Below are 53357 nucleotides of genomic sequence, written 5' to 3'. Positions count from 1 at the left end.
GGCTGATGCGCCCGCCGTGATGCCGATGCTGCCGATCCCATCCAACGCGCGCCAATCGATATCATCGGCGCGTTGCACCAGTTGCGCATAGGCGCAGCCCGCGCGGGCGCCGACTTCGACCAGACGTTTGGAGTTCGACGAATTCGGTGCGCCGACCACCAGCATCGCGTCGCATTTGGGGGCCATGGCTTTGACAGCTTCCTGGCGGTTGGTGGTGGCGTAGCAGATGTCTTCTTTATGCGGGCCGATGATGGCAGGGAACCGCGCCTGAAGGGCGGCGACGATATCGGCGGTGTCATCGACACTAAGTGTGGTTTGCGTGACATAGGCCAACTGCGCCTCGTCACGCACAGTGACATCGGCCACATCATTGGGCGTTTCGACCAGCAGCACATCGCCATCGGGCAGTTGGCCCATGGTGCCGACCGTCTCAGGGTGGCCCGCGTGACCGATCATGATGATCTGCAGCCCTGCATCGGCATGGCGCTGCGCCTCGATATGGACCTTGGAGACCAGCGGGCAGGTGGCATCGACATAGATCATATTGCGCGCCTGCGCGGCGGAGGGCACGGATTTCGGCACGCCATGGGCGGAGAAGATGACCGGGCGGTCATCGGGGCATTCCGACAGTTCCTCGACAAAGACCGCGCCCTTGTCGCGCAGCCCGTCGACGACGAACTTGTTGTGCACGATCTCATGGCGCACATAGACCGGCGCGCCCCATTTCTCGAGCGCCATCTCGACGATCTTGATCGCCCTGTCCACGCCCGCGCAGAATCCGCGCGGCGCGGCGAGGTAGAGGGTCAGGGGCGTGTTGGTCATGGCGAAGTCTCCGAACGGTTGGCGCAGAGGTAAGGGCTTGGGCGCGCTTCGTCCAGCCCGTCAGCCCTTCTTGGGCGCAGCCTCGCCTCCAGCCCCATGCACAAGTGCGGCGGCTTGGGCGCGGTTACGGATGCCCAGTTTGCGATAGCCGGATTTTGCGTAATCCGACACGGTGTGGATCGACAGGTTGCAATGATGTGCCGTTTGTTGGCGGCTATAACCATGCGCCAAAAGGTTCACCACTTCGGCTTCGCGCGGGCTGAGCTTATCAAAAGCAGAGGGGCTATCGGGGAGGGGCAGTAGTTCTGCCCCGACAAGGTCTTCGATGCGCCGGTGCATCAGCAGGCAGAATAGGCGCAACTCTTCGGCAATGTCGTGGAAAGTTTGTTCAAACTCCTCCGCCGCCATTCCGTTGCCGATCACAAAGCCACCAAAGCGTTCAGACCCTTGCAGACGCATCGGTACGGCAAAAGCAGCATGAAGTCCCTCTCGCGCCGCGCGCGCGATGAGGGAATGTTCGGACGGCGTAACATCAGGATAGAGATGCACAAAGGCCTGCCCGATCATCAGCACCTCATAGCTGTTGCACGAGTGATGCAAAAACGGATCATCTTCGGGCGGGAGGTTTTTATAGAGGTCGGGGATGGTGCAAAGCAGCTGCGCATCCTTAAAGTCGGCGCCCACACTGATATGGAGTGCATGAGTGAATCCGATCTCTCGGAGTGCCTCTACGATCCCATCCCAAAGTGTGTCGATATCTTGTAATTTTTCCAGCCGTACTGCGACATCGACCAGCATCATCCCTCACTTTACCCCCCTATTTCGGGGGGTCGTCTACTTCTACGGGAACAAGTACTATTGGATCAAGGGGAACGCATGGGTTCATGTGCTGTATTGTATCTTCCCTGGGGTATTTTAGAAATTTCACAGGCCAGTGACGGCGACGTCTCTGGCCTGTTATTCGTATGTACACTTTCCTGATAGCGAAGCGCAGAAATTCAACCTCCGCGGCCAGCGGAGCTATTCAGGGCAGTAAAAAGGCGATCTGTGGTCAGCTTTGTGGAGCCGGCATCGGATCGCGCGGGGGGCGGCCAATGACATCGCGCAGGTCGTCAAGCTCGATAAAGTTGTCCGCTTGGCGGCGCAGATCATCGGAAATCATCGGCGGCTGGCTGCGAATCGTCGACACGACAGAGACGCGCACGCCTTGGCGTTGCAGGCTTTCGACCAGCGGACGGAAATCACCATCGCCTGAGAAGATCACGATATGATCCACGCGCGGCGCAAGTTCCATGGCATCAACGGCCAGTTCGATATCCATGTCGCCTTTGACTTTGCGGCGGCCCATGCTGTCAGTGTATTCTTTGGCCGGTTTGGTGACCATGGAAAAGCCGTTGTAGTTCAGCCAGTCAACAAGCGGGCGGATCGGCGAATATTCATCGTTTTCAAGCAGCGCGGTATAGTAGAATGCACGCAGCAGCTTGCCGCGGCGCATGAACTCTTGCCGCAGCAGTTTGTAATCGATGTCGAAGCCGAGCGACTTGGCCGCGGCATAGAGATTGGAGCCATCTATAAATAGCGCCAATCGCTCATCTTTGTAGAACATTAATCTATCCTTTCGGCAGGCTTCGCCGTATTCCCGGTTTGATCTATAACTGTCGCGGATTAAGAAAACCGTGACGTGTGGCGATGCCCCCACATCTGGGTGCATAACTAAGGTTTTTTAACAATGTCGCAAGGCCCTGAGGGTATGGAATTAAGCAGTAGGGCGCCTATACGAAAGCATAGCCTTCTGATTGCACTTGGTGGGAACCTTGCATCTTCTGTTGGTAGGCCACAGGAAACCCTGAAGGCCGCTCTGAAGCTGTTACAAACATCCGGCGCGGTGATTCGCGCCACCAGTCGATTCTATCACACTCCAGCTTTTCCCGCAGGGGCGGGCCCGAATTATGTGAACGCCGCCGTGCGGATCGAAGCGCCTTGGGAACCTGAAAAGGCGCTTGGCGTATTGCACCGTATTGAGGCGCAGTTTGGCCGGGAGCGGCTGCAGCGATGGGGGCAGCGCACTTTGGATCTGGATTTGCTGGCCTGTGACGATATCGTGTTGCCAGACCGTAACACCCACAAGATGTGGCGCGAATTGCCGCTTGATGCGCAAATTGGTCGTACACCTGAACAGTTGATCCTGCCTCACCCCCGTCTTCAAGACCGCGCTTTTGTTTTGGTGCCGCTGGCAGATGTTGCCCCCGATTGGGTACATCCATTGTTAGGAAAGCCCGTGCGCGCGCTGCTCGAAGCCATGCCTGAGCGGGATCGCGCCGACGTGCGCCCTATGTAATAGTGACTTGTAAATCTGCCCGAAGCGGCCTAAATACCGCACTTCTGGCAGCAAATGAGATATTGGAGGCTTCATGGCCCGCGTCACCGTCGAAGATTGTGTGGATAAGGTTCCGAACCGTTTCGAACTCGTCATGCTGGCTGCGCACCGCGCCCGCGAGATCTCTGCCGGATCGCCGCTGACCGTTGACCGCGACAACGACAAAAACCCTGTCGTGTCCTTGCGCGAGATTGCTGACGAAACGCAATCGGCTGACGATCTGCGTGAGCGTCTGATCGAAAGCAACCAGAGCCAGATCGAAGTCGATGAGCCCGAAGAAGACGCCATGGCGCTTTTGATGGGTGCCGAGCAGGACAAGCCTGAAGAAGACAGCATGTCCGAAGAAATGTTGCTGCGCCAGTTGATGGCCGCACAGGGGCAGGGGTAACCCCCGCGCCCCGGCCGGGGCTATGAGGCAGATGGCATGAACAGCGCCGACATTACTGCCGACGACCTGATCGCTCTTGTTCAAGGCTACAATCCGCGTACCAACGAACCCCTGATCCGCGCCGCTTTTGACTACGGGGCGCGGATGCATGAGGGGCAGTTTCGCCATTCCGGTGAACCCTATTTCACCCATCCCGTCGCTGTCGCTGCGATCCTTACGGAACAGCAGCTTGATGATGCGACGATCATCACCGCCCTTCTGCACGACACGATCGAAGATACCAAAGCGTCTTACGCCGAGGTGCAAAGCCTCTTTGGCGGTGAAGTGGCCGAATTGGTGGATGGTGTCACCAAGCTGACCAACCTTCAGCTTAACTCGACCGAAACCAAACAGGCCGAGAACTTTCGCAAGCTGTTCATGGCGATGTCCAAGGACCTGCGCGTCATCCTCGTCAAGCTCGCCGACCGTCTGCACAACATGCGGACGATCAAATCCATGCGCCCTGACAAGCAGGTCAAAAAGGCGCGGGAGACGATGGACATCTATGCGCCGCTGGCGGGCCGTATGGGCATGCAATGGATGCGCGAAGAGTTGGAAGACCTCGCCTTTCGCGTGCTCAACCCCGAGGCGCGCGCCTCGATCATCCGCCGCTTCATCACCCTGCAGCGCGACACCGGCGATGTGATCCAGCGGATCACGGGCGACATGCGCGTGGAGTTGGAAAAGGCGGATATCGAGGCCGAGGTTTTTGGCCGGGCCAAGAAACCCTATTCGATCTGGCGCAAGATGGAGGAGAAGGAGCAGAGCTTCTCTCGTTTGTCCGATATTTATGGTTTTAGGGTCATCACCGCCTCCGAGGAAGATTGCTACCGCACGCTTGGCGCGATCCACCGGCGTTGGCGTGCGGTGCCGGGACGGTTCAAGGATTACATTAGCCAGCCCAAAAGCAACGGCTACCGATCTATCCACACCACCGTTTCGGGGCGGGATGGCAAGCGGGTTGAAGTGCAAATTCGGACCCGGCAGATGCATGACGTGGCCGAAACCGGCGTTGCAGCGCATTGGTCTTACCGCGACGGCGTGCGGAGCCGAAACCCCTTTGCAGTTGATCCCGCCAAGTGGATCAGCCAGCTGACCGAACAGTTTGATGCCGAGACCGACCATGAGGATTTCCTCGAAGCGGTGAAGCTTGAGATGTACGCCGACCAAGTCTTCTGCTTCACGCCCAAGGGTGATGTGGTGAAACTGCCGCGCGGGGCGACACCAATTGATTTCGCCTATGCGATTCATACGCGCATCGGTAACGCCTGCGTCGGGGCTAAGGTCGACGGCATGCGCGTGCCGCTTTGGACGCGCATCAAGAATGGCCAGTCGATTGAGATCACCACCGCGCAAGGCCAGACGCCGCAGGTGACATGGCTTGATATCGCCACCACAGGCAAGGCCAAGTCGGCAATCCGGCGCTCCCTGCGTGAGGTCGACCGCGAACGCTTTATCAAGCTGGGGCGCGAATTGGCGCGCTCGGCTTTCGCTCAGGTGGGCAAGAAGGTCACCGATAAGGTGCTGCACACTGTCGCTAAGAACATGCGGCTCAATGGCCCCGACGAGGTGCTTGCCCGGCTTGGCAGTTCCGAACTGACGGGCCGCGAAGTGGTTGAATCCGTCTATCCCGATCTTGCACCGCAAAAGGGCGAACAGATCGACGTGCGCCGCGCCGTGGTCGGGCTGGAGCCGGGCCAGAGTTTTGACCGCGCGCCTTGCTGTACGCCGCTACCGGGCGAACGCATCGTTGGCATTACCTTCCGTGGCAAGGGCGTGACCGTTCACGCGATCGACTGTGACCGCTTGTCGGAATATGAAGACCAGCCCGACCGCTGGCTTGATCTGCGCTGGCATGATGGCAGCCATCCGGCGGATTATACATGCGCGCTGGACATCACCATCGGCAACGGCGCGGGGGTCTTGGGGCGGGTCTGTACCTTGATCGGCGAAGCTTCGGCCAATATCTCTGATTTGGAGTTTGTGGAGCGTAAGCCTGACTTTTATCGGTTGGTGGTCTATGTGGACCTCAGAGACGTGAGTCATCTGCATTCGCTCATGTCCACGCTCGAAGCCGAAAGTGAGGTCGCCGATGTCAGCAGACACCGCAATATGAGCATAGGAAAGACTGTCGAAAAGACCGCCTGACCCGCGCAGACGAAACGCCGATACTGGACCTGATTCTTGATTTTCAAACGCCGCGATCCGAAACCGACCCTGCGCGCGCTGGCCGAGTTTCTGTGGCCGCGCGGCGGTTGGACGCGTGCGTTTCACTATGTCAAACACCGGATGCGGCGGCTGCCTGACAGCCCCGAGCGTATCGCGCGCGGTATCTGGGCCGGGGTCTTTACCACCTTCACCCCATTCTACGGGCTGCACTTTATAGTGGCGGCGCTAATCGGGCGGGTGATGCGTGCGAATATCCTCGCCGCGCTTATGGCCACCTTTTTCGGCAATCCGTTGACCTATGTTCCCATCGGCATCGCTGCCCTGCAAACCGGTCACTGGATCCTTGGTGCGCCAGTGGCCCCAACGGCGCATCGGTCATTTGGTGGCAAATTCCTTGATGCAGGGCGCGACCTTCAAGAGAACTTTTTCGCGATTTTTACTGATGCCAGCATGGATTGGTCGGGGCTGACGATCTTTTTTCATCAGGTGTTCTACCCCTATCTGGTTGGGGGCATCCTGCCGGGGATGATCTGCGCCACCATTGCCTATTACATCTCTGTTCCGGTGCTGCGCGCCTATCAAAAGCGGCGGCGCGGCATGATCAAGGCCAAGTTTGAGGCGTTAAAGCACAAGGCTTCGCAGAAGGCCGAGGCCAAGCGCCACGCCGACTGAGGCGCCGCCTGCATCAAATTTTCGGAAAAAGGGCTTCTCCCTATGGGGTTGGCAAAAATTCCGACCTATGGTCACGCCAATGATGCGAGAGGAAACAACATGGCTGACCAACCAAAGCTGAGATTGGGCGTGAACATCGACCACGTGGCGACCGTGCGTAATGCGCGGGGCGGGGCGTACCCTGACCCATTGCGCGCTGCCAAGATTGCGGAAAAGGCCGGGGCTGATGGCATCACCGCGCATCTGCGCGAAGACCGGCGGCATATCTCGGACGCCGATATCGAAGGGTTGATGGAGGTCCTGTCAGTTCCGCTGAACTTTGAGATGGCAGCCACCGACGAGATGCAAAAGATCGCCCTGCGCCACAAACCTCATGCCGTTTGCATCGTGCCGGAAAAACGCGAGGAACGCACAACCGAAGGCGGTCTGGAAGTTGCGCGTGAGGAAAACAAACTGGCCCATTTTATCGCGCCGCTGCGCGAAGCGGGCAGCCGCGTGTCGATCTTCATTGCCGCAGAACCCGCCCAGATCGAAGCGGCTAACCGCATCGGGGCCGAGGTGATCGAGCTACATACCGGCGCCTATTGCGATGCATTCTCGGAAGGCCGCTGGGACGAGGCCGATGTCGAGTTGAAGAAACTTCGCGACATGTCGACTTTCGCGGCGTCCTTGGGGCTTGAGGTTCACGCGGGCCACGGGCTCACCTATGACACGGTTACCCCCATCGCCGCCTTTCCAGAGGTGCGCGAACTTAACATCGGGCACTTCTTGATCGGAGAGGCGATCTTTCTTGGGCTAGAACCCGCCATAACCGAAATGCGCCGCCTGATGGATGAAGCCCGCGAAAGGTAATTGACACTTTGCCGGGGGCGGCGGAAAGCCACTCATTCGCTGCCCCTGCATGGACCCAAATTCGCTCTGCCGCGTTGTGCTGCCAGACTGGTTAACAAAACCTAGGAGGCACCAATGAGCGACCATATCGAGACACTGAAAAAACTTCACACCCGCCTGATCGACAGCCGCGACGGCTATCGTGAATCCCGCAAAGAAGTCTCTGACGAAGCACGATTTGTAGGCTTTTTTGATCAGCGTATCGCCGAGCGCGAGACGTTTCACACCGAATTGCACCGCCAGTTGGGCGTAGACGGGGTGGACGTATCCGAAGAGGGCTCAGTCGCTGCTTCGGCACATCGTGGCTGGGTCAAGCTGCGCGATGCGGTCACAGGCGATGACGAAGCAGTCTATGACGAGATCATCAACGGCGAATCCGCATTGGTCGAAAACTACGACGATGCGATCAAGGCGACCGCTGGCCATCCCGGATATGAGTTTCTGACAGAGCAGCGTGCCTCTGTTCAGCGCGCAATTGACGAGGCGAAGGCCGAAAAGGCCCGTCACGCCGTCGCCTAAGCCGGGCAACGCAAAATTCAGATTAGCGCCGTCCCGCCCTGCGGGGCGGCGTTTTCATATGCTATTGCTGCTTTTCCTTGGCAATCGCGCATGATCTATTGCCCGCATTGGGCGTTACGGCGCCATCACGCGACAAGAATGGCACCCCATGATCCTCGGCATCGGCACTGATTTGGCAAATATTGAGCGTATCCAAGGCACGCTTGACCGTTTTGGTGACCGTTTTCGCAACAGGGTCTTCACCGAAATTGAGCAGCGTAAGGCCGAGCGCCGCCGCGATGTGGCGGGCACCTATGCCAAACGCTGGGCCGCGAAAGAGGCATGTTCCAAGGCGCTTGGCACCGGGCTGCGTATGGGCATCGCATGGCGCGATATGGCCGTCAGCAACCTGCGCACCGGTCAACCGGTGATGGAAGTGACGGGCTGGGCCGCTGATAGACTCGCCGCGATGACCCCGCCCGGGCATGAGGCGATCATCCATGTGACCCTGACCGACGATCACCCATGGGCGCAGGCATTTGTGGTGATCGAAGCGCGCCCGCTTGCCGATTAAGCTCAGATAGACTGGCGTGCCACGCCGTTTCGCATCATATCCACGCGGGGCAGGCCGTTCGGCGCCCGCTTCACTTGACTTGGCCCGCGGCGGCGATCATGTAACCCCAAACCGATATGTCAGGAGCGCCGCATGGCCGCCAAGGAAAAAACCGGCAACGCCTTTGTCGAAACCATCAAGACAATCTTTTGGGCGCTGCTGATCGCCGGTGTCTTTCGGACCCTGTTCTTTCAGCCCTTCTGGATCCCTTCCGGTTCGATGAAAGAGACGCTGTTAATCGGTGATTTCCTTTTTGTGAACAAGATGGCCTACGGTTACTCCTATGCGTCTTGCCCCAGCTTGATGCTGCCCGGTGTCGGGGTCGAGATTGATGCCAAAGATGTCTGCGGTGTTTTTGATGGCGACAACGAGCGTCTGTTTGGGTCCGAGCCTGAGCGCGGCGATGTGGTGGTCTTTCGTCACCCCGTCTCGGGCCGCGACTACATCAAACGCCTGATCGGTTTGCCGGGTGATAAAGTACAGATCCAAAACGGGATCATCAGCCTGAACGGCACCCCGGTCGAAGTCGAAGACGCAGGCACCTTTGAAGAGGTCATGGCCCCTCAAGGTCCGCAGCAGTTGCGTCCGCGCTGTGAAAACGGACCCGTTGGTCAAGGTGGCACCTGTGTTAAAGGCCGCCAGATCGAAACGCTGCCCAATGGCGTGTCGCATCCGATCTTGAACATCACCAACCAGCAGTCGGACAACACGGGCGTCTATACCGTGCCTGAGGGGCATTACTTCTTTATGGGCGACAACCGCGACAACTCTGCCGATAGCCGTCTGGCGCAGCGTGCGGGGGGCGTGGGCTTCGTCCCGTTTGAGAACCTGATCGGCCGTGCGGATCGCATTGTGTTCAGCTCTGCCGGACGCTCCATGTTGTTTTTCTGGACATGGCGCAGTGATCGTTTCTTTGAAGCTGTCAGATGAAATTAAGCGGTGACCTAAAAGCCTTTGAGGCGCGGATCGGCCATAGTTTCGCCAAGCCGGAGTTGTTGGTCCGTGCCGTGACCCATGCCTCCATGTCCTCGGCCAACCGTGATGACAACCAGCGGTTGGAATTTCTGGGTGACCGGGTGCTGGGGCTGGTGATGGCTGAGGCATTGCTGGCGCTTGATCCCGGCGCGACCGAAGGGCAATTGGCGCCGCGTTTCAATGCGCTGGTGCGCAAGGAAACTTGCGCCGATGTCGCGCGTGAGATTGATTTGGGCAAGGTGTTAAAGCTAGGCCGGTCTGAGATGATATCAGGCGGGCGGCGCAAGCAGGCCCTCTTAGGCGATGCCATCGAAGCGGTGATCGCGGCGGTCTATCTTGATAGCGGCTTTGAGGCTGCTAAAGGGTTGGTTCTCCGGCTGTGGGGCAACCGTCTGAAGACCGTTAAAGAAGATGCGCGTGACGCCAAGACCGCGTTGCAGGAATGGGCGCAGGCGCGCGGGCTGAACCCGCCGCGTTACGACCAGACAGACCGCAGCGGCCCAGACCATGCGCCGGTCTTTACCATTACAGCGCGGCTCGACAACGGCGCCGAAGCCGCTGCCACTGCGCCCTCAAAACGCGCCGCCGAACAGGCCGCCGCCACCACGCTGCTGCGGCAATTGGAGAAGAACTCATGACCACCCGTGCCGGATTCGTCGCCCTGATCGGAGAGCCTAACGCGGGCAAATCCACGCTGCTGAACCGCATGGTGGGGGCCAAGGTCTCGATCGTGACGCACAAGGTCCAAACCACCCGCGCCCGCATTCGTGGCGTTGCGATGGAGGGGGAAACGCAGCTTGTTTTCGTCGACACGCCCGGCCTGTTCCAACCGCGCCGCCGTCTTGACCGTGCCATGGTCGCCGCCGCTTGGGGCGGCGCTGCGGATGCGGATGTGATCGTGCTGCTGATCGAAGCACACCGTGGCATGACCGAGGGCGTGGAGCGTATACTTGAGGAGCTTGGCAACATCGCCAAGGGCCGCCGCGTGGCGCTGGCGATCAACAAGATCGACCGCGTTGAGGCACCTGTATTGCTGGGTCTGACCGAAAAGATGAACGCAGCTTTCGATTTCACCGAGACTTTCATGATCTCCGCCGAGCGTGGCCACGGTATCGACACACTGCGCCAGTGGTTGGCGGGAGAGGTGCCGGAAGGCCCATGGCTCTACCCCGAAGATCAGATCGCCGACCTGCCGATGCGCAATATCGCGGCCGAGATCACCCGCGAAAAGCTGACCCTGCGTCTGCATCAGGAACTGCCCTATCAGCTAACGGTTGAGACAGAAAATTGGGAAGAGCGCCCCGACGGCTCCGCCCGGATCGACCAGTTGGTTTACGTCGTGCGCGACGGTCACAAGGGCATCGTCTTGGGCAACAAGGGCGAGACGATCAAAGCCGTGGGCAAAGCCGCCCGCGAAGAGCTGGAAGAGTTTCTTGGTCGCAAAGTACATCTGTTTTTGCAGGTCAAGGTTCGCGCCAACTGGCTGGAAGAGGCAGAGCGCTATTCCGAGATGGGCTTGGATTTCAAAGATGGCAACGACTGAGCGTAAAGGCCAGCCATGCCCCGTCTGACCGCGCGTTTCTGGGTCGATGCCTATCTCACCCGGCTGCGGTTGCAGGACATCCCCGCCTTCGTGGTCGCGCATGGCGACGACACCGGCGGCGCGGTGCTGGTCAAGTTGGCTACGCTGGATGGCCGCGCGATGCTGTTCCATCGCTCCTTTGATCTGATGACTGGGGACCGAAAGTGGATCGAGCTGGCGTCTGGCGACGAGGCGGAGGTCGATGCCACCGTTACCCGCCAGCGCGGGTTCGATCCCGACCTTTGGGTGATTGAGGTGGAGGATCGGCAGGGCCGGCACCTCTTGGATGAGCCGGGGCTCAGCTGATGGAGTGGCGCGATCAAGGCATCCTGCTGAGCGCGCGGCGACATGGTGAGACTTCGGCGATCATTGAGGTTTTTACCCCCGAACAAGGCCGCCACGCTGGGATCGTCCGCGGAGGCACCAGCCGCAAGATTGCGCCTAGCCTGCAACCCGGCGCACAGCTTGACGTGGCATGGCGCGCGCGGTTGGAGGATCATATCGGTGCCTTTACCGTCGAGCCGCTGCGCAGCCGCGCTGCGGTGGCCATGCAGAACCGTCTGGCACTTGCGGGCCTGAATGCGGTGACCGCGCTTTTGTCCTTTTGCCTGCCCGAACGCGAGCCGCATCCCGCGCTCTACCGCCGCACCGAGGCGCTGCTTGACATGCTGGGGCAGGGGGATGTCTGGCCGCTGGCCTATCTAAAATGGGAACTGCGTCTGCTGGAAGAGATGGGCTATGCGCTCGATCTGGAAAGCTGTGCGGTGACGGGGGTGACAGAGGGGTTGATCTATGTCTCGCCCAAGTCTGGCCGCGCCGTTTCGGCCAAGGGCGCGGGGGAATGGGCTGACCGGTTGTTGCCCTTGCCTGCGGTGCTGGATGGGGGCGCGGGCAGTGATGCGGAAATCGCGCAGGGCTTGGTGACCACGGGCCATTTCCTGACCGCGCATCTGGCCCGCGATCTGGGTGGCAAACCTCTGCCGGAAGCCCGCGCACGCTTTATTGATGCCTTCAGTCGGCGGCTTTGAAGATCAGTCGTTCGCCGCTTTCATCCGACAGGATCAGCGTGTCGCCCAACACGTCTGAAATCGTCACATCCCCCAATGCATTCAGAAACGCCGTCTCTGCCGCGAGGTCCGGGCAGGCGCGGCGCGTGGCGGCGATATGACCCGCGTCGAACCACGGGTAAGGCACCGTCATCGCGGCGCTATAGGCGTTGCAGGGCGCTTCTCCGGCGATCTTGCCGGTCTCTGGGAAGGTCAGCGTGGCGCGGGCGTCGAAGGGGGCGCCGTCCAGTTCCACCAAGGTCCATGTCTTATCGCCCGCCCCGTAGGCACGAACGGTCTCATCGCCCTGACATTGCGGTAGGGCGCTGAGGGCGGCGAGGATCAAGAAGCTGCGCATGGGCTGTCCTTTGGGTGGAAAACGCCGCCTATGTCTCTGACAGAAGCGGCGCTTGCAACCCCGGAGCGTCAGCCCAGAAGACGGCGCGCGATAACCTGCGCTTGGATTTCCGCCGCACCCTCAAAGATGTTCAAGATCCGTGCGTCACAAAGCACTCGGCTAATCTTGTATTCCAGCGCAAAACCGTTGCCGCCGTGGATCTGCAAGCCGTTGTCGGCGGCGGCCCAAGCGACCCGCGCGCCGAGCAGTTTCGCCATGCCTGCTTCGACATCGCAACGACGGCCAGCGTCCTTCTCGAAGGCGCTGTAATAGGTCAACTGCCGGGCGATCATCAGTTCCACCGCCATCATCGCCAACTTGCCCGAAACGCGGGGGAAGTTGATCAGCGATTTGCCGAATTGCTTGCGGTCTTGGGCGTATTGCATTGAGATATCGAGCGCCGATTGCGCCACACCGATGGCACGCGCAGCGGTTTGGATACGGGCGGATTCAAACGTCTCCATCAGTTGTTTGAACCCGCGCCCCTCTTCGCCGCCAAGAAGGTTCTCGCCCTTCACCTCGAACCCGTCGAAGCCAAGTTCGTATTCCTTCATGCCGCGGTAGCCCAGTACCTCGATCTCTCCGCCGGTCATGCCGGGGGTGGGAAAGGGGTTGGCATCATCGCCGGGTGTCTTCTCGGCCAAGAACATCGACAGGCCACGGTGGTCTGTCGTTTCAGGGTCGGTGCGTGCCAGCAGGGTCATCACATGGGTCCGTGCGGCATGGGTGATCCATGTTTTGTTACCGGTCACCTTATAGTCGTCGCCGTCCTTTACCGCGCGCGTGCGCAGGCTGCCGAGGTCCGAGCCGGTGTTCGGCTCAGTGAAGACCGCCGTAGGCAGCGTTTCCGCGCTGGCAATGCGGGGCAGCCATTTTTCTTTCTGCTCAGTCGTACCGCCGCAGAGGATCAGTTCCGCCGCGATTTCCGACCGGGTGCCGAGGGAGCCGACGCCAATATAGCCGCGAGAGAGTTCTTCGCTGACCACGCACATCGACGCTTTGGTCAGGCCCAGCCCGCCGTATTCTTCGGGAATGGTCAGGCCGAAAACACCCATTTCGGCCAGTTCTTCGATCACCTCAATGGGGATCAATTCGTCTTTCAGGTGCCAGTCATGGGCGAAGGGTTCGACCTTTTCGACCGCGTAGCGGCGGAACTGGTCGCGGATCATCTCAAGCTCTTCATCAAGGCCGCTGACGCCGAAGGTCACATCGGCGCTGCGTTCCTGCATGAGTTCAACCAAGCGGCTGCGCGCGGTCTGCGTGTTGCCGCTTCGGGTCAGAGTGGTGAGCGCCGGATCGTCAAGCGTGGCTTCGTCCTCAGCGCTCAGCCCCAGATCTTGCAGGCGCAGCATTTCGCCTTGGTTCATCTGAATGCCGCCACGGATCTGGCAAAGGTATTCGCCAAAGGCGATCTGGTGTAGGAGCCCTTCGACTTCACCAAAGCGCCCGTCACCCTGTAGGCGCTCTGCCCAAAGCTGCATCTGGCGTAGCGCCTGCACATAGGTGGCGAGCCACGCAAGCCCGTGCGCTGCGGTCTGGTTGGCCTCGATCAGCTTGGCCGAGACGCGATCCCCCTCGCTCATCTGCGCACGGACGGCGGCAGTGGCTTTCTCGAGCAGCCGGTCCAGCGGCGGCAGCGCCGCGCCGGTCAGCCCGATTAGATCGTCGAGAATTACGCTATGCATCGTCATATCCTGACCGTCATGTGCCATGATCTGTCCTTTCTTGCTTGGGGCAGACATAGCGCCTTCGCAGTTGCAGCACAACAAAGATACGTTTTAATGCTTATTTTTGTTTTTATATTGCGTAACAAATTTGCTCGTGCGGCTGCCGCCGGGCCTGCTATGTAACGGCATGAACAGTATTTTCCCCTTTCTCACCCCGTTCGAGTTTTACGCAGCTTTGGCCATTGGTCTTTGCGGTGGTTTCGTCAAAGGCGTTGTCGGATTCGCCCTGCCGTTGGTTCTGATTTCCGGCCTAACGACCTTCATGGCGCCAGATTTGGCCCTTGCTGGTTTGATCCTGCCGACGGTTCTGGCCAATGCCTTTCAGGCCTTGCGCCAAGGTCCGAGGGCGGCGGCAGGTTCCATTCGATTGTTCTGGGTATTTCTGCTCTGCGGCGGCATCACACTGGTTCTTTCTGCCCAGATGGTGCGGGTGATTCCCGAGGAGGCAATGCTGCTGGCCATTGGTGTTCCGATCGTCTTTTTCGCGTTGCTGCAACTGTCGAAGTATAAGTTTCATCTGGCGCAACGTTCTACGCGGGTCGAGGCATGTGTCGGTGCGTTTGCTGGTGCGGTCGGCGGCGTTTCCGGCGTTTGGGGGCCGCCAACGGTTGCGTATCTGACCGCGCTTGGCACCCCGAAGCACGATCAGATGCGGATTCAGGGGGTGATCTATGGGCTGGGCGCGGTGGCGCTGCTTGGGGCGCATATGGGATCGGGTGTGCTGAACGCGCAGACTTGGCCGTTCTCGGCGCTGTTGCTTGCACCTGTGATGCTGGGCGTTTGGCTCGGCGGCATGGTGATGGATCGGGTCGATCCGGTCCTGTTTCGCAAGATGACGCTGCTGGTGCTGATGGTTGCAGGGCTGAATTTAATCCGACGCGCGTTGTTCTGAGCGGGTCTGGTCGTGAGCGTAAGGCGCGACAGGCTCTCATCTCCTATCCCAATGGGTTTGCGATTGGGAAAGGTTTGGTGTGCCCTAGGCAATGCACATCATGAGCGTGGCATTGTGACAATAGGCGAGACAGATCGCCGACCAGTAGGCAGGGGGTAGCCTACAGACTTTGATCGCAGAGCATCGTTTGCAGTTGCGAGATAGCGTCGTATCGTTTGTAGGGGTTGTTGCGCTGCACTCTCATCGCTTCTTCGAAGCGATTGCCGCGCGACGCCTTTTGCCTTGCAAAAGGCTTGGTGGAGCCTAGCGGGATCGAACCGCTGACTCAGAGTAGCCGCGAAGCGGATGCGCGTCAGTCAGTCTCTCTATCGGGCGATACATATCTTACATCAGAAAGGGGGGTGATGGTGGAGCCTAGCGGGATCGAACCGCTGACCTCCTGCATGCCATGCAGGCGCTCTCCCAGCTGAGCTAAGGCCCCATCGTGGATCGTGTGATCCGGGTCGTTATGCGCCGCTAACTAGGCGCTGGCGGCGGCGGGATCAAGCGGAAAATTGAACCCGCCGCCGATTAATTAGTCTTCGTCGTCTGACGCGACTTCGGCGATATCGTCGAGGGGAACTGTATCCTCGTCGTCATCGTCGTCGTCCAGCAGATCGTCGTCGAGATCCACATCAACTGTATCGTCGTCATCCACGAGGGAATCGTCGTCTGCCTTATCGCCTTTCTTGGCTTTGGCTGTGACCGCATCCTCGGCATCTGCCGCGATCATGCGGGACTTGGAGTTGTCGACCGCGACCTCTTCGCCCGTGTAGGGGCTGATGATCGGATTCTTATTGAGGTCATAGAAGCGCTTGCCCGTAGTGGGGCACAGGCGCTTGGTTCCCCATTCTTCGTTGGGCATGAAACACCCCTTTATAATATTGCTGTTGCGTGTAGATGATTCCGGCCAAGTGCCATATGAGGGGGGCACTGTCAAAGGCTTTGGCCTCTATCTAGGGACGTTGCTCCGGTAATGAAAGACCCTGTGCTGCCCGGCAACCCGCCGATTCCGTTGATCTTGCGCCGTTCGGCCCGTGCCCGGCGCATCTCTTTACGTATTTCGCAGTTGGACGGGCGGGTGACGCTGACCATGCCCAAACGCCTGGCCGAGCGTGAAGCGCTGGCCTTTGCCGAGACCAAGCAAGGCTGGATTCGCCAACACCTTGCCGCGCGGGGCGAAGACGTGATTGTCGGCTCGGGGGCAGAGGTGCCGGTGGGCGGTAAGGTACTCATGGTGCGCAGCGGGCAGGGGCGTGACCTACACGGGAGGGGCGTGCGGATCGGCCCAGAAGAGATTTTCGTGCCCGGCCCGGAAGACAGCATCGGCAAACGGCTTGCGGCACATCTGCGCGAAGTGGCGCGGGACCGGTTGGCTGTCGCCTGCGACGATTACGCCGCATTGCTCGGTAAGTCCTACAATCGGATCACCCTGCGCGATACGCGTTCCCGCTGGGGATCGTGCACCAGTGATGGTGGGCTGATGTTCTCATGGCGGCTGATCATGACACCGCCCGAAGTGCTGGATTACGTCGCCGCCCATGAGGTCGCCCATCTGGCGCAGATGAATCATTCCCCGGCGTTCTGGGCCGAGGTCACGCGGATTTACGGTGATTATCAGGCCCCCCGCCAATGGCTGCGCGACCATGGCGGGGCGCTGCATCGTTATCGGTTCTAGGGCAGGGTCGCGAACCGTGCCTTTAGCAGCGCCTCGGCATATTCATCCTCGGCAGTGCTGTCATGTACTACACCACCACCTACATTCAGCCGCAGCCGTCCATCGGCGTGGCAAGTTGCGGTGCGAATCGCCACGTTGAACTGCATCGCCCCTGAGGGCGCAACCCAGCCAACAGCGCCGCAATAGGCATCGCGTGGAGCAGGTTCTAACGCGCGCAAGATTTGCATGGCGCGGATCTTGGGCGCACCGGTGATGGAGCCACAGGGGAAAAGCGCGTGGAAAATATCTGTCAGGCGCGTCCCCGGCAAAACCTGTGCTGTGATGCGCGAAGTCATCTGATGCAGGGTATCATAGGTCTCGATCTCGAACAGCTTCGGCACCTCAACGCTGCCCACCTCTGCAATCCGGCTTATGTCGTTGCGGAGCAGATCAACGATCATCAGGTTTTCCGCCATGTTCTTTTCCGAAGCGACGAGGTCGGCGCGCAGCTTGGCATCCTCAACAGCATCTTGCCCGCGCCGCGCGGTGCCCTTCATCGGACGCGCGGTCAGGTGGCCATCGGCAGTCAGCGCAAAGAACAACTCGGGCGAGCGTGACAGCAACACTGGCCCCCCAAGGTCAACAAATGCGCCATGCTCAACCTGCTGGCGCTGGCGAAGTCGGGCATAAAGGGCGGCAGGCGTGCCACTATAGCGACCCTCCAACCCGAAGGTCAGATTGGCCTGATAAATATCCCCGGCAGTGATGAAATCCTGCACCTGCACAAAGGCGGCTTCATATTGGGCAAAGTCCCAATCCGGGGTTAGGGCCGATAGACTGGCCGCGCCCGCGTCATCCTTAAAGCTGTGCGGCTCCGGCCCCTCAAACACCCCGAAGTGCAACAAGGGCAGCCCGCGCTTGGCAGGCATCAAATCACTCAGTTTCGTCGACCCGAGGTAGCCCAACTCATAGCTTGCATAGCCCGCCAGCCACGCGCCCTCTGCCTGCGCTTTTTCGAGCGCGTCAAAGGCTGTGGGCACGTCCTCGGGCGACTGCGCGCTGATGATCCGCTGCGGCGCTCGAAAGGCCGTTCCTTGCCCCAGCGGGCCGGTGTCAAAGAGGACGCAGAGGTCAGACATCTCGCGCCTTAAAAGTCCGCAGGCATGCGTATGTCGCGTAGGGGGCGCACGATGTCGATGGATTCTTGATAGATCGGATGCGCCTTATAGGCGGCAAGTGCCTCCGCATCGGGGAACTCGGCGTAAACCACCACATCCACGTCCCCTGACAGCGCATCAACACGAGTGTTCTCACAGATTTCGAAAGTTGTTGAGTGGGGGATATCGGCCAGTTTCCAAAGCCCCGCTACGATGGTGGGAATGTCCTTTGGGTCTTTAGCTGAGAAAAAGACCACATGGCGGATGAAATTTCGTTTGGTCAAGGCGCATCTCCTTTAGCGGTTTGAACCCCGATAAATCGCCTCAGGGGCCGCGACAACGGGTGATTGGCCCGTGGTCTCAAAATGCCGCGCTTGACGGGTGGCTCATTTGTGATCACAAGCGCATCATGAACCTCAGCCCCCGCCCTGTCGAGGCCACGCCGCTGGCCCATGATCGTGTCTACCGCCGCCTACGCGCGCGGATCATGCATGGCGATCTGCCGCCCGGTCATGCGCTCACCCTGCGCGGTATTGGCAAGGAATACGAGGTCTCGATGACGCCCGCCCGCGAAGCGGTGCGGCGGCTCGCGGCAGAGGGGGCACTGACAATGTCGACCTCGGGGCGCATCTCTACGCCCGAACTCAGCAACGAGCGGATTGAGGAATTGGCAGCGCTCAGGGCGCTGCTAGAGGTTGAACTGGCCTCGCGTGCCCTGCCACGCGCGCATATGGCGCTGATTGAACGGATGCAGACGATCAACACCAATATCGCCGAGGCCGTGGCGCACCGCGATGCGGTCAGCTACATTCGCACCAATCTGGAATTCCACCGAACGCTTTATCTGCGCGCTCAGGCGCCTGCGATGCTCGCCATGGCAGAGACCGTCTGGCTGCAACTCGGCCCCACCATGCGCGCGCTCTATGGCCGCCTGCGCCGGACAGAGCCGCCGCATTTCCATCGACTGATCATCGCCGCTCTGCGCGCCGGGGATGAGCCGGGACTGCGGCTGGCGGTGCGCTCTGATGTGACCCAAGGCCTGCGGATGCTGGCAAGCTAATCCAGGCTTAGCCTCCGCTTGACAGCCGGTCGGCACAAGCGCATGACATAGCCATGGAACAGACCTGCCTCAAAACAGTCTATTATCCCCGCTCCTAATCGGCGCGGCCCTTTTCCTATACCCCCAAGCCGCCACAGCGCGGCTTTGCTTGTCTCCCTGTGGTAACCACAAAGAGAGACAATATGCCCCCCATTCGACCTGCTGTTAAATCCGACTTACCAATGGTTCTTGATCTGGCCCATGCGCTGGCCGCCTACCACGGCGACGCGGCCACGCTGACATTGGCCGCGCTGGAACGTGACTGCCTCGGCGAAGCCCCTTGGGTGACGCTGTTAGTGGCCGAAGGTGCGACGGGACTGCATGGATATGCCGCGCTCTGCCCCCAGACGCAGTTGCAATTCGGCGCAAGGGGCATGGACCTGCACCATCTCTTTGTCTGCGATACTGCGCGTGGGCGCGGCATAGGCAAAGCGTTGGTGGCGGCCGCGCTGGAGCACGCTGAGGCGCAGGGGTGTAGCTATGTCACTGTAGGGACGGGTACGCAAAACCGGCGCGCGCAGAGTTTCTACCGCGCTGCCGGTTTTGACCAGATCACCCCTGATCCGCGGTTTCGGCGGCGTCTGGCCTAGGCCGCCAGACCCTTGCGGCCCATCTCAAGGAACTTGGTCCGGCGGTCTTTGACCAGCGTTTTGCCATCTTTACCGTCAAGGTCTTTAAGCATCGTCTCAATCGCTTTGCCTACGGCCTTGATGGATTGCGCAGCATGACGATGCGCGCCGCCCATCGGCTCAGGAATGATCTGATCAATCACGCCAAGGGTCTTAAGCTCTTCGGCGGTCAGGCGCATCTGCTCGGCGGCTTCGCGCATCTTTTCGCTGTCTTTCCACAGGATCGACGCACAGCCTTCGGGCGTGATGACGGAATAGACCGAATGCTCCAACATTGCGACGCGGTTCGCCGTGGCAAAAGCCACCGCCCCGCCAGAGCCACCCTCGCCGACGATCACGCTGATCAACGGTACACCGATCTGCAGGCATTTCTCGGTCGAACGGGCAATCGCTTCGGATTGGCCGCGCTCTTCGGCACCCTTGCCCGGATAAGCACCCGGCGTGTCCACGATGGTGACAACGGGCAGATTAAATTTGTCGGCCAATTCCATCAAACGCACCGCTTTGCGATAACCCTCAGGGCGGGCCATGCCAAAGTTTCGCTCGATCCGGCTTTTGGTATCATTGCCCTTTTCATGGCCGATAACCATGACCGGCTTGTCATTAAAACGTGCCAGCCCACCCATCACGGCCAGATCGTCAGCAAAGTTGCGATCCCCGGCCAGCGGTGTGAACTCGGTAAACAGCGCTTCGATGTAATCTCTACAATGTGGACGTTCGGGGTGACGCGCCACTTGGCATTTGCGCCAAGGCGTCAGCGACCCATAGAGGTCTTCCAGCATCCCAGCGGCTTTTTTATCCAGCGCGCGGGCCTCGTCGGTGATGTCCATCTCTTCGTTGGACCGGGCCAGCGCCCGCAGCTCTTCCGCCTTGCCTTCAATCTCGGCCAGTGGTTTTTCGAAATCCAGATATTGGGTCATTGCATGCTCCGGCTAGTTGCTTTCGTATATGGAGCGCCGCGCGCCGGTTTGCAACGCGGGTTTGCCAAGCAGGCAAGCGCACGCCCTTACCACTTCATCCTTTTTCAAATACCCGCGGGGGTCCGGGGGCAGCGCCCCCGGCGGCTGGCCGCAGTCGCTCAGCCCCCGGCGATCATCTCGGACTGCCGCACCACAACCTCGGCCTGTTTAATGCTGGCGATGTCCACCAGACGCCCCTTATAGACAGTCGCGCCCTCACCCTTCGCCTTGGCCTCTTCCATCGCCGCGAGAATCTCCCGCGCCTCGGCCACGGCCTCTTCGGAGGGCGTGAAAACCTCGTTGCTCAGCGCGACCTGTTTGGGGTGGATCGCCCATTTGCCCACCATACCCAATGTCGCCGACCGCCGCGCCTGCGCGCGGAAACCCTCGTCATCCGAAAAATCGCCAAAGGGCCCGTCGACCGGCAGTACGCCATGGGTGCGGCAGGCGGCGACGATGGCGGCCTGCGCCCAGTGCCATGGGTCGGACCAATGCTTCTGCTCACCGCGCTGCATGTAATAGTTCTCCTGCGTACCGCCGATCCCGGTGGTCTGCATGCCCATGGAGGCCGCGAAATCCGCAGCTCCCAGCGACATTGCCTGCAAGCGCGGAGAAGACGCGGCGATCTCTTCCACATGGGCGATGCCAGCGGCGGATTCGATGATGACTTCAAAGCTGATCTTCTTCTCGCGCCCCTTGGCGGTCTCGACCGCCGTCACCAGCGCGTCGACGGCATAGACATCCGCCGCGCAGCCCACCTTGGGGATCATGATCTGATCAAGGCGCGGCCCGGCCTGTTCCAGCAGCTCCACCACGTCACGATACCAATAGGGCGTGTCCAACCCGTTGATCCGGACCGAAAGCGTCTTCTTGCCCCAGTCGATCTCCGAGATCGCCTTGATGATATTGGCGCGCGCGCTGTCTTTGTCCGAGGGCGCGACGCTGTCTTCGAGGTCAAGGTTGATCACATCGGCATCCGAGGCCGCCATCTTTTCAAAGATCGCCGGGCGGGAGCCGGGGCCGAACAATTGGCAGCGGTTCGGGCGGGCAGGGGCGGCAGGCTGAATGCGGAAGCTCATGGGGCACCTATGGGTAATTTTGTTTCATCATGCGTCTTCATTCTGGTATGAAATTGCGCCGCCAATCGCAAGGAGGTTTTCGCAGTCGCAGCATTTCGATGATTTTTGTGGCCTTGCGGCGCAGCGCACGAATTTTGCGCAACCAGCGGTAATTTGTGGGAAATGCTGCGCATTTGCATGCAGATGCGTCGACAACGCCACGCACTTGCGTATTCTCGCGCGCAATATGCGGACAAACTCAATGCCGGAGGCTTGCCATGATCAAAACCCCCTATCTGCTCTTTCTGGGCGACGCGCCTGACTCTCTGTCCGCCAAGGTCGCCCAAGGCATCAAGGACTGGCGGCCCGACAATGCGGTCGGTCAGTTCCGCATGGAAGGCTGCAAGGCCGACATCGGTCTGCAAGACATGACATTGGCCGAAGCGCGCGAGGCAGGGGCCGAGACATTGGTCATCGGCGTCGCCAATCGTGGCGGTAAGATCAGCGCGGCTTGGAAAGAAGTGCTGATCGAGGCTCTGAACATGGGCTTCGACATCGCCTCGGGCCTGCACAACCTGCTGCGCAACGAAGCCGATCTGGTCGCCGCCGCCAAGGCGAGCGGCACAACCCTGCATGACGTGCGCGTGCCCAGCGTCGAATATCCCATTGCCGACGGCAAGAAACGCAGTGGCAAGCGGGTCTTGGCCGTGGGCACCGATTGCTCGGTCGGGAAAATGTACACCGCCCTCGCGCTGGACGAGGCGATGCGCGAAAAGGGCATGAAAAGCACCTTCCGCGCCACCGGCCAGACCGGTATCCTGATCACCGGCGAAGGCGTGCCGCTGGATGCGGTGATCGCCGATTTCATGGCCGGGTCGGTGGAATATCTCACCCCCGACAATGATGATGACCATTGGGACATCATCGAAGGGCAGGGCAGCCTGTTCCACGTCTCCTACTCGGGCGTGACCATGGCGCTGATCCACGGCGGCCAGCCCGATGCGCTGATCCTCTGCCATGAGCCGACCCGGACCCATATGCGCGGCCTGCCGGAATACTCCCTGCCCAGCATGGAGGCCGTGCGCGACGTGGCGCTGACACTGGCCCATGTGGCGAACTCTGCCTGCAAGGTCGTCGGCATTTCGGTCAACACCTACCACATGTCCGAGGCCGAGGCGGATGCCTATCTGGCCGAGGTCGAAGAGCGTCTTGGCCTGCCTGCGGTCGATCCCTTCCGCCAAGGTGCTGCGCGACTGGCCGATGCGCTGGCGGCGCTGTGAGCATGCAGATCGACGTTACCGCAGATACGTTCAAACTGGCGCAGGTCTTTACCATCAGCCGTGGTTCGCGGACCGAGGCCAAAGTGCTGACCGTGCGCATCACCGATGGTGGCGTGACCGGCTGGGGCGAATGTGTGCCCTATGCCCGCTACGATGAAACGCTCGAATCGGTCGCGGCTGAGATCAACGGCCTGCCTGACGATATCACGCGGCAAGCGCTCATTGATCTGCTGCCGGCGGGTGCTGCCCGTAATGCAGTGGATTGCGCGCTGTGGGATCTGGAGGCCAAACGTGCGGGCAAGCGCGTTTGGGAACTGGCCGGGCTGACCGCGCCGGGGCCGGAAGTCACAGCCTATACCCTGTCACTGGACGACCCCGAAGCGATGCGGGCGCAGGCCGCGAAACATAGCCATCGGCCCCTGCTTAAGATCAAGCTCGGCACGCCAGATGACATGCCCCGGCTCGAAGCCGTGCGCGCAGGTGCGCCCGATGCCACCATCATCATCGACGCCAATGAGGGCTGGTCGGCAGAGGTCTACGCCGACCTTGCGCCGCATCTGGTGCGCCTTGGTGTGGCATTGGTGGAGCAACCCTTGCCCGCAGGGGACGACGACGCGCTCTTGGGCATGGACCGCCCCGTACCCGTCTGCGCGGATGAAAGCTGCCATGACCGCGCCAGCCTGCCGGGCCTCAAGGGCAAATACGATGTGGTGAACATCAAGCTCGACAAGACCGGCGGGCTGACCGAGGCGCTGGCGCTGCGCGATGCGGCACTTGCCCAAGGCTTCGACGTGATGGTCGGTTGCATGGTCGGATCGTCGCTGGCAATGGCTCCGGCGACGCTGGTCGCCCAAGGTGCGAAGGTCGTGGACCTTGACGGCCCGCTGCTTCTGGCCGAAGACCGCGACAATGCTTTGAAATTCGACGGCGCGGGCGTGCATCCCCCCGCCGCCGCGCTCTGGGGGTGACCATGCGAACTGTCTATGTAAACGGCGAATACCTGCCCGAGGATCAGGCCAAGGTCTCGATCTTTGACCGGGGATTCCTGATGGCGGATGGGGTCTATGAGGTGACGAGCGTGCTGGACGGCAAGCTGATCGCCTTTGGCGGCCACGCCGAACGGCTGACGCGCTCGATGAACGAACTCGACATGCGCGCGCCCGCGACGACCGAGGAGCTGCTGGAGATTCATCGCGAATTGGTGCGGCTGAATGACATCAAAGACGGGCTGATCTACCTTCAGGTCACGCGCGGGTCGGATGGTGACCGCGATTTCGCCTTCCCCGATCCCGACACCACCGCGCCGTCGCTGGTTCTGTTCACCCAGTCGAAACCGGGTCTGGCCGACAACCCTGCCGCCCGTGATGGCATCCGCGTCATCAGCATCGAAGACATCCGCTGGGGCCGCCGTGATATCAAAACGGTGCAGCTTCTCTACCCGTCGATGGGCAAGATGATGGCCAAGAAGGCCGGTGTCGAAGACGCTTGGATGGTCGAAGACGGTTTCGTCACCGAGGGCACATCGAACAACGCCTATATCGTGAAGGACGGCAAGATCGTCACGCGCGAGACCTCCAGCGATATCCTGCACGGCATCACCCGCAAGGCGGTGCTCGAACTGGCCCGTGAGGCGCAGATGCAGGTGGAAGAACGCAGTTTTACCATCGAAGAGGCGCAGCAAGCGGATGAAGCGTTTGTGACCTCGGCCAGCGCTTTTGTGACCCCCGTGGTCGAGATTGACGGGGCCAAGATCGGCAGCGGCACGCCGGGCAAGCTGGCGCCTCGTTTGCGTGAAATCTATCTCGAAGAGATGCGCAAAACCGCGATCTGAGCTTTAGAACCGCGATAAAACCAGCCCCGCCGCCACCAGCGCGGCGGCGGCGATGCGGGTGGGGGTGATGGCCTGCACCGTCAGGCCTAAAAGCCCCGTCGCATCAATCACCAGTGCTGCGCTGAGTTGGCCGAGGATCAGCGCCGAGATCACTGTAAGCGCCCCCAGCGTCGGGATCGACCAGAGCACCGACCAGACGTAGAATGCTCCCAGCACACCACCCAGCAGCATGACCGGCGAAGCCGAAGCCGCGCGGGGCAGGGCGCCCAACTCGCCCCGCAGCAGCAGCACCGCCAGCAGGATCGCCAAACCCACGCCAAAGGACACCGCCGCCGCAGCGACCCCGCTGCCGATGTTGCGGCCCAAGGCGGCGTTGATCGGCGTCTGCAACGCCACGGCGGCCCCTGCGACGGCCACGATGATAAGAGCGAGGATTGGGGTGTTCATGATGTCTCCGCTTTGGTTTCATCCAGCATGAGAGATGTCCCGCCGGGCGCAAGGGCTTTCGCAGCTACGGGCCGCGCGGCTAGACTGGCGCAAACAGGAGGCAGTGATGCGCAGAGAGATTGACCGGGCAGAGATGGAAGCCGCCGTGGGCCGTGAATTGGGCATCTCGCCTTGGTTCATGATGGATCAGGCGCGGATCGACGCCTTTGCCGATGTGACCGAAGATCATCAGTTTATCCATGTCGATCCGGTCCGCGCCGCAGATACCGATTTCGGCGGCACCGTGGCGCATGGGATGCTCACTTTGTCGATGATGTCTGGCATGGCTTACGGTGCGTTGCCGACGATTGCGGGGGCAAAGGCGTCGATCAACTATGGGTTCGACAGCGTGCGGTTCATAGCGCCTGTGCATTCAGGCAAGCGTATCCGAGGGCGGTTCACATTGGCCGAGGCGCAGACGCGGGGGCGGGGCAACCTGATGACCCGTTTCGCCGCCACGGTTGAGGTCGAGGGAGCAGAGCGGCCCGCGCTTAAGGCGGATTGGCTCGTACTCTACCTGTTTTAGCGGCCCCCTGTTTGCGGTTAGGCGGCGATTTCCACGAGGCTGATGTTCGGAATGTCCGCCTCGCTTAGCCCTTCTAATATGCCGAGGGTCACGCCCGTTCTTTGCACCAAAACGGCTGCGCGATCTGGGTCGTGGATCAACTCCACCAGATCGGTTGAATATGTATCGATGGAGAGTAGATCGTCGTCGGTATTGAAATCGGTGATTATGATCGCTGGTTCTTCGGCATAGTCCGAATGATTGAGGCTAAAAAGGTCTTCGCCGTCGCCGCCCGTGCCTATGTCGCCATCATCAAGCAGTAGATGATCGTTGCCTGTCCCGCCATCGACCGTATCAGGGGAGCTGGTGCCGTCCAACGCGCGGATCACGTCGTCACCCGCTTCACCATAAAGCGCGTCATAGCCTCGGCCTTCGAGGATGACATCATCGCCCGTCCCACCATAGACCGTATCATTGCCCCAAGTCACCAAACCATAGGCCGCGCCGCTATCGTCGCCCTCACCCATGTAGATTAGATCATCACCATACCCCCCGGTAAGCGTGTCGTTGCCCGCGCCGCCGATCAGCGTGTCATCGTCGTTCTCGCCGCTTATATGGTCATCGCCCGCGCCGCCATCGATGCTATCATCGCCATTGCCGCCGATGCCGCGATCTGCACCGTCGCCCAAGGTGATCGTGTCATCGCCGAAGTCACCCCAAACCCGGTCGTCGCCACCACGGGAGTCGATAACATCATCGCCCTCGTGGCCTGCGATATCATCGACGTTGCCACTTCCGGTAATCGTATCTTCGCCCTCACGCCCCGCTATAAATCCGCCATCATCCCGCGCGACGATGATGTCATCGCCATCGGTGCCACGAAAGGATTCGACACCATCGGGCACAAACAAAGTATCCGGCGGCTCGGGCGGGTCTTCGGGGCGATCCTCTTCTGAATCGTTGTCGATGATATTGAAGATAAGGCCGAGGCCCAACAATGCAGGTAAAGCGAAAAGGGCAAGCATGGTGCAATCTCCTGAAAAGAATGCGTTGGATGCTTGCCCGGATGTAAGTTTCAATCAAGCCGCATGTAAGCTTTTTGTCTCTTCCATGCGGTCAATGATGAGCTTGAATCAGGTATTGTTTCGATTCGCTGGCCTAATTTAGCTCTTCCCGACGTTTTCCTCGAAGGCAGTCTTGAACGCCTCTTTCTGGCTGTCCTTCGCGTCGGTCTGATAATTGGCTTTCCAATCGTCCATGGTCATCCCGTAGAACAGTTCGCGCGCCTCGTCTTTGCCCATCTCGATGCCACGCTCGTTTGCGGCCTCTTGATACCAGCGCGACAGGCAGTTGCGGCAAAACCCGGCGAGGTTCATCATGTCGATGTTTTGTACATCGGTTCGGTCTTCCATCAGGTGCTTTTGCAACCGGCGAAAGGCGGCGGCTTGCAGTTCGATCTCTTGTTGGCTGGGCATGGCAGCTCCTTTTCATAATGCTGGACGGCATGGCGATAGGCCGTCATTCTGATGAAACCTTTGACAGGCACACATCGGGACGGTAGGCCATCGACAAGTCGATGTTACCGTTAACATTCCCCGTGGGGCGACACAGGATACGAAGGAACAGATATGAGACGTTTGCGCAATGTAAAGATCGTGGCCACTTTGGGGCCAGCCTCGGAAACACGCGAGGTGATCGGGGCATTGCACGAAGCGGGGGCGGATGTCTTTCGGCTGAACATGAGCCACGGCAGCCACGACGAGATCCGTGAAAAACATCGTATCATCCGTGAGATTGAAAAAGAGACCGGCGGCGCGATCGGTATTTTGGCTGACCTTCAAGGGCCAAAGCTGCGCGTCGGCGTGTTTGAGGGGGACGGCCCCACGTTGGAAGAGGGCGCTGCCTTCCGGCTGGACCTTGATGAAACACCGGGCGATGTGAACCGCGTTTGCCTGCCGCATCCTGAAATTTTCGCGGCGTTAGAGGCGGGCGCGAGTCTGCTGGTTAACGATGGCAAAATCCGTCTGAAGGTGCGCGACTGTGGCCCCGATTTCGCGAATTGCGAGGTGGTGACAGGCGGTGTGATTTCGAACCGTAAGGGCGTGAACGTGCCCGACGTGCTGCTGCCGCTGGCCGCCCTGTCGGAAAAAGATCGGGCAGATTTGGAATTCGTTTGTGAGTTGGGTGTCGATTGGCTTGCGCTGAGCTTTGTGCAGCGGCCCGAAGATGTGACCGAAGCGCGTGATCTGGTCAAAGGTCGGGCGGCGATCCTGTCCAAAATCGAAAAGCCCGCCGCGGTCGAGCGTTTTGAGGCGATCCTTGATGTCAGCGATGGCATCATGGTGGCGCGTGGCGATCTGGGTGTGGAGCTGCCAGTGCAGAACGTGCCGCCGATCCAAAAGCGTCTGGTGCGCAAATGTCGCGCGGCAGCCAAGCCGGTGATCGTGGCGACTCAGATGCTCGAATCGATGATCGAAAGCCCGATGCCCACCCGCGCCGAGGTGTCTGACGTGGCCACCGCGATCTATGAAGGCGCGGACGCCGTGATGCTGAGCGCCGAGTCCGCTGCCGGCGATTACCCACTGGAAGCTGTGGCAACGATGGACAATGTCGCCCAAGAAGTTGAGGCCGATCCGACCTACACGCAGATCATTGAATCCTCGCGTACCGCTGTGCGTACCACCGTGGCCGATGGCATCGTCGCCGCCGCGCGTGAGATTGCCGAGACGACGGACATTAAAGCGATTTGCTGCTTTACACAGTCCGGCACCACCGCGTTGCTGACCGCACGCGAACGGCCCCGTGTGCCGATCATCGCGCTATCGCCGCTGGTGAATACCGCCCGCCGTCTGGCGCTAAGCTGGGGAACGAACTGCATCATCACCGATGGGCATGATCGGTTTAAACTCGCTGTCCTCAGCGCGGCACGCTCTGCTTTGTCAGAGGGTTACGCCGGACCAGAGGATCATATTGTCGTGACAGCAGGGGTGCCCTTCAACGTCCCGGGCAGCACCAACATCCTGCGCGTGGCCCCCTGCGACGAACGTTTGATTTACGCGTCTGATCCGGAGTAACCTTTCCCGAACAAGGGGAGGGTGCGCATGAACTCTGATTTGGCGATGGTTGTCGGCATCGTTCTAGCGGTGTTGTCGATCCCCTCGATACTCTCTGCGGTGACCGACCGTCGGTCGCCGCGCGTTTCGACCATCACGATCATGATTGCCGGGGGGCTAATCGTTTACGCGTTGCGGGAAAATCCGGGGCGCTATTCGTTTGAGAACCTGCCGGATGTCTTTGTTTCGGTCGCGGCGGATTTGTTGCCCTAGGCCCTTCGAGCGCCCCCTCAAAACCTCTTGCATCCTTGTCCGAGCGCGCCTATACGGCGCATCTTAGCCTGCACGACCGGCCCAAAGTGGCATGCCGAGTCGTGTTTATACCGAACTCAAAAGACGGAGACGGAAATGCCCAAGATGAAGACGAAATCGAGCGCCAAAAAGCGCTTTAAGGTCTCGGCGACTGGTAAGGTCATCGGCAGCCAAGCTGGCAAACAGCACGGCATGATCAAACGGACCAACAAGTTCATCCGTAACGCACGCGGCACGACAACACTGTCCGAGCCCGATGCAAAGATCATCAAGGGCTTCATGCCCTACGCCCGCTGATATAGGAGTACCGAGATGTCCCGAGTAAAAGGTGGTACAGTCACCCACGCGCGTCACAAGAAGATCATCAAAGCCGCAAAAGGCTATTATGGTCGGCGCAAGAACGTCTTTAAGGTCGCCACACAGGCGGTCGACAAGGCCAACCAATATGCAACCCGTGACCGCAAGAACCGCAAGCGCAACTTCCGCGCTCTGTGGATCCAGCGGATCAACGCCGCCGTGCGTAGCCATGACGAAGCGCTGACATACAGCCGCTTCATCAACGGTCTGTCGCTGGCCGGTATCGAAGTGGACCGTAAGGTTCTGGCCGATCTGGCCGTGCATGAGCCCGAAGCCTTTGGCGCGATCGTCAAACAGGCGCAGGACGCACTGGCAGCCTAAGCTGACACGTTATGAATTTGCGAAAGCCCTGCCATTTGGCGGGGCTTTTTGCGTTTCGGCGGGCATGACGTTTTAGTTTGCGCCTTAATCTTGCCTTAATAATCCCTTGTTTTGGTCATTCCCTTTCCTCAGCCCTAAGCAATGATAGCTTATTGACAGACCGCGACTCAGTGCATCTGGGTGTAGGGTCCGGCTATTGATGCTGATCAGTCGATAGGTAATTTATAAAAGGTGGGGACGTTCATGCCCGCAATTACGATCAATAGACTAGATGAGGATCCCCATGAGTCGGTCCATGGGATACGCGACGATACCAGTTCGCGCGGCGTCGATCTTGAGGGGGCTAGGGTTACGCTTAGCTATGCAGATGGCACCAGTGAAACGCTGACGTGGTATGCGACAGACCCTTACACTAACGGCGCAGCCGTTGGTGACAATGCCGAGATGTCTTTCGGTTTTGATTGGCACCATCTTGATACCACCAAACCCCTGGCATCCATGCAGATTGACCTGCAGCCTGCCAGTTCCGTATTTGACACGACCACCGCGGCAGAAGACGCGCCAGACGGCGGCTCTACGCCCGGTTCTCTTGGTGGATTTCCCTTCCGGCTGGGCGAGGAATCTGAGGATTTAGCTGGCGATCTTGATGTAACCTATTCCGGTATCGTCAATCTGGCGGGCAGCCCGCCTGCGGGCGATCTGTTTACCACGATGACTGTAGATTTCTCGGACCTCCCCGAAGGCGGCCTGCTGGGAAGTCTGAAATGGAATTCCGATATTGATACGATGCAGGAGGAAGGCGATCTCGTTTCTACGGGTGTCGCCTGTTTCACGCGGGGTACATTGATCACAACCGATATGGGCGATCTTCCTGTTGAGGCGTTGACCCCGGGGATGCGCATTCTGACGCAAAGCGGCGGATATCAAAAGCTAGTCACCGCGCTGCGCCGCAGTGTCGATGCGTCCGAATTCGCAAAGAACCCCAAGCTTTACCCGATACGGATCGCTGCCGGAGCGTTGGGGGCCGGGCTGCCCAAACGTGATCTTATCGTCTCGCGCCAGCACCGTATGATGGTGCAATCTGGTATTGTGGAGCGGATGTGCGGTGTTTCGACTGTGCTGGTCGCTGCGATCCGGCTAACCGAATTGCCCGGTATATTTGTCGAAGAGAAGGTTGAGCAGGTAGAGTACTTTCATCTCATCTTTGAAAACCACGATGTCGTCTATGCAGAAGGCGCCCCGGCCGAGAGTTTCCTGCTGAATGCGGACACCATCAAAACCATTGGCACAGCGCAACGTGAAGAATTTGAAACCTTCTTCCCAGGACTGGTTGAAACCGCGACCTTCGGCGCGCACGCACATATGATCCCGCCCGGCGCAGTGCAAAGGAAACTTGTCCAACGACACAAAAAGAACGGGCGCAGTCTGTTATCTGTCTAGGGTATTCGGGTCATAAGGATTAAGGCTGGCGGGCGTCAGTTTGATGCCCTCCTGCGACGCTTTGTGGGATATCGCCTCTTCCGTGCGGCCCAGTTGCACCGCGATCACGCTGGTCGATGTACCTTCTGCCGCGAGGATGCGAAGCTGATCGAGATCTGGCTCGCTCCACGGTGCGCCGGTAGTGCGGTCATAGTCTGCCATATCGGAGGCTCCTTTCGGGAGTAAAACACGGCGCGTCCATCGGCGGTTCCCGTATAGGATAAAAGGGGGCACGCAATGCGCGCCCCCGGTGTCGTCACTTCTGTCTGGCGATCACTTCAACAGGGCCAGCATTTCTTTCGCCGCTTCTTCCGAAGAGGCGGGGTTCTGGCCGGTCACCAGCTTGCCGTCGACCAGCACGTAAGACGCCCAATCGTCGCCTTTGCTATACTCGCCGCCGTTCTTCTTCAGCATGTCTTCGACCAAGAAAGGCACCACGTCGGTCAGGCCCACGCCCTCTTCCTCGGTGTTGGTAAAGCCGGTGACGCGCTTGCCAGAGACCAGCGGCTTGCCGTCGGCTTGGGTGTCCTTGAACACCGCAGGCGCGTGGCAAACGGCGCCAACCGGGCGGTCGGAGGCCCAAAAGGTCTCGATCAGGCGCTTGCTGTCGGCGTCATTGGCCAGATCCCACAGCGGGCCGTGGCCGCCGGGGTAGAAGATCGCGTCGAAGCCATCCGCATCCACATCGCCCAGCACTTTGGTCGAAGCGAGCGCCTTTTGCGCAGCGTCGTCGTCTTTGAAACGGCGGGTCGCATCGGTCTGCGCGTCTTCGCTGTCGCTGTTGGGGTCAAGCGGCGGTTGGCCGCCCTTGGGCGAGGCGAGGGTCACATCCGCGCCCGCATCTTTGAAGACATAATAGGGCGCAGCGAATTCTTCGAGCCAGAAGCCGGTTTTGTTGCCGGTGTCGCCCAGTTCGTCATGCGATGTCAGAACCATCAGGATTTTCATGGTCTCTCCTTTCGGGGGAGTTTGGGCGCGCCGCTGCCATGAGGGCGCGCCGGAGGGATGCGGCCTAACGCATGGCAGAGGTGGTGGTTCCCCCAAGCTGCCGCAACCCCTACGGCTTGCATTCGAGGGGCGAGAGGGCTAGCAGGACGGGGTATTATTCCAAGGGCCTGTCATGGACGATCTGAAGCAAAAGTACCTGAGCCAAATCGCCGATGCTGGCGACGAATCCGCGCTGGAAGACATCCGGCTGGCCGCCGTGGGCAAAAAGGGCGAAGTGGCCCTGAAAATGCGCGAGCTGGGCAAGATGACCCCCGAAGAGCGGCAGGTCGCTGGCCCCGCGCTCAACGCGCTGAAGGATGAGATCAACTCGGCGCTTGCCGCCAAGAAGGCAGCACTTGGTGACGCCGCGTTGGATGAGCGTCTACGCAGCGAATGGCTCGACGTGACCCTGCCCACGCGGCACCAGCGTCAGGGCAGCATCCACCCGGTCAGCCAAGTCACCGAAGAACTGACCGCGATCTTTGCCGAGATGGGGTTTTCCGTCGCCGAAGGCCCGCGTATCGACACCGATTGGTACAACTTCGACGCGCTGAACATCCCCGGCCACCACCCCGCGCGGGCCGAGATGGACACGTTCTATATGGCCCGTGCCGAGGGCGACGAGCGCGCCCCCCACGTGCTGCGCACCCACACCTCGCCGGTGCAGATCCGCACCATGGAGGCCGAAGGCGCGCCCCTGCGCATCATCTGCCCCGGCGGCGTGTATCGCGCTGACTATGACCAGACCCACACGCCCATGTTCCATCAGGTCGAAGGTCTGGCGATTGACAAGGATATCTCGATGGCGAACCTCAAGTGGACGCTTGAGGAGTTTTTCGCCGCGTTTTTCGAGATCGACGGCATCAAGACCCGCTTCCGCGCCTCCCACTTCCCCTTCACCGAGCCTTCGGCCGAGGTCGACATCCAGTGTTCCTGGGTCGACGGCCAGCTGCGCATCGGCGAGGGCGACGGTTGGTTGGAAGTGTTGGGCTCCGGCATGGTGCACCCCAAGGTACTGCAGGCGGGCGGGATCGATCCGAACGAATGGCAGGGCTTTGCATTCGGCATGGGGATCGACCGGATCGCGATGCTGAAATACGGGATTCCGGATTTGCGGGCGTTCTTTGATTCAGACCTGCGCTGGCTGCGGCACTATGGGTTCGCGAGCTTGGATCAGCCGAATTTGCATGGTGGGTTGAGTAGGTGAGTGAGGCCGGTGAAGCTATTCAAATTCTCGATTGGGCAAGATTTGCTGCGACACTAGTTTCGCCCTTCATTGCACTCGGCGGTGGTATATGGCTGTTCTTCATTAAGGCTTCTCAACAACGTGCAGATGAGTTGCGTAGAGAACGTCTTGCTGTTTATCGGAAGTACCTCACTATTCTTCAAGAACATAAGAGCACCGACTATGACGATCCAGCTTCTGCTGGTTTGGCGCTAATGGAGAAATTATCACCTTTTCAAGATCAGGTGGCACTTATGGCGCCAGATAACGTTGCGGTTGCGTCACTGAAGCTTCTCAACTCGAACATAGGCGACCATTATTGGCAGAATGGGAAGCGCGTTCAATATATTCACAACCTCGGTCGAACGCCTACGCAGGAGGAGTACGATGCTTTTATGGCTATGAGCAATCCATTCAGAGAAGCGCGTAGAGAACTGCTAAAGGAAATGAGAAAAGACATTGTGCAAGGTACAGGCATCAACGGCAATCTCACCGATGTTGAGGAACTAAATAAATGAAATTCACCCTCTCCTGGCTCAAGGACCATCTCGACACCACGGCGTCGATTGATGAGATCACCTATGCCCTGACCGACCTCGGCCTCGAAGTCGAAGGCGTCGAAAACCCGGCGGCGAAGCTTGCCGATTTCACCCTCGGCTATGTGCAATCAGCCGAGAAACACCCCGATGCTGACCGGCTGAACGTCTGTCAGGTGGAAACCGACGAAGGCGTCATGCAGATCATCTGCGGCGCGCCGAATGCGCGGGCGGGGATCACCGTCGTCGTGGCCAAGCCGGGCGTCTATGTGCCGGGGATCGACACGACCATCGGCGTCGGCAAAATTCGTGGCGTTGAAAGCTTCGGCATGATGGCCTCCGAGCGCGAGATGGAGCTGAGCGAGGAGCATGACGGCATCATCGAACTGCCCTCGGGCAAGCCCGGCGACCGTTTCATCGACTGGCTGGCCGAGAACGATCCCGCCAAGGTCGACCCGGTGATCGAGATCGCCATCACCCCGAACCGCCCCGACGCGCTCGGCGTGCGCGGCATTGCGCGTGACCTCGCGGCGCGGGGCTTGGGCAAGCTGAAGCCGCGTGACTGCAATGCGTTGGCGGGCAGCTTTGCCGCGCCGATCAGTGTCAGCATCGACGACGACACGCTCGACGGTTGCCCGGTGTTCTATGGCCGCGTGATCAAGGGCGTGAAGAACGGCCCCAGCCCCGCGTGGTTGCAAGATTGCCTGCGCGCGATTGGGCTGCGTCCGATCTCTTTCCTTGTCGACGTGACCAACTTCTTCACCTTCGACCGCAACCGTCCGCTGCACGTCTTTGACGCGGATAAGGTCAAAGGCAACCTGCGCGTGCACCGCGCCAAGGGCGGCGAAGAGATCGTGGCGCTGGACGAAAAGACCTATACCCTGCAAGCGGGCCAGATGGTCATCTCCGATGACAGCGGCGTGGAAAGCATTGCGGGTATCATGGGCGGCGAGGCGACAGGCGTGACCGAAGACACGGTCAACGTCTTTGTGGAAAGCGCCTATTGGGACCCGGTGCAGATCGCCTATGCGGGCCGTGCGCTCAAGATCAACTCCGACGCGCGTTATCGTTTCGAGCGTGGTGTAGATCCGGCATGGACGCCTTATGGCATCGAACACGCAACGCGGATGATCTTGGATCACGCGGGTGGAGAGGCGTCTGAGGTTGTGGTCGCGGGGCAGGTGCCTGACACCGGCCGCGCCTACAAGCTGGATGCGGCCAAGGTGCAATCTCTGGTCGGCATGACGATCCCCGAAAGCGATCAGCGTCAGACGCTGACGGCGCTCGGCTTCCAACTCGACGGTGACATGGCGCAGGTGCCAAGCTGGCGTCCTGATGTGCAGGGCGAGGCCGATCTGGTGGAAGAGGTCGCGCGGATTGCGTCGCTCACCAAGCTCGAAGGCAAACCTTTGCCGCGCCTGACAACAGGCGTGCCGCGCCCCGTACTCTCGCCCATGCAGCGCCGCGTCGTGACGGCCCGGCGCACGGCGGCGGCGCTCGGCTACAACGAATGTGTGTCTTACAGCTTCATCGACCAAGCCTCTGCCGCGCTGTTCGGCGGCGGCACGGATGAGACACGGCTGGAAAACCCGATTTCGTCGGACATGAGCCACATGCGCCCCGATCTGCTGCCCGGTCTGTTGCAGGCCGCGGCGCGCAATCAGGCGCGCGGCTTTGCCGACATGGCGCTCTTTGAGGTCGGCCCTGCCTTTTCCGGTGGTGAGCCGGGCGAAGAGCAGATGATGGTCAGCGGCCTGCTGGTGGGCCGCACCGGTCCGCGTGACGTGCATGGCGCGGCGCGGGCGGTGGATGTCTATGATGTCAAAGCCGACGCCGAGGCCGTGCTGGCCGCCATCGGTGCCCCCGCCAAGGTGCAGATCCTGCGAGGGGCTGACGAATGGTGGCATCCGGGCCGTCACGGCAAGGTCTGCCTTGGCCCGAAAAAGGAGCTCGGCATCTTTGGCGAAGTGCACCCTCGCGTGCTCGCCGCGATGGACGTCAAAGGCCCTGCGATGGCCTTCACTATCTATCCCGCCGAAGTGCCGCTGCCGCGCAAATCCGGTGCCACGCGCCCGGCGTTGCAGATCAGTGATCTTCAGGCGGTCGAGCGTGACTTTGCCTTTGTCGTCGATGCGGATGTCGAGGCGCTGACGCTGGTTAACGCTGCCAAAGGGGCCGACAAAAACCTGATCGAAGACGTGCGTGTCTTTGATGAGTTCATCGGCGGCAGCCTTGGTGAAGGCAAGAAATCCCTCGCCATTACCGTGCGTTTGCAGCCGAGTGACAAGACGCTCAAAGATGCCGATATCGAAGCGGTTGGTGCTAAGGTCGTTGAAAAAGTGACTAAAGCCACAGGTGGCGTGCTGCGCGGCTGAACGAAAGGATGGAACGATGAAAGTCTACCTCTCTGGTGAAATCCATACCGACTGGCGCGAACAGATCATTACGGGGGCCCAAGGGCTCGACGTGACTTTCGCGGCGCCCATCACCGACCACGCCGCCAGCGACGATTGCGGCGTGGCGATCCTTGGCGCTGAGGAGGACAAGTTTTGGCACGACCGCAAAGGCGCGCAGATCAACGCGATCCGCACGCGCAAGGCGATTGCCGAGGCGGATGTGGTCGTGGTGCGCTTTGGCGATCAGTACAAACAGTGGAACGCGGCCTTTGATGCGGGCTATGCCGCTGCCTTGGGCAAGTCACTGATCATTCTACACAGCGCAGATCATGCGCATGCGCTTAAAGAGGTCGATGCAGCAGCTCTTGCCGTGGCCAGTGAGCCTGCGCAGGTTGTTGCGATCCTGCGCTATGTGTTGACCGGTGCGCTGGCTGGGTGACGCCGCAGCAGGCTAGTCGCTTTGAAAATTAACGTTTATCAAGGCTAAATGACCGAATCGATCCGGTCTAACTGCTGGACGGCGGTGGTTTCTGGGCTAAACCTTCAGGTGCTGCGGGTTTGTTGGCCCTGATGTACCCCAACCGGCAGGCGATATCCGATCCGCGCCGCGGCTGCGCGGCGGGTCAAGACTGGAAGGAGAAGGCCCATTTTAGCTGACACGCCCTCGGAGCAGGACGAACGTCTAGAGACGCTGCATTCCTACAATGTCCTTGATACCGAAGCTGAAGCTGATTTTGACGATATCGTCGACCTTGCATCGAAGATCTGCGAAACGCCTGTCTCTCTCATCAGTTTGGTGGATGAAAAGCGGCAATGGTTCAAAGCGCGCGTCGGGTTTGAACCGCAAGAGACGACGCTGGATCAATCGGTTTGCTCTCATGCCATTCTCGATGGCGACTTTACCGAGATTCCGGACATGGGGGCCGATCCGCGAACGGTGGATAATCCCCTCTATGTCGGTGACCCACGGGTAAAGTTCTATGCAGGGGCCAAGCTGGTCGCGCCGAACGGCCAGCCGATTGGTACGCTTTGTGTGCTGGATACCAAGCCCCGTACCCTGACAGATTTTCAACGCCAGGCGCTGCAAACCCTGTCGCGTCACGTGATGATGCAACTTGAGTTGCGCAAGAAGATCCGCATCGAAGAAGCCCTGCGTGCCGAGATGGATCACCGGGTGAAAAACTCGTTCCAGACCATCGCTTCGCTGCTGCGGATGGCGACGCGCAAGGTGCAAGACCCTGACGCCAAGGATGTGCTTGCCCTTGTTGAACGCCGGTTTGGCGCGGTGGCGTCGCTGCATAGCGAACTGATGGGGCAGGGCGGCAAGAGCAAGGTGCAGGCCGCCTCTTACCTTGAGCAGTTGAGCAAGCTGCTCGCCGCTGGCGCGCCGGGTCATGTAACCATCTTCTGCGAGGCCGATCCGGGCGAGTTGCAAGCGGCGCAGGCTTCGGCGGTTGGGATGATTGTCAGCGAATTTGTGGCCAACTCGATCAAACACGCATTTCCCGAAGACCGGGCAGGAGAGATCAAGATCTCTCTGCGCAGGCAGGTTGAGACGGATGGCTGGCTGTTAGAGTGTCGCGACAATGGCCGTGGGCATGGCGGTACGGTCGCAGGGGCCGACAGCACCGGGCTGGGACGGATGCTGATGTCTACGGCGACAGAGCAGCTTAATGGGCGGCTCACGACCGATTTCGGCGCTGACGGGGCGCTGATGCGCGTTTGTTTTCGCGCTTAACACCGCAGAAAGCGGCAATTTTGCCGCTTCACGCTTAAATCAACGATTGACCGCCTTCTTTGTCAGCCCGCACTATTGGTCTATGGCGGCGGGACAGTCGGCTGGCTTAGAACAGGGACAGACACAATGATTCAAGAATTCAAAGACTTCATCGCCAAGGGCAATGTCATGGACATGGCTGTTGGTATCATCGTGGGTGCGGCCTTTACGGCGATTGTGTCATCCATGGTGGCTGATTTGATTAACCCGATCATCGGGCTTTTCACCGGCGGGGTGGATTTCACCAATAACTATGCTGTGCTGTCGGGGGATGTACCCGCCAATGCATCGCTAGAGCAGGCGCGCGAAGCTGGGGCGTCGGTCTTTGCCTATGGCTCGTTCTTGATGGCCGTGATCAACTTTTTGATTATCGCCTTTGTCGTCTTCATGTTGGTGAAGATTGTGAACCGCGTGAAAGCTGCAGCGGAAAAGCCTGACGAAGTGGCACCTGAGGTCAAAACAGGGCCGTCGCAGCTTGATGTTTTGCTGGAAATTCGGGATTCATTGAAGACCCGCTAAGCGGTGTCTGCGGAATGAAAAGGCCCGCCAGATTGGCGGGCCTTTTTGTGTATATGGGGTAGGGTTTAGCCTGCGATGGCTTGATCGGCGGTGATGCTGTCGATCCCAAGCGCTTCGCTAACAGCGGCATAGGTCAGCTTGCCCGCGTGAACGTTAAGACCTGCCTTGAGGTGCGGATCATCTGCGCAGGCTTGCTTCCAACCTTTGTCTGCCAGTGCCAGCATGAAGGGCATGGTGGCATTGCCAAGCGCGATGGTCGAGGTGCGCGCCACGGCGCCCGGCATGTTGGCCACGCAGTAGTGCATGATGCCGTCGACCTCATAAACCGGGTCTTGGTGGGTGGTCGCCTTGGATGTCTCAAAACAGCCGCCTTGGTCAATGGCCACGTCGACCAGCGCCGCGCCGGGTTTGAGTTCGGACAGTTGCGCGCGGCTGATCAGTTTGGGGGCCGCCGCGCCGGGGATCAGCACTGCGCCGATGATCATATCGGCCTCACGCGCCAGTTCGATGGTGTTGCCCGCGCTGGCATAGGCGGTCTTGAAGGTGCCGCCATAGATATCATCGAGGTAGCGCATCCGGGGGAGCGAGCGGTCAAGCACGGTCACATCCGCGCCCATGCCTGCGGCGATGCGTGCCGCATGGGTGCCGACGACGCCGCCGCCGATGACCATAACCTTGGCGGGGCCAACACCGGGCACGCCGCCCATCAACACGCCGCGTCCGCCATTGGCCTTTTGCAGCGTCCAAGCGCCGACTTGCGGGGCCAGACGACCTGCAACTTCGGACATGGGGGCCAGAAGGGGCAGCCCGCCGTTGCGGTCGGTCACCGTCTCATAAGCAATCGCGGTACAGCCCGAGGCCAGCAGATCGTGGGTCTGATCCGGGTCGGGGGCAAGGTGCAGATAGGTAAAGAGCAATTGCCCTTCGCGCAGCATCTTGCGTTCGCCCGCCTGTGGCTCCTTCACCTTGACGATCATGTCGGCGCTGGCAAAGATTTCCTCGGCCGTGTCGATGATGGTTGCGCCTGCGGCGGTGTAATCCGCATCTTCGAATCCTGCGCCGACTCCGGCCCCGGCCTGCACGATAACCTCATGCCCGTGGGCGATGGCTTCTTGTGCGGCATTGGGCGTCAGGCCGACGCGGAATTCCTGCGGTTTGATTTCTGTGGGGCATCCGATTTTCATGGGGTTCACTCCTCCTCCGTAGTGGAACAGAACTATCATATCTGCCGTGCATATCGTTGCGAATTTGGGGTCGCCAAGCTGGGCGGTAATCGAATATCATTGCGTAGGAAAGAAATTCGACGCGAAAGTATTGCGCATATGGCCTTGGATGAGATTGATCGACGTGTTCTGCGCGCTTTGCAGCGTAATGGGCGGATGTCCAACGCCGAATTGTCAGAGGTGGTGCATTTGTCGCCATCGGCCTGCCACCGCCGGGTGCAGCGGTTGGAGAAGGAAGGCTATATTCGCGATTACGTAGCGCTGCTGGACCCGCGCAAGCTGAATATGCCGACCACAGTCTTTGTCGAGATCACCCTGCAGGCGCAGGCCGAAGAGGTGTTAGAGGCCTTTGAGAAGTCTGTGTCGCGCATTCCCGATGTGTTGGAATGTCATCTGATGGCGGGGACGGCGGACTATCTGCTTAAGATCGTGGCGGAGAATACCGAGGATTTCGCGCGGATCCATCGCCAGCATTTGGCGCGGTTGCCGGGGGTTGCGCAGATGCAGTCGAGTTTCGCGTTGCGGACAGTATGCAAGACGACGGCGCTGCCGGTGTAGCTGGAAGGTACATCGGTCGACCGTTGCACATCGGCCCGGAAACAAGGGCGTATGCCCGCCGGGCAGCGCCAGACCGACCGTCACGCCAGAGGCGTGCCATCATTCAAATGCGCACCTCTGGTGCGACGGGCAGGTGCTTTTGCTAGGTAGTGCCGTCCCGCGATCTCAGGGCGATTACTGTTGCCATAAATTGCCCAAATGCTGAAGTTTCGGGCACCATCCCGGCGGTCTGGCGCTGCCCGGCTCTGTAACCAGTACCCCACAAAACAAAACCCCCGCTGCCATCGGCACCGGGGGTTCTATATCTGTTGCGTGTCGCGGGAATGATTTACATCATACCTTCGCGTTGCGCTTTTTTCCGTGCCAGTTTACGGGCACGACGGATCGCTTCAGCTTTCTCGCGCGCTTTTTTCTCGGACGGTTTCTCGAAATGTTGCTTGAGCTTCATTTCACGGAAAACGCCTTCGCGCTGTAGCTTTTTCTTCAGAGCCCGAAGGGCCTGATCGACGTTGTTGTCGCGAACACTAACCTGCATGTGGTTGTCACCACCTTTCTAGGATAAAGTTGCAAGGAATTGCAGGAAATGGGCCTATAACAGCCTATATCTCCTTTGTCCACCCCATCACGCCCCGATAGGAGCCCGCCATGACCCCGCCCAAGGCCGACCCAAAGGACCAACTGCTTGATGCCGCAGTGATGCATGTGCCGTTTGACGGCTGGTCGCCTGCGACCTTCAATGCCGCGATCAAGGACGCCGGGATCGACCCCGCGTTGGCGCGCGCGGTCTGCCCGCGCGGCTCTGTCGATTTGGCGGTGGCCTATCACCGGCGCGGTGATGCCAAGATGTTGGAAGGGCTGGCCGAGGCCGATCTGTCAGACCTTCGCTTTCGAGATCGTATCGCCAAGGCACTTCGTCTGCGGCTAGAGGCGGGCGACCGCGAGGTGATCCGCCGGGGCAGCACGCTGTTTGCCCTGCCGCACCACGCGCCCGAAGGGGCTGGGCTGATTTGGGAAACCTGCGATAATATCTGGACCGCGCTTGGCGATACCTCGGACGATGTAAATTGGTACAGCAAACGGGCCACACTGTCGGGGGTCTATTCTGCCACGCTGCTCTACTGGCTTGGCGATAGCAGCGAGGGGCATCAGGCGACGTGGTCTTTCCTTGATCGCCGAATTGATGATGTGATGCAGATCGAAAAACTCAAGGCGCAGGTGCGCGAAAGCCCGACGCTAAGCCGCTTGATGGCCGGGCCGAACTGGTTGCTGAGCCATATCAAAGCGCCGCGCGGGCAGCGTGCCGCGGATCTGCCGGGCCGTTGGACTCCGCCAAGCTGAGGTAAGGTTCGGACCGACAGCGGGCTTCCCCGCCCGCGCACCAGATGGTAGGGCAGGGCACCCGGTTTCACACAGGCCCCCGATGACCAGCCCGACACTTCCGCTCATCGCCATTGACGATATTAGCTACACCCCCGGCGGGGTGCCGGTGTTGCGCGGCGTAAGCCTGCAATCAGATGCGGCGCGGATAGGTATTGTCGGGCGCAACGGCTCCGGCAAGACTTCTTTTGCGCGGGTGCTGTCAGGGCTGGTGGCGGCAGATCAGGGGCAGGTGCGGATCAGCGGGATCGACGTGGCCCACGACCGCCGCCGGGCGATTGGCGCTGTCGGCATTCTATTTCAAAACCCCGACCATCAGATCATCTTTCCCACCGTGGAAGAAGAAATTGCTTTCGGTCTGCTTCAGATGGGCCAGACCAAGGCGCAGGCTGCGCGGGGCGCGGCCGCGATCCTTGGGCAGTTCAACAAACGGCATTGGGCGCAGGCGTCGATCCATCAGCTATCGCAGGGGCAGCGGCAGTTAGTCTGTCTCATGGCGGTTCTGGCGATGCAACCACGGGTGCTGGTGTTGGACGAACCCTTTGCCGGGCTCGATATCCCCACGCGGCTGCATCTTGAGCGGGTCTTGGCAGGGCTGGACCTGACGCTGGTGCATATCACCCACGATCCAGCGGCGGTGGCGGGATACGAGCACATTCTTTGGCTGGAGGGCGGTGAAGTAGCCCAGCAGGGCAGCGCGCGCCCGGTGCTGCGCGCTTTTGAGACGCGCATGAAGGAACTGGGGGCGAGCGATGATCTCTCTGACCTCGCCGGTTGAAACCAGCGCCCATGGCTGGCCTGCGGGGGGCAAACTGGGCGCGCTCTGCCTCGCGACGCTGGTGCTTTTTGCGGTAGAGGAACCGGTCTGGCAGATTGGGTTCTGCGCCGGGATGCTGCTGCTCTATGCTTTGCCGGGCCGGGCGTTTCTGCGGGTCGGGCTGGGGCGATTGCGGCTGCTTTGGCCCTTTGTTGCGCTGATTCTGCTGTGGCATGTGCTGACCCGTGATGCTGTGGCGGGCCTTGTTATCGTCTTGCGCATGATCACCGCCGTGGGGCTGGCGAACCTTGTCACCATGACCACGAAACTCAGCGATATGATGGCGGTGGTGCGCTGGCTGGCCACACCGCTGCGGCGCTTTGGGCTGCGCACCCGCAGTCTTGAGTTGGCCGTGGCGCTGGTGGTGCGCTTTACCCCGGTGTTGGCCGCCAAGGGACAGATGCTGTCTTTGGCGTGGCGGGCACGGTCGCGCAAGCGACCGGGGTGGCGGATTATTATGCCGTTTACCGTTTTGGCCATCGACGACGCCGAACATGTGGCCGAAGCGCTGCGCGCGCGCGGCGGGCTCTGAATGCTTGACCGAGGCAGGGTGCTGGCCTAGGCAATGGAAACTTTAATCCGAGGACCCTCACAATGGAACGCAATCTGACCATGATCGCCCTCTTCGCCGCGCTGATTGCGGCACTGGGCTTGATTCCGAAATTCACGCTTGGCTTCGGCGTGCCGATCACAGCGCAGTCGCTGGGCGTCATGCTTTGTGGCACGGTGCTGGGCGCATGGCGCGGTGGTCTTGCAGCGTTGCTGTTTGTGGCGCTGGTTGCTCTTGGTCTACCGCTTCTGGCTGGGGGCCGTGGCGGTCTGGGCGTCTTTGCGTCGCCAACCGTGGGCTTCCTCGTTGGTTTCCCGATCGGTGCTTTCGTAACAGGCTTTATCATGGACCAGTGGCGCAGTGCGCCGGTGGGTCTGGCCGCCGGGGTTTCCGCTGTCTTGGGTGGTATCCTTGTGGTCTATGCCTTTGGCATCTTCGGCATGATGATGACGCTGAACAAAACCCTGCCTGAGGCGACCTTGCTGGTCCAAGCCTTTATCCCCGGTGACCTTATCAAGGCCGTGCTGGCGGGTTTCATCACCTCTGGTCTGGCCAAGGCGCGCCCTGCAAGTCTGCTGTCGCGCAGCTAACACAATCGGCCCGTTCACATCGGGGACGGGCCGCTACAGCCGCATCAATGCGGCACAGCCGATCCCCCCAGCCGCAGCAATCGCCGCCAGCCCTGTGCCTGCGCCGCGCGCCACCAACTCATGCCAGAGCCGCACCGCATTGATCGCCCCCGAAGCGCCAATGGGATGCCCGCGCGCCAGCGCCCCCCCGCCGAGGTTTGTAATCCCCGGCGCAATCCCTGCGCCAGTCACACAAGCGATGGCCTGCACGGCGTAGGCCTCCATGATTTCGGTCACATCAAGACTACCCGCAGATAGCCCGCTTTGCCGAAGCACATCATCAATCGCCATTAGCGGTGCCAACCCCGGCTCTTCGGGCGTGCCGCCTTTTGTAGCCGTGGCAAGAAGTTCGACCTTTGGTGCGGTGATGTCTCTCGCCACACGCTCTGACACCACGATGCAAAAGGCCGCCGCGTCGGCAGCAACGGCGGCATTGGCGGCGGTGATGTCCCCAGTCAGCACTCTGGCGCGGCGGCAGAGCGCGGGGGTAAGGCGGCGGGTGAATGTATCGTTTTCGGTCCCCGCCAGCGGCACCAGCTCTGTTTCCGCTGGCAAATGCGCGCGGGCTTTTGCATGGCTCTCGACCGCCCAATCATCCTGCGCTTGGCGGGCGATGCCTTGTGACAAGCCAAGTTCTGCGGCGGCATGCGCCATTTCGGGGTCGCGTTCTGGCCACGGGGTAAAGGGCGCTTGAATGTAGGCTTCGGGCGGGCGGCCATCGGGGAATGTACGATAGCGCAGTGGCTGGCGGGAATAGCTCTCAGCACCTCCCGCGACGACCACCTCTGCGGCACCGCTCAGGATCATTTGTCGTGCCAGCGCCAGCGCATCCAGCCCGCCCGCGCATTGTCGGTCAATGCTAAGGCCCGCCACATGCTGTGGCAGTCCCGCTGCCAGCGCAATGCTGCGCGCAGGGTTACCACCGGGGCCAATGGCGGTGCTGCAGATCACCTCATCAATCTGTTCAAGCGTCAGCCCGGCGCGAGACAGTGCAGCGCGAAGCACTGGGGCGGCGAGGTCGGGCAGGGATAGATGCGACAGCGCCCCGTCGCGCGGTGCGACCGGACTGCGGCAGGCGGCAACGATGTAGGCGCAGGTCATGATTGTGTCTCCAGCCAAGTTGAGAGGGCGCACAGGTCAGGCTTGCCGGAGGGGAGCAGCGGTAGGTCGGGGCGAAAATAAACGCGCCGGGGGCTGGCCAAAGGGCCGAGTTCCGCGCGGCAGGTCTCAATGATCTTTTCGGCCTGTGCGCGGATTTCTGGGCCTTCGACCACCGCCACCAGTTGTTGGCCGCGCAGTGGGTCAGCGCGCGGCAGAACGGCGCAGGCCGTGCCCTCCCGCGCGGCGATCATTGCCTCGACCGCTTCGGGGAAGACAAGCTGATCTGCGATCTGCACCATGCGCTGCCGCCGCCCCTTGATCCAAAGCTGTCCGTTGGCGTCAAGTTCGCCCATTTCGCCCACGGTTACGAAGCCATCGTGCCAGCGGGTGTCGGGGCTGTCGCCCAATGCATAACCGTCGAACAGATAGGGGCTGCGCACCCAGATTTCGCCTACACCAAATGTGGGGCGGCCTTTCTCATCCAGCAGGCGCAGTTCTACACCGGGGTAGGGCTGGCCGACTGATCCTTCGGGGGTGCCGGCATCTGCAAGAGTGATAAAGCTCGTCTCGGCAGCGCCATAGAAAACATGCAGCGCCGCGTTGGGGCAGAGGGTCTCTACCGCAGCCCTAGTTGCCGCGTCCAGCGCACCGCCCCCGCAAAGCACCAGCCGAAGCGAAGGTAGCGGCGCGGCGGCCCCGCGTGCGAGCAGGCGCAGTTGGGTCGGTGTGGCGTAGATAAGGGTCGCGCCGACCTTCGAGATGCGCGCCGCCTGAGCCCGAGGGGAGTGCTGAGCCAAGACATGGGTATCAAGCCCCAAATGCAGCGCTTCCAAAACGGCATAAAGCGAGAGCGAATGACTGAGCTGACCCAGCACCGCGACACTGTCGGTGCTGCGCAGGGCGAAACGATCTGCATTGACCGCGAAGCTGGCGGTCCACGATCTCTGACTGCGCCGGACTGCTTTGGGCAGGCCAGACGCCCCGCCAGTTAGGGTCAGGAAAGCACCGGGCGGGCAGGTGAGGCTTTCTGGCAAGGGACGGTCACTCAGGCAGAAGGGTGCGCGTTGGGTGATGGCGGCGCCAAGGGCCGCGAGAGCGTCGACGGTCGGCGTTGCGGGCAGGGGGCGGAAGGTGTCGCTGTTGCCCAGAGGCGGGCGGAGCAGTTCCTGAACCCCGGCGAAGAGCCGCGCGCCTTCGGCCCAAGCAAATCTATTCTCTACAGCCATCTGAGCCTCCCTCCGGTTCTGGGGTGGAAATTCCGGGTGCATGCCCCCGGGGCGCCCGTTAGGCTGCGGCAAAACCAGACCCGAGGATACTTCAGACATGACACAGACCATGCGTGCAATCGAAATCACCGAACCCGGCGGTCCGGACGTTCTGCAAGGCACGACCCGCCCCCGGCCCCAACCGAAACACGGGCAGGTTATCATCAAGGTCGCCTATGCCGGGGTGAACCGTCCTGATGCGCTTCAGCGTGCGGGCAAATACGCGCCCCCCGCCACCGCCAGCGATCTGCCGGGGCTGGAGGCGTCGGGTAAGGTCGTCGAGGTCGGGCCTGGGGTGACGACACTGGCACCGGGGGATCTGGTCTGCGCGCTGCTGCCCGGTGGCGGCTATGCCGAGTATGTGGCGACGCCCGCCGCGCATTGCCTGCCGATCCCCGAAGGGATGGGGCTGAAAGAAGCCGCTTGTTTGCCTGAGACCTTCTTTACCGTCTGGTCCAACCTCTTCATGCGGGGCGGGCTCAAGGCCGGAGAGAAAGTGCTGATCCACGGCGGCTCTTCCGGGATCGGCACGACCGCGATTCAACTAGCGCGCATCTTGGGCGCGCGGGTGTTCGTTACCGCGGGCACGGATAGCAAATGCACCGCTTGCATGAAGTTGGGTGCCGAAGTGGCGATCAACTATCGGGATACGGACTTCGTTGACGTGCTGCAGGCCGAGGGCGGTGCGGATGTGATCCTCGACATGGTGGGCGGCAGCTATATCAACCGCAACCTCAAGGCTTTGGCCGAGGACGGCAGGCTGGTGCAGATCGCTTTCCTGCAGGGCGCCAAGCAGGAGGTGAACTTTGTCACGCTGATGACCCGCCGCCTGACCATGACCGGATCGACCCTGCGTCCGCAAAGTGACCTAGCCAAAGCGCGGATTGCAGAGGAATTGCTGCAAAACGTCTGGCCGCTGTTGGAGGCTGGGCGCGTGGCCCCGGTGATGGACAGCACTTATGATCTTTCAGGGGCAAACGACGCGCACCGCCGGATGGAAGCCAGTGGCCATATCGGCAAGATCGTCTTGACAGTGGGTGGAGAGCTGCGCGCCGAAGAAGATGAGTAAAGGTTGAGACAGTAACGAATTGTTAAGAAGTAATTCGTTTACTTTAGGCACGGAATGGGACGCCATCACCCGTGTTGGAGAGAGAGCCGTAAGGCAATTGATAGCGGGGGAGGAAATTATGCCTCTCCCGCTTTCACATGAATAGCTGTCTCGATGCTTTAGCGCAGGGGGGTGAACAGAGCGTTATCAAGGCTGCAATCGCGTCGCACATCCGGACCGCAAGGAATGAAGTCGAGACTGCGCGAGAGGCAGATGCGTGCCTCTTGAATATGATCTTGTTTACAGGTGATGGTAATCCCTTGAGCGGTCAGATCGGGGTTTGCTTTCAAGAATGCTTGTTCGACGACGGCGGCTGGCAGGGCAACGGTACGGTCCAGCTTGCGAAACACCTCTGGGCGGTTGATGCGTTCGTAAGCCTCTCGGGAAAGGGCGAAATAGTCTGCCGGGTCCAGCCCGCTGCAAGAGCCGTGTTTCTTCCATTGATGCCACGCCAAGCCCCCGGTGCCCATGATATCGGCCATCGCCCCGGTCTGTGCGCGGCTGGGCGGGCGCTGGCCGCTTTGGCAATAGGACGGATACCCGCGCGTGAACTGTGGCCAAAGCCCATGCAGGGTCCAGCCGTGGTCCTTATCCGCATCGCATTGCGGGGACTGGCGCGCATCGCCGGTCAATTCGCACCAATTTGGTGACCAGGACAGGGACATGACGTAGTAGTCGAATTCGCCCGAACGCTCCCCTTCGGCCAGCGTGGCGATGGGGGCAAGCAGCCCGAGGATCAGCAGACAGGCGCGCAGTGGCCGCATTGGGTCTTCCCTTATGATGTTTGAGCCAGTATACAGCCGCCAACTTCCCCGACAATGAAGACCGTTCTGCCAGACAGGACAGCCTTTCAGGCGACGGGAAAATTGCGTTTTTAGGAGAGTGACATGGCAAAACCGATTATGGCCAAAGCCACCGCCGTTTGGCTCGTGGACAACACCACCATCAGCTTCAAGCAGATCGCCGATTTCGTCGGCATGCATGAGTTGGAAGTGCAGGGCATCGCCGATGGCGACGTTGCACAGGGTGTGAAAGGGTTTGACCCGGTTGCCAACAACCAGCTGACGCAAGAAGAAATTGACGCGGCGCAAGACAACCCGATGCACAAGCTGAAGCTCAAGTTCAACGCTGCTGCTGAAGGCGAAGAAAAACGCCGTGGCCCGCGTTACACGCCGCTCAGCAAACGTCAGGACCGCCCTGCGTCGATCTTGTGGTTGGTCAAGTTCCACCCCGAACTTAGCGATGGTCAGGTCAGCAAGCTGGTGGGCACCACCAAGCCGACGATCCAAGCGATTCGCGAGCGCACGCATTGGAATATCTCCAACATCCAGCCGATCGATCCGGTTGCTCTTGGCCTGTGCAAACAATCCGAACTTGATGCTGCCGTGCAAAAGGCTGCCGCGAAAAAGGCCGCCGCGGGCGAAGTGATGAACGACGACGAGCGCCGCAAGCTGGTGTCGACAGAGCAGAGCCTTGGCATGGATAACGAGCCCAAGATCCCAACGGCCATTGAAGGTCTGGAAACATTCACCCTCTCCGGCAACAGCACGGATGACGATGAAGAAGATCACTCGAAGGGCGATTACTCAGATGCCGACAGCTTCTTCTCGCTGCCCGACAGCACCGAAGAAGATGACGATGCCGAGGATAAGGCCAAGGGTTAAGCCCCCTCAGGGCGGTGTGGCGGAAGGAACTTTCGCCACAAGGATGTGTTAAAGTAACAGGGCGTCGGTTTCTCCGACGCCCTGTTTTGTATTTAAAATATGGGCGCATCGCGCTGGGGGATGAGTTTGGAAACGGCATTGGATTGGGCAATTTGGGGGTTGGCGGCGTTGCTGATCCTGTGCAGTCTTCTGCCCCTGAGCAAGCTGCCGTTCGGTGCGATCCGAGGGCTGGCATTTCCCCGCGAGCAATTTCTAGGTTTCGCATTGCTGCTGGCTGCAGCTATTGCACTAACACAGGGCGCGACGACCCCCTCCGGCATTGTGGGTATCGCGCTGATGCTGGGCGTGGCTGCGCTTCAGTCCCTATATATCATCAAATTCACCCCGATTTGGCACAAGCAATCGTTGGCTGCGTCACCGGAATTGCGCAGAGAGACGGACCGACAGTTCAGTCTGGTCGCTGCGAACGTCAAGAAATCTAACCGCGACTATGGCAAACTTATTGCCCTTGTTGAGGCACGCGTGCCGGATATCTTCATGGCCATCGAAGTAGATCAGGATTGGATTGACGCCTTAGACGACGGGCTGGGTAAGAATTATGACCAGCGCATCGATGCACCGCTCGATAATGGCTATGGGCTGTGTGTCATGTCTAAGCTGCCGCTGTCTGAGGTGGAGGTCCGTGAATTGGTAACGCGTGAGGTGCCGTCGATCCGCGCCCGGGTGCATTTGCCTGTGGGAGAAGATTTCCGCCTCTATGTTGTGCACCCCGAGCCGCCAGTGATTGAGCATGACACAAAGGGCCGCGACAGCGAGATTGCGATGGTCGGTATCGAAGCTGAGAAAGACTCGCTGCCTGCCGTGGTGACAGGCGATCTGAATGACGTGGCGTGGTCCACGACGACGCGCCGATTCCAGCGGCTTTCGGGCCTTTTGGATCCACGCGTGGGGCGCGGCATGTACAATACCTTTAGCGCAACGATGCCTTGGATGCGCTGGCCGTTGGATCACCTGTTCCATGATCCGCAGTTTCGTCTGCTGGAAATGGACCGGCTTGATAAGATCGGCTCGGATCACTTCCCGATGTGGTTTGTGCTGGCCTTGGCCGAAACCGAAGCCGCTGAAAGCGATCCCGAGAGTGCCGACCGTGAGGAGGAAAAGGAAACTAAAGATATGATCAAAGAAGAACGAAAAAGAGACCGTGACCCAATCGGCAGTAACTGGGAAGACGAGCAAAACTAACAATCTGCATCAGGGGTAATTTTACCCCTTGTACGAATCCCAAAACGGCGTATGTGGCGCATTACAGACGCCAACGCACGCGCCTCTGGCCGGTCAGTTCCTACTCTGACTGACCCGCGTTTATGTAGCGACGGTAACGTCTCTTGAAACGACACGCGGGGAACCAGCCCCACCTGCTCTTTGGAGATGACCATGAACGCTACAGTACCCGGTGCCCTGCGCACCGCATCCACTGCATTCGCCGATCCGGCTGCCGCCTATATCGCTGCCAACAGCTTTGATAAACCAACGCTGGTGATCAGCCGCGACCGCGTCGCCGTGCAATATGACGCGCTGCACAAAGGGCTGGGCGAGGCGCATATCCACTACGCGGTGAAGGCGAACCCGGCGCCAGAAATCATCCGTCTGCTGGTCAAAAAGGGCTCTGGCTTTGACGCAGCATCACGTGCCGAGATTGAGCTTTGCCTCAGCCAAGGTGCGAAGCCGGAAAACATCTCCTTCGGCAACACCATCAAACGCGCCTCCGACATCGCTTTCGCGCATACCGCTGGCGTGACCCTGTTCGCGGCCGACAGCGAAGCCGAACTCGACAAAATCGCCGCCCATGCACCGGGCGCGCGGGTCTACCTGCGCTTGATCGTTGAAAACTCCATGGCAGACTGGCCGCTTAGCCGGAAATTCGGCTGTGCCGGTTCCGCGCTGCCTGCGCTGCTGAACCACGCGGTTGCCGTGGGCCTTGTGCCTTTCGGCCTGTCATTCCACGTCGGCTCGCAAACCCGCAAGGCGGAGTTCTGGAACCCGGTGTTGGATCAAGTCGCGCCGCTGTGGCACGCCGCGCGTGCGGATGGCCATGACCTGCAACTGCTGAACCTCGGCGGCGGCTTCCCAGCCTTCTACGGCGAAAGCATCGAAGCGCCCCGCGCCTATGCTGCCGCTGTGATGCGCGCCGTCAAAGCCCGCTTTGGCGACGTGCCGCAAGTGATGGCGGAGCCGGGCCGTGGTCTGGTGGCCGAGGCCGGTCACATCGCTGCCGAAGTCATGCTGGTGAGCCGTAAATCCGCGGATGATCTGCACCGCTGGGTCTATCTGGATATCGGGCGCTTCTCAGGTCTGGCCGAAACTGAGGGCGAAGCGATTCGCTATCAGATCGTCACACCGCATGGCGGCGAAGAGACCGGACCCTGCGTTCTGGCTGGCCCCTCCTGCGATTCGGCTGACATTCTTTACGAAAAACGACCCATTCACCTGCCTTTGGCCCTGCGCGATGGCGATAAAGTGATGATTCGCGCTTGCGGAGCCTACACAAGTTCCTACAGTTCGGTTGGGTTCAATGGATTTCCGCCGCTTGATGTGATCGTGCTCTAAAGCACGCTCTGCGTCGCCACGGAAAAGGGTCGTCTGCTTTGGGAGGAGCGGGCGGCCCGCTTTGATTCTAGTGGTGATTAAATTGATTTACGCGCCTGCATCGCGGCCGTGATCGTCCCATCGTCGAGGTAATCCAACTCCCCACCAATCGGTACGCCCTGCGCGAGCGACGTGAGCCGCACCCGGCCCTCCAACTGATCCGCGATGTAATGCGCTGTGGTTTGGCCGTCGATAGTGGCGTTGAGCGCGAGGATCACCTCTGTCACGCTTTCTGTATCGATCCGGTCCACCAAGCGCGGAATGCGCAATTCTTGCGGGCCGATGGCATCCAGCGCTGAAAGCGTGCCGCCCAGCACATGATAGCGGCCCTTGAACACGCCAGAGCGTTCCATCGCCCAGAGATCGGCCACGTCTTCGACCACGCAAAGCTCGCCATTCGCGCGTTTTTCAGAGGTGCAGATGTCACAGATATCAGCGGTGCCCACGTTGCCGCAGTTCAGACATTCCCGCGCCGTGGCGGCGACGGTCTGCATCAGGTCGGACAGAGGCGTCAGCAACAGCGCGCGTTTGCGGATCAGATGCAGCACCGCGCGCCGAGCCGAGCGGGGGCCAAGCCCGGGCAGTTTCGCCATCAGCTCAATCAGGGCGTCAATGTCGCGGGTAGAGCTCAAGAATGGCACCTGTGGGGGAAGGGGGAGGGGCGTTTCCGCCCCATCCGTTTAGAAGGGCAGTTTCATACCTGCGGGCAGGCCCATGCCTTCGGTCAGCTTGCTCATCTCAGCCTGCGCACGTTCAGAGGCTTTGCTCTGCGCGTCTTTGATGGCGGCGAGGATCAGGTCTTCGACCACTTCTTTTTCGTCTTTGTTAAAGATCGACGGGTCGATATCGAGCCCCTTCAACTCGCCCTTGGCGGAGCATGTCGCCTTAACGAGGCCCGCACCTGATTCACCTTCAACGGTGATGTTGTGCATCTCTTCTTGCAGTTCGGCCATCTTGCCCTGCATTTCCTGAGCTTTTTTCATCATCCCGGCCATATCGCCGAGGCCGCCTAATCCCTTGAGCATCTGGGGTCTCCTTATTGTGTTGTCATTTATATGTGGCGTGAGGGGGCGTGGATCAACCGTCCTCGAACGGATCCCATTCGTCTTCGACCTCTGGCAGCGCCTCTGCCGTGGCGGCGGCGGCGATGTCTTCGGGGGTGCGGATCGCGGTGATGCGGGCCTTGGGGAACTGTGCCAGCACGGCCTGCATCATCGGGTGGTCTTCGGCCTGTTTCTTAAGCGCCAGTTCGCGTGCATCTCGGATCTGCGCGATGGTTTCGGCGCCGCCCTCGTTGACCAGCGACACCGCCCAGCGGTTGCCGGTCCAGAGTTGCAGCTTTTGCCCCAGCCGCTGCGCCAGATCGCGGGGCGCATCGTCGGTGGGGACAAATTCGATGCGACCGGGTTGGTAAGCCGCAAGCTGGACGCAGGTCTCGACCTCAACGAGCAGTTTCACATCGCGATTCACGCGGATCAGCTCGATCACATGTTCAAATGTCGGGAAACGGGCGAGCGCGGCGTCCAAGTCTTGCGCCAAGGCGGTGGTCTGCCCCTGCGGTCCGGGGTTTGACGCCATACGCTGCTGCGCGTGGTGCACGGCCTGCGCGCCGGTGCTGCCCTGAGCCGCGCCATTGCCGCCACCACCACCGCCAGCGGGGGCAGGGGGC

The 53357-nt window shown here is 60.3% G+C and carries 63 protein-coding genes and 1 tRNA gene (2 of these 64 cut by a window edge); 40 read left to right on the top strand and 24 right to left on the bottom strand.

Features of this window, described 5'->3' with window-relative positions; all coding sequences use genetic code 11:
• The 3 genes from ispH to DSM110093_RS15935 form a co-directional block, all read right to left on the bottom strand.
• A protein-coding gene (gene ispH, locus DSM110093_RS15945) for a 4-hydroxy-3-methylbut-2-enyl diphosphate reductase (protein WP_243265984.1) crosses the window boundary here: on the bottom strand, nt 1-822 show its 5' portion. The gene continues 129 nt to the left of window position 1, outside the view; 822 of the gene's 951 nt are visible here — the first part of the coding sequence; it begins with the start codon at nt 820-822; its stop codon lies beyond the left edge, outside the window.
• A gap of 60 nt (nt 823-882) precedes the next feature.
• Nucleotides 883-1620, bottom strand: coding sequence for a LuxR family transcriptional regulator (locus DSM110093_RS15940; protein ID WP_243265983.1), 738 nt, complete (start codon nt 1618-1620; stop codon nt 883-885).
• 253 nt (nt 1621-1873) lie between these two features.
• Nucleotides 1874-2428 (bottom strand): NYN domain-containing protein, encoded by a 555-nt coding sequence (locus tag DSM110093_RS15935; RefSeq protein ID WP_093927390.1) that lies wholly within the window; start codon nt 2426-2428, stop codon nt 1874-1876.
• 123 nt (nt 2429-2551) lie between these two features.
• Between DSM110093_RS15935 and folK the strand changes: the two genes are divergently transcribed.
• The 12 genes from folK (at nt 2552) to recO (ending at nt 12054) form a co-directional block, all read left to right on the top strand.
• Nucleotides 2552-3160, top strand: a complete 609-nt coding sequence (gene folK, locus DSM110093_RS15930; protein ID WP_347568631.1) for a 2-amino-4-hydroxy-6-hydroxymethyldihydropteridine diphosphokinase — start codon at nt 2552-2554, stop codon at nt 3158-3160.
• A gap of 73 nt (nt 3161-3233) precedes the next feature.
• A complete protein-coding gene (gene rpoZ / locus DSM110093_RS15925; RefSeq protein WP_093738298.1) occupies nt 3234-3587 on the top strand; it encodes a DNA-directed RNA polymerase subunit omega in 354 nt (117 codons plus the stop codon).
• Between the two features lie 36 nt (nt 3588-3623).
• A complete protein-coding gene (locus DSM110093_RS15920) occupies nt 3624-5774 on the top strand; it encodes a bifunctional (p)ppGpp synthetase/guanosine-3',5'-bis(diphosphate) 3'-pyrophosphohydrolase (protein WP_243265982.1) in 2151 nt (716 codons plus the stop codon).
• 36 nt (nt 5775-5810) lie between these two features.
• Nucleotides 5811-6467 (top strand): DUF2062 domain-containing protein, encoded by a 657-nt coding sequence (locus DSM110093_RS15915; RefSeq protein ID WP_243265981.1) that lies wholly within the window; start codon nt 5811-5813, stop codon nt 6465-6467.
• Nucleotides 6468-6566: 99 nt separating this feature from the next.
• Nucleotides 6567-7319 carry a pyridoxine 5'-phosphate synthase gene (locus tag DSM110093_RS15910; RefSeq protein ID WP_243265980.1) on the top strand — a complete coding sequence of 251 codons (753 nt, stop codon included), beginning with the start codon at nt 6567-6569 and terminating at the stop codon, nt 7317-7319.
• A 114-nt stretch (nt 7320-7433) separates the two neighbouring features.
• On the top strand, nt 7434-7877 hold the full coding sequence (locus DSM110093_RS15905) for a PA2169 family four-helix-bundle protein (protein ID WP_243265979.1): 444 nt from the start codon (nt 7434-7436) through the stop codon (nt 7875-7877).
• 148 nt (nt 7878-8025) lie between these two features.
• Complete coding sequence (gene acpS, locus DSM110093_RS15900) at nt 8026-8430, top strand: holo-ACP synthase (protein ID WP_243265978.1); 405 nt, start codon at nt 8026-8028, stop codon at nt 8428-8430.
• Nucleotides 8431-8562: 132 nt separating this feature from the next.
• Complete coding sequence (lepB, locus tag DSM110093_RS15895; protein ID WP_243265977.1) at nt 8563-9399, top strand: signal peptidase I; 837 nt, start codon at nt 8563-8565, stop codon at nt 9397-9399.
• On the top strand, nt 9396-10082 hold the full coding sequence (rnc, locus tag DSM110093_RS15890; protein ID WP_243265976.1) for a ribonuclease III: 687 nt from the start codon (nt 9396-9398) through the stop codon (nt 10080-10082). The genes lepB and rnc overlap by 4 nt, the downstream gene beginning before the upstream one ends.
• On the top strand, nt 10079-10987 hold the full coding sequence (gene era, locus DSM110093_RS15885) for a GTPase Era (protein ID WP_243265975.1): 909 nt from the start codon (nt 10079-10081) through the stop codon (nt 10985-10987). The genes rnc and era overlap by 4 nt, the downstream gene beginning before the upstream one ends.
• Nucleotides 10988-11002: 15 nt before the next feature.
• On the top strand, nt 11003-11332 hold the full coding sequence (locus tag DSM110093_RS15880) for a DUF1491 family protein (protein ID WP_243265974.1): 330 nt from the start codon (nt 11003-11005) through the stop codon (nt 11330-11332).
• Entirely contained in the window at nt 11332-12054 is a 723-nt protein-coding gene (recO, locus tag DSM110093_RS15875; RefSeq protein WP_243265973.1) for a DNA repair protein RecO, read from the top strand. The genes DSM110093_RS15880 and recO overlap by 1 nt, the downstream gene beginning before the upstream one ends.
• Here the strand turns inward: recO and DSM110093_RS15870 are convergent.
• Nucleotides 12038-12430, bottom strand: coding sequence for an META domain-containing protein (locus DSM110093_RS15870; protein WP_243265972.1), 393 nt, complete (start codon nt 12428-12430; stop codon nt 12038-12040). The genes recO and DSM110093_RS15870 overlap by 17 nt on opposite strands.
• A 68-nt stretch (nt 12431-12498) precedes the next feature.
• Nucleotides 12499-14181 carry an acyl-CoA dehydrogenase family protein gene (locus tag DSM110093_RS15865; RefSeq protein ID WP_243265971.1) on the bottom strand — a complete coding sequence of 561 codons (1683 nt, stop codon included), beginning with the start codon at nt 14179-14181 and terminating at the stop codon, nt 12499-12501.
• Nucleotides 14182-14323: 142 nt separating this feature from the next.
• Between DSM110093_RS15865 and DSM110093_RS15860 the strand changes: the two genes are divergently transcribed.
• Complete coding sequence (locus DSM110093_RS15860) at nt 14324-15088, top strand: sulfite exporter TauE/SafE family protein (protein WP_243265970.1); 765 nt, start codon at nt 14324-14326, stop codon at nt 15086-15088.
• A gap of 405 nt (nt 15089-15493) precedes the next feature.
• Here DSM110093_RS15860 and DSM110093_RS15855 read toward each other — a convergent pair.
• Nucleotides 15494-15569: transfer RNA gene (locus tag DSM110093_RS15855), tRNA-Ala, on the bottom strand.
• A 93-nt stretch (nt 15570-15662) separates the two neighbouring features.
• Complete coding sequence (locus DSM110093_RS15850; RefSeq protein ID WP_243261631.1) at nt 15663-15992, bottom strand: TIGR02300 family protein; 330 nt, start codon at nt 15990-15992, stop codon at nt 15663-15665.
• 111 nt (nt 15993-16103) lie between these two features.
• Between DSM110093_RS15850 and DSM110093_RS15845 the strand changes: the two genes are divergently transcribed.
• A complete protein-coding gene (locus tag DSM110093_RS15845; protein ID WP_243265969.1) occupies nt 16104-16805 on the top strand; it encodes a SprT family zinc-dependent metalloprotease in 702 nt (233 codons plus the stop codon).
• On the opposite strand, the gene DSM110093_RS15840 is transcribed toward DSM110093_RS15845, so the two are convergent.
• Nucleotides 16802-17923 (bottom strand): aminodeoxychorismate synthase component I, encoded by a 1122-nt coding sequence (locus DSM110093_RS15840; protein ID WP_243265968.1) that lies wholly within the window; start codon nt 17921-17923, stop codon nt 16802-16804. The genes DSM110093_RS15845 and DSM110093_RS15840 overlap by 4 nt on opposite strands.
• Before the next feature lie 8 nt (nt 17924-17931).
• Complete coding sequence (locus tag DSM110093_RS15835; protein WP_243265967.1) at nt 17932-18225, bottom strand: Dabb family protein; 294 nt, start codon at nt 18223-18225, stop codon at nt 17932-17934.
• Nucleotides 18226-18350: 125 nt separating this feature from the next.
• On the opposite strand from DSM110093_RS15835, the gene DSM110093_RS15830 reads away from it, so the two are divergent.
• Nucleotides 18351-19001, top strand: a complete 651-nt coding sequence (locus DSM110093_RS15830) for a GntR family transcriptional regulator (RefSeq protein ID WP_093927938.1) — start codon at nt 18351-18353, stop codon at nt 18999-19001.
• Nucleotides 19002-19183: 182 nt separating this feature from the next.
• Nucleotides 19184-19630: a GNAT family N-acetyltransferase gene (locus tag DSM110093_RS15825; RefSeq protein ID WP_243265966.1), complete on the top strand. Its 447-nt coding sequence runs from the start codon at nt 19184-19186 to the stop codon at nt 19628-19630.
• Here the strand turns inward: DSM110093_RS15825 and DSM110093_RS15820 are convergent.
• Both DSM110093_RS15820 and DSM110093_RS15815 read right to left on the bottom strand, forming a co-directional pair.
• Nucleotides 19627-20589 (bottom strand): acetyl-CoA carboxylase carboxyltransferase subunit alpha, encoded by a 963-nt coding sequence (locus DSM110093_RS15820; protein ID WP_243265965.1) that lies wholly within the window; start codon nt 20587-20589, stop codon nt 19627-19629. The two genes, DSM110093_RS15825 and DSM110093_RS15820, sit on opposite strands and share 4 nt — an antisense overlap.
• Nucleotides 20590-20747: 158 nt before the next feature.
• Nucleotides 20748-21707, bottom strand: coding sequence for an L-malyl-CoA/beta-methylmalyl-CoA lyase (locus DSM110093_RS15815; RefSeq protein WP_243265964.1), 960 nt, complete (start codon nt 21705-21707; stop codon nt 20748-20750).
• Nucleotides 21708-21964: 257 nt separating this feature from the next.
• On the opposite strand from DSM110093_RS15815, the gene dgcN reads away from it, so the two are divergent.
• Genes dgcN through DSM110093_RS15800 form a run of 3 tightly spaced genes read left to right on the top strand, consistent with a single transcriptional unit; the run spans nt 21965 to nt 24797 of the window.
• Complete coding sequence (dgcN, locus tag DSM110093_RS15810; RefSeq protein WP_243265963.1) at nt 21965-22966, top strand: N-acetyltransferase DgcN; 1002 nt, start codon at nt 21965-21967, stop codon at nt 22964-22966.
• Nucleotides 22967-22968: 2 nt separating this feature from the next.
• The gene (dgcA, locus tag DSM110093_RS15805; protein ID WP_243265962.1) at nt 22969-23934 is read left to right on the top strand and encodes an N-acetyl-D-Glu racemase DgcA; all 966 of its coding nucleotides are present in this window, start codon (nt 22969-22971) and stop codon (nt 23932-23934) included.
• 2 nt (nt 23935-23936) lie between these two features.
• The gene (locus tag DSM110093_RS15800) at nt 23937-24797 is read left to right on the top strand and encodes a D-amino-acid transaminase (RefSeq protein ID WP_243265961.1); all 861 of its coding nucleotides are present in this window, start codon (nt 23937-23939) and stop codon (nt 24795-24797) included.
• Between the two features lie 3 nt (nt 24798-24800).
• Here DSM110093_RS15800 and DSM110093_RS15795 read toward each other — a convergent pair whose 3' ends face one another.
• Nucleotides 24801-25244: a DMT family transporter gene (locus DSM110093_RS15795; protein ID WP_243265960.1), complete on the bottom strand. Its 444-nt coding sequence runs from the start codon at nt 25242-25244 to the stop codon at nt 24801-24803.
• Nucleotides 25245-25350: 106 nt separating this feature from the next.
• On the opposite strand from DSM110093_RS15795, the gene DSM110093_RS15790 reads away from it, so the two are divergent.
• Nucleotides 25351-25809 (top strand): MaoC family dehydratase, encoded by a 459-nt coding sequence (locus DSM110093_RS15790; RefSeq protein WP_243265959.1) that lies wholly within the window; start codon nt 25351-25353, stop codon nt 25807-25809.
• 17 nt (nt 25810-25826) lie between these two features.
• On the opposite strand, the gene DSM110093_RS15785 is transcribed toward DSM110093_RS15790, so the two are convergent.
• Nucleotides 25827-26813 (bottom strand): calcium-binding protein, encoded by a 987-nt coding sequence (locus DSM110093_RS15785; RefSeq protein WP_243265958.1) that lies wholly within the window; start codon nt 26811-26813, stop codon nt 25827-25829.
• A 138-nt stretch (nt 26814-26951) separates the two neighbouring features.
• The gene (locus DSM110093_RS15780) at nt 26952-27263 is read right to left on the bottom strand and encodes a DUF1244 domain-containing protein (protein WP_243265957.1); all 312 of its coding nucleotides are present in this window, start codon (nt 27261-27263) and stop codon (nt 26952-26954) included.
• Nucleotides 27264-27416: 153 nt separating this feature from the next.
• On the opposite strand from DSM110093_RS15780, the gene pyk reads away from it, so the two are divergent.
• The 5 genes from pyk (at nt 27417) to DSM110093_RS15755 (ending at nt 31271) form a co-directional block, all read left to right on the top strand.
• Nucleotides 27417-28862, top strand: a complete 1446-nt coding sequence (pyk, locus tag DSM110093_RS15775) for a pyruvate kinase (RefSeq protein ID WP_243265956.1) — start codon at nt 27417-27419, stop codon at nt 28860-28862.
• Nucleotides 28863-28889: 27 nt separating this feature from the next.
• Nucleotides 28890-29114 carry a hypothetical protein gene (locus tag DSM110093_RS15770; RefSeq protein WP_243265955.1) on the top strand — a complete coding sequence of 75 codons (225 nt, stop codon included), beginning with the start codon at nt 28890-28892 and terminating at the stop codon, nt 29112-29114.
• Between the two features lie 135 nt (nt 29115-29249).
• Nucleotides 29250-29450 (top strand): 50S ribosomal protein L35, encoded by a 201-nt coding sequence (rpmI, locus tag DSM110093_RS15765; RefSeq protein ID WP_007118125.1) that lies wholly within the window; start codon nt 29250-29252, stop codon nt 29448-29450.
• A gap of 15 nt (nt 29451-29465) precedes the next feature.
• A complete protein-coding gene (rplT, locus tag DSM110093_RS15760; RefSeq protein WP_007118124.1) occupies nt 29466-29831 on the top strand; it encodes a 50S ribosomal protein L20 in 366 nt (121 codons plus the stop codon).
• A 243-nt stretch (nt 29832-30074) separates the two neighbouring features.
• Nucleotides 30075-31271 carry a Hint domain-containing protein gene (locus DSM110093_RS15755; RefSeq protein ID WP_243265954.1) on the top strand — a complete coding sequence of 399 codons (1197 nt, stop codon included), beginning with the start codon at nt 30075-30077 and terminating at the stop codon, nt 31269-31271.
• Here DSM110093_RS15755 and DSM110093_RS15750 read toward each other — a convergent pair.
• Complete coding sequence (locus tag DSM110093_RS15750; protein ID WP_243265953.1) at nt 31260-31472, bottom strand: hypothetical protein; 213 nt, start codon at nt 31470-31472, stop codon at nt 31260-31262. The two genes, DSM110093_RS15755 and DSM110093_RS15750, sit on opposite strands and share 12 nt — an antisense overlap.
• Nucleotides 31473-31583: 111 nt before the next feature.
• Nucleotides 31584-32258: a type 1 glutamine amidotransferase domain-containing protein gene (locus tag DSM110093_RS15745; protein WP_243265952.1), complete on the bottom strand. Its 675-nt coding sequence runs from the start codon at nt 32256-32258 to the stop codon at nt 31584-31586.
• Between the two features lie 172 nt (nt 32259-32430).
• Here DSM110093_RS15745 and pheS point away from each other — a divergent pair, with 172 nt between their 5' ends.
• From pheS to mscL, 6 genes are all read left to right on the top strand, one after another.
• The gene (gene pheS, locus DSM110093_RS15740) at nt 32431-33504 is read left to right on the top strand and encodes a phenylalanine--tRNA ligase subunit alpha (RefSeq protein WP_067938059.1); all 1074 of its coding nucleotides are present in this window, start codon (nt 32431-32433) and stop codon (nt 33502-33504) included.
• Complete coding sequence (locus tag DSM110093_RS15735; protein ID WP_243265951.1) at nt 33501-34040, top strand: hypothetical protein; 540 nt, start codon at nt 33501-33503, stop codon at nt 34038-34040. The genes pheS and DSM110093_RS15735 overlap by 4 nt, the downstream gene beginning before the upstream one ends.
• Nucleotides 34037-36433: a phenylalanine--tRNA ligase subunit beta gene (gene pheT / locus DSM110093_RS15730; RefSeq protein ID WP_243265950.1), complete on the top strand. Its 2397-nt coding sequence runs from the start codon at nt 34037-34039 to the stop codon at nt 36431-36433. The genes DSM110093_RS15735 and pheT overlap by 4 nt, the downstream gene beginning before the upstream one ends.
• A gap of 16 nt (nt 36434-36449) precedes the next feature.
• On the top strand, nt 36450-36893 hold the full coding sequence (locus DSM110093_RS15725; protein WP_093927359.1) for a YtoQ family protein: 444 nt from the start codon (nt 36450-36452) through the stop codon (nt 36891-36893).
• Between the two features lie 159 nt (nt 36894-37052).
• Nucleotides 37053-38192, top strand: a complete 1140-nt coding sequence (locus DSM110093_RS15720) for a histidine kinase dimerization/phosphoacceptor domain -containing protein (protein WP_347568643.1) — start codon at nt 37053-37055, stop codon at nt 38190-38192.
• Between the two features lie 126 nt (nt 38193-38318).
• Nucleotides 38319-38750 carry a large conductance mechanosensitive channel protein MscL gene (gene mscL / locus DSM110093_RS15715; protein WP_093927357.1) on the top strand — a complete coding sequence of 144 codons (432 nt, stop codon included), beginning with the start codon at nt 38319-38321 and terminating at the stop codon, nt 38748-38750.
• Nucleotides 38751-38815: 65 nt separating this feature from the next.
• On the opposite strand, the gene ald is transcribed toward mscL, so the two are convergent.
• A complete protein-coding gene (ald, locus tag DSM110093_RS15710) occupies nt 38816-39934 on the bottom strand; it encodes an alanine dehydrogenase (RefSeq protein ID WP_243265948.1) in 1119 nt (372 codons plus the stop codon).
• A 138-nt stretch (nt 39935-40072) separates the two neighbouring features.
• Here ald and DSM110093_RS15705 point away from each other — a divergent pair, with 138 nt between their 5' ends.
• Nucleotides 40073-40531, top strand: coding sequence for an Lrp/AsnC family transcriptional regulator (locus DSM110093_RS15705; RefSeq protein WP_243265947.1), 459 nt, complete (start codon nt 40073-40075; stop codon nt 40529-40531).
• A gap of 328 nt (nt 40532-40859) precedes the next feature.
• Here DSM110093_RS15705 and rpsU read toward each other — a convergent pair whose 3' ends face one another.
• Nucleotides 40860-41066, bottom strand: coding sequence for a 30S ribosomal protein S21 (gene rpsU, locus DSM110093_RS15700; RefSeq protein ID WP_007118112.1), 207 nt, complete (start codon nt 41064-41066; stop codon nt 40860-40862).
• Nucleotides 41067-41176: 110 nt separating this feature from the next.
• On the opposite strand from rpsU, the gene DSM110093_RS15695 reads away from it, so the two are divergent.
• The 4 genes from DSM110093_RS15695 to DSM110093_RS15680 all read left to right on the top strand — a co-directional run bounded on the left by DSM110093_RS15695 (nt 41177) and on the right by DSM110093_RS15680 (nt 43865).
• Complete coding sequence (locus DSM110093_RS15695; protein WP_243265946.1) at nt 41177-41869, top strand: COQ9 family protein; 693 nt, start codon at nt 41177-41179, stop codon at nt 41867-41869.
• A gap of 82 nt (nt 41870-41951) precedes the next feature.
• Complete coding sequence (locus tag DSM110093_RS15690) at nt 41952-42686, top strand: ABC transporter ATP-binding protein (protein ID WP_243265945.1); 735 nt, start codon at nt 41952-41954, stop codon at nt 42684-42686.
• On the top strand, nt 42661-43257 hold the full coding sequence (locus DSM110093_RS15685; protein WP_243265944.1) for an energy-coupling factor transporter transmembrane component T: 597 nt from the start codon (nt 42661-42663) through the stop codon (nt 43255-43257). The genes DSM110093_RS15690 and DSM110093_RS15685 overlap by 26 nt, the downstream gene beginning before the upstream one ends.
• Before the next feature lie 62 nt (nt 43258-43319).
• Nucleotides 43320-43865, top strand: coding sequence for a biotin transporter BioY (locus DSM110093_RS15680; RefSeq protein WP_093927351.1), 546 nt, complete (start codon nt 43320-43322; stop codon nt 43863-43865).
• Nucleotides 43866-43898: 33 nt separating this feature from the next.
• On the opposite strand, the gene DSM110093_RS15675 is transcribed toward DSM110093_RS15680, so the two are convergent.
• Complete coding sequence (locus tag DSM110093_RS15675) at nt 43899-45005, bottom strand: thiolase family protein (protein WP_243265943.1); 1107 nt, start codon at nt 45003-45005, stop codon at nt 43899-43901.
• On the bottom strand, nt 45002-46231 hold the full coding sequence (locus tag DSM110093_RS15670; RefSeq protein WP_243265942.1) for an AMP-binding protein: 1230 nt from the start codon (nt 46229-46231) through the stop codon (nt 45002-45004). Before DSM110093_RS15670 ends, DSM110093_RS15675 begins: the two co-directional genes overlap by 4 nt.
• Before the next feature lie 97 nt (nt 46232-46328).
• Between DSM110093_RS15670 and DSM110093_RS15665 the strand changes: the two genes are divergently transcribed.
• Entirely contained in the window at nt 46329-47339 is a 1011-nt protein-coding gene (locus DSM110093_RS15665) for an NAD(P)H-quinone oxidoreductase (protein ID WP_243265941.1), read from the top strand.
• A gap of 158 nt (nt 47340-47497) precedes the next feature.
• Here the strand turns inward: DSM110093_RS15665 and DSM110093_RS15660 are convergent, their stop codons facing one another.
• Nucleotides 47498-48142, bottom strand: a complete 645-nt coding sequence (locus DSM110093_RS15660; protein ID WP_243265940.1) for a ribonuclease T2 — start codon at nt 48140-48142, stop codon at nt 47498-47500.
• A 123-nt stretch (nt 48143-48265) separates the two neighbouring features.
• Here DSM110093_RS15660 and DSM110093_RS15655 point away from each other — a divergent pair, with 123 nt between their 5' ends.
• The 3 genes from DSM110093_RS15655 to DSM110093_RS15645 all read left to right on the top strand — a co-directional run bounded on the left by DSM110093_RS15655 (nt 48266) and on the right by DSM110093_RS15645 (nt 51649).
• A complete protein-coding gene (locus DSM110093_RS15655) occupies nt 48266-49042 on the top strand; it encodes a DUF1013 domain-containing protein (protein ID WP_093927346.1) in 777 nt (258 codons plus the stop codon).
• A gap of 120 nt (nt 49043-49162) precedes the next feature.
• Nucleotides 49163-50284, top strand: coding sequence for an endonuclease/exonuclease/phosphatase family protein (locus tag DSM110093_RS15650; RefSeq protein ID WP_243265939.1), 1122 nt, complete (start codon nt 49163-49165; stop codon nt 50282-50284).
• A 186-nt stretch (nt 50285-50470) separates the two neighbouring features.
• Nucleotides 50471-51649, top strand: coding sequence for a type III PLP-dependent enzyme (locus tag DSM110093_RS15645; protein ID WP_243265938.1), 1179 nt, complete (start codon nt 50471-50473; stop codon nt 51647-51649).
• 77 nt (nt 51650-51726) lie between these two features.
• Here DSM110093_RS15645 and recR read toward each other — a convergent pair whose 3' ends face one another.
• The 3 genes in view from recR to DSM110093_RS15630 are tightly spaced (at most 52 nt apart) and all read right to left on the bottom strand, a layout consistent with a single transcriptional unit that may run on beyond the window.
• A complete protein-coding gene (recR, locus tag DSM110093_RS15640; protein ID WP_243265937.1) occupies nt 51727-52320 on the bottom strand; it encodes a recombination mediator RecR in 594 nt (197 codons plus the stop codon).
• Nucleotides 52321-52368: 48 nt separating this feature from the next.
• Complete coding sequence (locus tag DSM110093_RS15635) at nt 52369-52713, bottom strand: YbaB/EbfC family nucleoid-associated protein (RefSeq protein ID WP_007118099.1); 345 nt, start codon at nt 52711-52713, stop codon at nt 52369-52371.
• Nucleotides 52714-52765: 52 nt separating this feature from the next.
• Nucleotides 52766-53357, bottom strand: the 3' end of a protein-coding gene (locus DSM110093_RS15630; protein ID WP_243265936.1) for a DNA polymerase III subunit gamma/tau. It continues 1163 nt past the right edge of the window; the window shows 592 of its 1755 coding nt (coding positions 1164-1755); its start codon lies off the right edge, out of view; it ends in the stop codon at nt 52766-52768.

Source organism: Sulfitobacter sp. DSM 110093 (assembly GCF_022788715.1).
Classification (GTDB): domain Bacteria; phylum Pseudomonadota; class Alphaproteobacteria; order Rhodobacterales; family Rhodobacteraceae; genus Sulfitobacter.
This window is presented reverse-complemented; position numbering and strand designations above follow the sequence as displayed.

Excerpts from the sequence above, each read along its gene's own strand:
- recO (WP_243265973.1), top strand. The coding sequence starts at position 11,332 with ATGGAGTGGCGCGATCAAGGCATCCTGCTGAGCGCGCGGCGACATGGT.
- DSM110093_RS15790 (WP_243265959.1), top strand. The coding sequence starts at position 25,351 with ATGCGCAGAGAGATTGACCGGGCAGAGATGGAAGCCGCCGTGGGCCGT.
- DSM110093_RS15725 (WP_093927359.1), top strand. The coding sequence starts at position 36,450 with ATGAAAGTCTACCTCTCTGGTGAAATCCATACCGACTGGCGCGAACAG.
- rnc (WP_243265976.1), top strand. The coding sequence starts at position 9,396 with ATGAAATTAAGCGGTGACCTAAAAGCCTTTGAGGCGCGGATCGGCCAT.
- DSM110093_RS15840 (WP_243265968.1), bottom strand. The coding sequence starts at position 17,923 with ATGTCTGACCTCTGCGTCCTCTTTGACACCGGCCCGCTGGGGCAAGGA.
- folK (WP_347568631.1), top strand. The coding sequence starts at position 2,552 with ATGTCGCAAGGCCCTGAGGGTATGGAATTAAGCAGTAGGGCGCCTATA.
- rpoZ (WP_093738298.1), top strand. The coding sequence starts at position 3,234 with ATGGCCCGCGTCACCGTCGAAGATTGTGTGGATAAGGTTCCGAACCGT.
- DSM110093_RS15745 (WP_243265952.1), bottom strand. The coding sequence starts at position 32,258 with ATGAAAATCCTGATGGTTCTGACATCGCATGACGAACTGGGCGACACC.
- DSM110093_RS15695 (WP_243265946.1), top strand. The coding sequence starts at position 41,177 with ATGACCCCGCCCAAGGCCGACCCAAAGGACCAACTGCTTGATGCCGCA.
- DSM110093_RS15870 (WP_243265972.1), bottom strand. The coding sequence starts at position 12,430 with ATGCGCAGCTTCTTGATCCTCGCCGCCCTCAGCGCCCTACCGCAATGT.
- DSM110093_RS15655 (WP_093927346.1), top strand. The coding sequence starts at position 48,266 with ATGGCAAAACCGATTATGGCCAAAGCCACCGCCGTTTGGCTCGTGGAC.
- DSM110093_RS15665 (WP_243265941.1), top strand. The coding sequence starts at position 46,329 with ATGACACAGACCATGCGTGCAATCGAAATCACCGAACCCGGCGGTCCG.
- DSM110093_RS15920 (WP_243265982.1), top strand. The coding sequence starts at position 3,624 with ATGAACAGCGCCGACATTACTGCCGACGACCTGATCGCTCTTGTTCAA.
- DSM110093_RS15880 (WP_243265974.1), top strand. The coding sequence starts at position 11,003 with ATGCCCCGTCTGACCGCGCGTTTCTGGGTCGATGCCTATCTCACCCGG.
- DSM110093_RS15795 (WP_243265960.1), bottom strand. The coding sequence starts at position 25,244 with ATGAACACCCCAATCCTCGCTCTTATCATCGTGGCCGTCGCAGGGGCC.
- DSM110093_RS15830 (WP_093927938.1), top strand. The coding sequence starts at position 18,351 with ATGAACCTCAGCCCCCGCCCTGTCGAGGCCACGCCGCTGGCCCATGAT.
- ald (WP_243265948.1), bottom strand. The coding sequence starts at position 39,934 with ATGAAAATCGGATGCCCCACAGAAATCAAACCGCAGGAATTCCGCGTC.
- DSM110093_RS15685 (WP_243265944.1), top strand. The coding sequence starts at position 42,661 with ATGATCTCTCTGACCTCGCCGGTTGAAACCAGCGCCCATGGCTGGCCT.
- acpS (WP_243265978.1), top strand. The coding sequence starts at position 8,026 with ATGATCCTCGGCATCGGCACTGATTTGGCAAATATTGAGCGTATCCAA.
- DSM110093_RS15800 (WP_243265961.1), top strand. The coding sequence starts at position 23,937 with ATGCGAACTGTCTATGTAAACGGCGAATACCTGCCCGAGGATCAGGCC.
- DSM110093_RS15650 (WP_243265939.1), top strand. The coding sequence starts at position 49,163 with ATGAGTTTGGAAACGGCATTGGATTGGGCAATTTGGGGGTTGGCGGCG.
- DSM110093_RS15705 (WP_243265947.1), top strand. The coding sequence starts at position 40,073 with ATGGCCTTGGATGAGATTGATCGACGTGTTCTGCGCGCTTTGCAGCGT.
- DSM110093_RS15750 (WP_243265953.1), bottom strand. The coding sequence starts at position 31,472 with ATGGCAGACTATGACCGCACTACCGGCGCACCGTGGAGCGAGCCAGAT.
- DSM110093_RS15865 (WP_243265971.1), bottom strand. The coding sequence starts at position 14,181 with ATGGCACATGACGGTCAGGATATGACGATGCATAGCGTAATTCTCGAC.
- DSM110093_RS15940 (WP_243265983.1), bottom strand. The coding sequence starts at position 1,620 with ATGCTGGTCGATGTCGCAGTACGGCTGGAAAAATTACAAGATATCGAC.
- DSM110093_RS15905 (WP_243265979.1), top strand. The coding sequence starts at position 7,434 with ATGAGCGACCATATCGAGACACTGAAAAAACTTCACACCCGCCTGATC.
- era (WP_243265975.1), top strand. The coding sequence starts at position 10,079 with ATGACCACCCGTGCCGGATTCGTCGCCCTGATCGGAGAGCCTAACGCG.
- DSM110093_RS15680 (WP_093927351.1), top strand. The coding sequence starts at position 43,320 with ATGGAACGCAATCTGACCATGATCGCCCTCTTCGCCGCGCTGATTGCG.
- DSM110093_RS15670 (WP_243265942.1), bottom strand. The coding sequence starts at position 46,231 with ATGGCTGTAGAGAATAGATTTGCTTGGGCCGAAGGCGCGCGGCTCTTC.
- DSM110093_RS15860 (WP_243265970.1), top strand. The coding sequence starts at position 14,324 with ATGAACAGTATTTTCCCCTTTCTCACCCCGTTCGAGTTTTACGCAGCT.
- rpmI (WP_007118125.1), top strand. The coding sequence starts at position 29,250 with ATGCCCAAGATGAAGACGAAATCGAGCGCCAAAAAGCGCTTTAAGGTC.
- mscL (WP_093927357.1), top strand. The coding sequence starts at position 38,319 with ATGATTCAAGAATTCAAAGACTTCATCGCCAAGGGCAATGTCATGGAC.
- rpsU (WP_007118112.1), bottom strand. The coding sequence starts at position 41,066 with ATGCAGGTTAGTGTTCGCGACAACAACGTCGATCAGGCCCTTCGGGCT.
- rplT (WP_007118124.1), top strand. The coding sequence starts at position 29,466 with ATGTCCCGAGTAAAAGGTGGTACAGTCACCCACGCGCGTCACAAGAAG.
- DSM110093_RS15820 (WP_243265965.1), bottom strand. The coding sequence starts at position 20,589 with ATGACCCAATATCTGGATTTCGAAAAACCACTGGCCGAGATTGAAGGC.
- DSM110093_RS15845 (WP_243265969.1), top strand. The coding sequence starts at position 16,104 with ATGAAAGACCCTGTGCTGCCCGGCAACCCGCCGATTCCGTTGATCTTG.
- DSM110093_RS15825 (WP_243265966.1), top strand. The coding sequence starts at position 19,184 with ATGCCCCCCATTCGACCTGCTGTTAAATCCGACTTACCAATGGTTCTT.
- DSM110093_RS15690 (WP_243265945.1), top strand. The coding sequence starts at position 41,952 with ATGACCAGCCCGACACTTCCGCTCATCGCCATTGACGATATTAGCTAC.
- dgcA (WP_243265962.1), top strand. The coding sequence starts at position 22,969 with ATGCAGATCGACGTTACCGCAGATACGTTCAAACTGGCGCAGGTCTTT.
- DSM110093_RS15850 (WP_243261631.1), bottom strand. The coding sequence starts at position 15,992 with ATGCCCAACGAAGAATGGGGAACCAAGCGCCTGTGCCCCACTACGGGC.
- pheT (WP_243265950.1), top strand. The coding sequence starts at position 34,037 with ATGAAATTCACCCTCTCCTGGCTCAAGGACCATCTCGACACCACGGCG.
- DSM110093_RS15770 (WP_243265955.1), top strand. The coding sequence starts at position 28,890 with ATGAACTCTGATTTGGCGATGGTTGTCGGCATCGTTCTAGCGGTGTTG.
- pyk (WP_243265956.1), top strand. The coding sequence starts at position 27,417 with ATGAGACGTTTGCGCAATGTAAAGATCGTGGCCACTTTGGGGCCAGCC.
- pheS (WP_067938059.1), top strand. The coding sequence starts at position 32,431 with ATGGACGATCTGAAGCAAAAGTACCTGAGCCAAATCGCCGATGCTGGC.
- DSM110093_RS15675 (WP_243265943.1), bottom strand. The coding sequence starts at position 45,005 with ATGACCTGCGCCTACATCGTTGCCGCCTGCCGCAGTCCGGTCGCACCG.
- lepB (WP_243265977.1), top strand. The coding sequence starts at position 8,563 with ATGGCCGCCAAGGAAAAAACCGGCAACGCCTTTGTCGAAACCATCAAG.
- dgcN (WP_243265963.1), top strand. The coding sequence starts at position 21,965 with ATGATCAAAACCCCCTATCTGCTCTTTCTGGGCGACGCGCCTGACTCT.
- DSM110093_RS15645 (WP_243265938.1), top strand. The coding sequence starts at position 50,471 with ATGACCATGAACGCTACAGTACCCGGTGCCCTGCGCACCGCATCCACT.
- DSM110093_RS15635 (WP_007118099.1), bottom strand. The coding sequence starts at position 52,713 with ATGCTCAAGGGATTAGGCGGCCTCGGCGATATGGCCGGGATGATGAAA.
- DSM110093_RS15660 (WP_243265940.1), bottom strand. The coding sequence starts at position 48,142 with ATGCGGCCACTGCGCGCCTGTCTGCTGATCCTCGGGCTGCTTGCCCCC.
- DSM110093_RS15910 (WP_243265980.1), top strand. The coding sequence starts at position 6,567 with ATGGCTGACCAACCAAAGCTGAGATTGGGCGTGAACATCGACCACGTG.
- DSM110093_RS15815 (WP_243265964.1), bottom strand. The coding sequence starts at position 21,707 with ATGAGCTTCCGCATTCAGCCTGCCGCCCCTGCCCGCCCGAACCGCTGC.
- DSM110093_RS15780 (WP_243265957.1), bottom strand. The coding sequence starts at position 27,263 with ATGCCCAGCCAACAAGAGATCGAACTGCAAGCCGCCGCCTTTCGCCGG.
- DSM110093_RS15785 (WP_243265958.1), bottom strand. The coding sequence starts at position 26,813 with ATGCTTGCCCTTTTCGCTTTACCTGCATTGTTGGGCCTCGGCCTTATC.
- DSM110093_RS15935 (WP_093927390.1), bottom strand. The coding sequence starts at position 2,428 with ATGTTCTACAAAGATGAGCGATTGGCGCTATTTATAGATGGCTCCAAT.
- DSM110093_RS15755 (WP_243265954.1), top strand. The coding sequence starts at position 30,075 with ATGCCCGCAATTACGATCAATAGACTAGATGAGGATCCCCATGAGTCG.